Source organism: Caenispirillum bisanense (assembly GCF_900230255.1).
Taxonomy (GTDB): Bacteria; Pseudomonadota; Alphaproteobacteria; order Rhodospirillales; family Rhodospirillaceae; genus Caenispirillum; species Caenispirillum bisanense_A.
Window position 1 is genome coordinate 336,124 of record NZ_OCNJ01000005.1, and the last position, 54,634, is coordinate 390,757.

The following is a 54,634-nucleotide window of genomic DNA, read 5'->3' on the forward strand; positions in this document are numbered from 1 at the left end:
GCGGCGCGGATCTCCGCCAGTTGGGCGCGGGCGCGGTCGGCGACCTCGGCGGCGTTGGGGCGGTCGATGCGGTGCTCGATGAAGAAGGTGTTGATCAGCCGGTCGCGGTCGTTCTTCAGGCGCAGCAGCGCCGCCTTGTCTTCACCCGTCAGGCCCTTCAGCACCGCCGCGTGGCGGGCCGTCTCCGGCGCCATTCCCATGGTCAGCAGTTCCACGTCGCCGTAGAAGTTGCGTTCCTCGAAGGTGTCGGCGCCGATGGCGGTCACCAGAAGCGACAGGCTGTGGGCCAGGTGCTGGAAGTCGTGGACCGTCCACGCATAGTCCAGCATCAGGGCGTCGATGGTACTGTTGGTCACGGGTTCTCTCCCCTCCTGAGACACTGTTTCGACGGAGAGAGAACCCGCACCCCACTGTGCCGCTTTCTCAGTCCGCCCGCTCGAACGACAGCAGTTCCGCGCCGTCCGCCACCTGATCGCCGGGACCGTAGTGGATGGCCGTCACCGTCCCGTCGGCGGGAGCCGTGATTGTATGCTCCATCTTCATGGCTTCAAGCACCACCAAAGGCGTACCCTTGGAAACTTTCTGGCCTTCGCTCACCGGCACCTGGATGACCTTGCCCGGCATGGGCGCGGTCAGCTTGCCGCCGGCGCCGTCCTGGTCGGCCGCGGCGGCGGCCGGGTCGAACAGGGTCAGGCGGTGCTGGCGGCCGCCGTGCATGATGACCAGCTCGTCGCCGAGCCGCACCACGGTCGCCCGCTGGCGCACGCCGTCGAGGTCGACCATGAGGTCGCCGTGGGCATCGCGCGCCACCCGCGCCGCCACCCGGCCGCCGGGCAGTTCCAGCTCGTAGCCGTCGCGGCGGTAGTGGACGACCACCCTATGCTCCGCCTCGCCGTCGAGGAAGCGCAGGTCGACGTGCCCCAGGTCGTTGAGGCGCCAGCCGTCGGTGTTGTGCCACGGCGAGTAGGGGTCGGCCCCGGCCAGCGCGAAGGCGCGGGCGTCGTGGTCGCGCTTCGACAGCACCTCCAGCGCCGCCAGCGCCAGGATGCGGTCGTCGGCGGGCGTCGCCTCGGGGATGAGGTCGGCCCGGTAGCGCTCGATGAAGCGGGTGTCCAGTTCCAGCGCCTCGAAGGCCGGGTGGCTCGCCACCGCCGTCAGGAAGGCGGTGTTGGTGGCGACGCCGACCACCTGGTAGCGCTCCAGCGCCTGCTTCAGCTTGCGCAGGGCCGCCGATCGGTCGTGGTCCCACACCACCAGCTTGGCGATCATGGGGTCGTAGTGGATGGAGACCGCATCGCCCTGGCGCACGCCGGTGTCGACGCGCACGCCGCCCTCCTCCGCCGGCGGGCGCAGGTGCGTGAGCGTGCCGGTGGCCGGCAGGAAGTCGCGCTGCGGGTCTTCCGCATAGAGCCGTGCCTCGAAGGCGTGGCCCTGGGTGCGGATGTCTTCCTGGCGCAGCGGCAGCGGCTCGCCCGAGGCGACACGCAGCTGCCATTCCACCAGATCGAGGCCGGTGACCATCTCCGTCACCGGATGCTCCACCTGCAGGCGGGTGTTCATCTCGATGAAGTAGAACTCGCCGTCCTGGTAGAGGAATTCCACCGTGCCGGCGCCGACGTAATCCACCGCCTTGGCCGCCGCCACCGCCGCCTCGTGCAGGCGGGCGCGGACGGCGTCGGGCAGGGCCGGGGCCGGGGCTTCCTCGATCACCTTCTGGTGGCGGCGCTGCAGGGAGCAGTCGCGCTCATAGAGGTGGACGACGTTGCCGTGGGTGTCGCCGAAGACCTGCATCTCCACATGGCGCGGACGGGACAGGTACTTTTCGATGAGCAAGGAGTCGTCGCCGAAGGCCGCCTTGGCCTCGCGGCGGGCACCGGCGACCGCGGCTTCGAACTGGTCGCCGCTCTCCACCACGCGCATGCCCTTGCCACCGCCGCCGGCCGAGGCCTTCACCAGCACCGGATAGCCGATGCGGTCGGCGTGGCCGCGCAAGACGGCGAGGTCCTGGTCCTCGCCGTGGTAGCCCGGCACCAGCGGCACGCCGGCCGCCTCCATGATGCGCTTGGACTCGGACTTGGAGCCCATGGCGACGATGGCCGGCACCGGCGGCCCGATGAACACCACGCCCTTGGCGGCGCAAGCCTCGGCGAAGGCGGAGTTCTCCGACAGGAAGCCGTAGCCGGGATGGACGGCTTCGGCCCCTGCGGCCTCGCAGACGGCGAGGATCTTCTCGCCGCGCAGGTAGCTGTCAGACGCCGCCGCCGGGCCGATGCAATAGGCCTCGTCGGCCATGTGGACATGCATGGCCTCGACGTCGGCTTCGGAGTAGACGGCGACCGTCTTTACGCCGAGCCGCTTGGCCGTCTTGATGACCCGGCAGGCGATCTCGCCTCGGTTGGCGATGAGGATCTTGCTGAACATTCCTGATGTCTCCCTTCGCCTCAACCCTGGCCCTGGACCCAGGCGGGCTTGCGCTTCTCGAGGAAGGCCGTCACGCCCTCGCGCCCTTCGGCGGAGGCGCGGGTGTCGGCGATGCGTTCGGCGGTGTCCTGGATGACGGGCGCGTCGATGGGCCGCTCCGCCACCGCGTCCACCAGCGCCTTGGCGGCGGCGATGGCGGCCGGGCCGTTGGCGAGCAGCGTCGCCACCATGCGGTCGCCGGCGCTCGCAAGGTCTTCCTCGTCCTCCACCACCTCGTGCAGCAGGCCCAGGCGCTGGGCGTCGGCCGCTTCGATGCGCTCGGCGGTGAGGAAGTAGCGGCGGGCGGCGCGGGCGCCCATGGCGCGGACCACGTAAGGGCTGATCACCGCCGGGATGAGGCCGAGCTTCACCTCACTCAGCATGAACTTGGCGTGGGTCGTGCCGATGGCGATGTCGCAGCAGGCCACCAGCCCGACGCCGCCGCCGAAGGCAGCACCCTGCACCAGCGCGATGGTCGGCTTCGGGCATGTGTCGATGGCGCGGCACATGGCGGCGAGGCCCAGCGCGTCCTCGACGTTCTGGTCGCGGGTGTAGCCCGCCATGCGCTTCATCCAGTTGAGGTCGGCGCCGGCCGAGAAGCTCGGCCCCTTGGACGCCAGCACCACCACGCGCACGCTGTCGTCGGCGCCCAGGTCCTCGAACGCCTTGGTGATGCGGCCGATGAGCACGTCGTCGAAGGCGTTGTGCACCTCCGGCCGGTTCATGGTGACGGTGGCGACGCCGCGCTCGTCGCGGCTCACCAGGAGAATATCGTCGGACATCGTCTTGCTCTCCTGGCGGGTTACATCCGGAACACGCCGAAGCGCGTCTGCGGGATCGGGGCGTTGAGCGAGGCCGAGATGCCGAGCGCCAGCGTCATGCGGGTTTCCGCCGGGTCGACCACGCCGTCGTCCCACAGGCGGGCGCTGGCGTAGAACGGGTGGCCCTGGTGCTCGTACTGCTCGCGGATGGGGGCCTTGAAGGCTTCCTCCTCCGCCGCCGGCCACTGGCCGCCGCGCCCCTCGATGCCGTCGCGGCGAACGGTCGCCAGCACGCCGGCCGCCTGATCGCCGCCCATGACGGAGATGCGCGAGTTCGGCCACATCCACAGGAAGCGCGGGCTGTAGGCGCGGCCGCACATGCCGTAGTTGCCGGCGCCGAAGCTGCCGCCGATGAGCACGGTGAACTTGGGCACCTGGGCGCAGGACACCGCCGTCACCATCTTGGCGCCGTCCTTGGCGATGCCGCCGTTCTCGTACTTGCGCCCGACCATGAAGCCGGTGATGTTCTGCAGGAACACCAGCGGAATGCCGCGCTGGCTGCACAGCTCCACGAAATGCGCCCCCTTCAGCGCGCTTTCCGAGAACAGGATGCCGTTGTTGGCCACGATGCCGACGGGGTAGCCCATGATGCGGGCGAAGCCGGTGACCAGCGTGGTGCCGTAGTTGGCCTTGAACTCGTCGAACCGCGAGCCGTCCACCAGCCGCGCGATCACCTCGTGCACGTCGTAGGGCTTGCGGGTGTCCTTGGGGATGACGCCGTAGATCTCGCGCGGGTCATACAGCGGGTCTTCCGGCGCGACGATGTCGAGCGGCACCTGCTTGCGGTGGTTGAGGTTCGCCACCACCCGGCGGGCCAGGTGCAGGGCGTGGGTGTCGTCCATGGCGTAGTGGTCGGTGACGCCGCTGATCTTGCAGTGGACGTCGGCGCCGCCCAGGTCCTCGGCCGAGACTTCCTCGCCGGTCGCCGCCTTCACCAGCGGCGGGCCGCCGAGGAAGATGGTGCCCTGGTTGCGCACGATGATGCTCTCGTCCGACATGGCGGGCACATAGGCGCCGCCGGCGGTGCAGGAGCCCATGACCACGGCGATCTGCGGGATCCCCATGGCCGACATGGTGGCCTGGTTGTAGAAGATGCGGCCGAAGTGCTCCTTGTCGGGGAACACCTCGTCCTGGCGCGGCAGGAAGGCGCCGCCCGAGTCCACCAGATAGATGCACGGCAGGCGGTTTTCCTTGGCGATCTCCTGCGCGCGCAGGTGCTTCTTGACCGTCATGGGGTAGTAGGTGCCGCCCTTCACCGTCGCATCGTTGGCGACGATGACGCATTCCACGCCCGACACCCGGCCGATGCCGGTGATGACGCCGGCCGCCGGAACGTCGTCCTCGCCGTACATCTGGAAGGCGGCGAGCTGGCTGAACTCCAGGAACGGCGAGCCGACGTCCAGCAGGGTGCGGACGCGGTCGCGCGGCAGCAGCTTGCCGCGCGCCAGGTGCTTCTCGCGCGCCTTCTCGCCGCCGCCCTGCTTGATGCGGGCGACGACGTCGCGCAGGGCGGAGACCTGCGACTCCATGTGGGCGGCGTTGGCGCGGAATTCCTCGGACCGAGGGTTGAGGGCGCTCTTCAGGACGGTCATAGGGTCAGGACCTCAGCCGATCTTCTTGGAGGGAGTGGAGTGGGCGGGGCGCGGGACGGTGGGCAGGCCGGCCTTGTTCCAGGCCTCGAAGCCGCCGTCGACGTGCGCGACCGGGGCAAGCCCCATGTCCTGCACGGTCTTGGTGGCGAGCGCCGAGCGCCAGCCCGCGGCGCAATAGAACACGAAGGTCTTCGCCTCGGCGAAGACGGGCTTGTGATAGGGGCTGTCGGGGTCGACCCAGAACTCCAGCATGCCGCGCGGCGCGTGGAAGGCGCCGGGGATCATGCCGGCGCGCTCCAGCTCGCGGACGTCGCGGATGTCGACGAACTGAACCGACGGATCGTCGAGCAGGGCGTGGGCCTCGGCCGGCGACAGGGTCTTGACCTGCGCCATGGCCTCGTCGATCAGCGCCTTGTATCCTTTGGTGATCGCCATGAGCCCGCCCTCACCAGCCGCCGCGTTCGAGCCAGGCGCTCAGCATGGGCAGGCGGTCGGAGCCCCAGAACGGCTCGCCGTCGACGATCATGAAGGGGCTACCGAAGACGCCCTTGGCGAGCGCCGCCTCGGTCTCGGCCTTCAGGCGCTCCTTGTTCTCGGGGGCGGCGATGGCGGCCAGGAAGGCGTCGCGGTCGACACCCTGCTCGGCCGCCACGTCGGCGGCGATCTCGGGGGCTGAGACGTCGCGGCCGTCGACGAAATAGGCGGTGAAGGCGGCCAGGCTGAAGCGCTTGGCCAGCGCCGGGTCCTGCTCCCACAGCCAGTAGTGGCCGCGCGCCGGGGCCTGGCTCGCGATGGGGAACTTGGCGGGGAACTTGAAGGGGACGTTGTAGTAGCGGCAGGTGCGGGCGAAGTCGTGCTTGCTGTAATCGCCCTTCAGGGGCACCTCGGTCAGCGGTGCGCTCTGGGTGGCGCGGAAGACGACGCCGAGCAGGATGGGCTTCCACACCACCTCGCGGCCGTGGGCGGCACCGATGTCCTCGATGCGGGTCGCGGCGACGTAGCCGTAGGGCGAGGAGTAATCGAAGTAGAACTCGATCGGACCCTTGGTGGTCATGGTGCTCACAGCCTCCTTGGACGCGCGCGATGGGCCGCCGCCGTCCCCGGGGGACGGCCCTCGACACGCCTGGTTCTTCCTCCCCGGACCGGGCCGCGTTCGGCATCGTCCGGACGTTTCTTCGTCTTCGTTCGTCTTCACCCGTCGCCGGATGCGCGTTTCTTGCTCAGACGCGCTTGTCGTAGGCGCCGGTTTCCCGGTTCAGTTCCCACAGGTTGCCGGTCTCGATCTGGAACCACCAGCCGTGCAGGTCGAGTGCGCCGGAGCTGACGCGCTCGGCGACCCAGGGGAAGGTCAGCAGGTTTTCCAGCGACACCTTGATGGCGGCCTTCTCGGCGTCGTCGGAATGGTCGTGGTTGCCGGCGTGGCCGCAGATGGACACCCACTGGCCGACGAAATCGCGGCCGGAGAGTGCCGTCTCGTCCTGCGCCGAAGCCATCAGCGCGCGGATGCCGCCGCAGCGCGAATGGCCGAGGATGACGATGTGCTCGACGCCCAGGTCGCGCACCGCGTATTCGATGGCGGCCGAGGTGCCGTGGTAGGCGCCGTCGGGGGCATAGGGCGGCACCATGTTGGCGACGTTGCGGACGATGAAGATCTCGCCCGGCTCCGAGTTGGTGATGATGGCCGGGTCGACGCGGCTGTCGGAGCACGCGATCATCAGCACCTTCGGCTTCTGCCCGACGTCGACCAGATCGCGGATGCGCTCCGGCCGCTGTTCGTAATAGAGGGCATGGAAGCCACGGAAGCCGGCGATCAACCGGTCCACGGGGTTGTGCGTCACCAGGGAATCTCCTTGCCGCTGTAATCGTAGAATCGGCCGGAAGTGTGCACCGAAACGCCGTCGATGACACGCCGCATTCCCGAGACGCTGTCCTCCGTGGTGATGAGCGCGTTGGGTCCGCCCATATCGGTCTTCACCCAGCCCGGATGCAGCAGCACCACGGCGATGCCGCGGGGCGCCAGCTCGATGGCCAGGTTCTTGCCCACCATGTTCACCGCCGCCTTGGACGTGCGGTAGAGGGTCGCGCCGCCCGACGTGTTGTCGGCGACGGAGCCCACCTTGCTGGTGAGGATGGCGATCTTGCCCTTCGCCTTTTCCAGGCCGCCGGCCAGGGCCTCGGCCAGCTTCATGGGGGCGATGGTGTTGATCCGGAAGGTGTCGAGCCAGGCGCCCGCATCGGTCGAGCCGAAGGCCTGCGCCGCCCGGTCGCCGCCGTAGGTGCCGGCATTGTTGACGAAGAGGTCGATGGCCTCGGCGCCATAGCGGGCCCCGAAGGCCGCCACGGCATCCAGGTCGCCGACGTCGAGCGCCGCGACCTCCACCCCGTCGATGCCGGTCAGGGCGCCGGCACCGGCCGGGTCACGGCAGGTGGCGATGACCCGCCAGCCGGCGGCGGCGTACTGCTTGGCGAATTCGAGCCCGAGGCCCCGGTTGGCGCCGGTGACGATCACGGTCGGCATGGGAGCGTCCTCCTTCTCGCGTCAGGGGTTCGGGTCCGAGGATGGGGGACCGGCCGGCGCAGGGCAAGCCGGTCCCCCGGGTCAGGCGACCGCCACAGGGAGTGTGGGCGGGAAGCGAGCGCGGCCTGTCAGTGGACCTCGATCGCCATGGCGGTCGCCTCGCCACCGCCGATGCACAGGCTGGCGACGCCGCGCTTCAGGCCGTTCTTCTTCAGCGCGTGCATGAGGGTGACCAGGATGCGGGCCCCCGACGCGCCGATGGGGTGACCGAGGGCGCAGGCGCCGCCGTGGACGTTCACCGCATCGTGCGGCAGGTCGAGGTCGCGCATGGCCGCCATGGTGACGACGGCGAAGGCCTCGTTGATCTCCCACAAGTCGACGTCCTTGGTGGTCCAGCCCACCTTGCCCAGCACCTTCTCGATGGAGCCGATGGGGGCGGTGGTGAACCAGCGCGGCTCGCGGGCGTCCGTCGCGTGGCCGACGATGGTGGCGAGCGGCGTCAGGCCGCGCTTCTCCGCCTCGGAGCGCCGCATCATCACCAGTGCCGCGGCGCCGTCGGAGATGGACGAGCTGTTGGCGGCGGTGACCGTGCCGTCCTTGCGGAAGGCGGGCTTCAGGGACGGGATCTTCTCGATGTTGGCCTTGAACGGCTGCTCGTCGCCGTCGACCACGGTGTCACCCTTGCGGCCCTTGACGGTGACGGGGACGATCTCGGCCTTGAAGGAGCCGTCCTCGTTGGCGGTCTTGGCGCGCTTCAGCGAGGCGATGGCGAAGTCGTCCATGCTCTCGCGGGTGAACTGGTAGTGCTGCGCGGTGTCCTCGGCGAAGGTGCCCATGAGGCGGCCCTTGTCGTAGGCGTCTTCGAGGCCGTCGAGGAACATGTGGTCCTTGACCTCGGCATGGCCCATGCGCAGGCCGGCGCGGGCCTTGGGCAGGATGTAGGGGGCGTTGGTCATGCTCTCCATGCCGCCGGCGATCATGACGTCGTTGGTGCCGGCGAGCAGCATGTCGTTGGCGAACATGGCGGCGCGCATGCCCGAGCCGCACATCTTGTTGATGGTGGTGCAGCCGGCGGCGTCCGGCAGCCCGGCGCCGCGCGACGCCTGACGCGCCGGCGCCTGGCCGAGGCCGGCGGGCAGCACGAGGCCCATGATGACCTCCTGCACGTCTTCCTTCGCCACGCCCGCGCGCTCCAGCGCCGCGGTGATGGCGGCGGCGCCCAGCTCGGGCGCGCTCAGGTCCTGCAGGGACCCCTGGAAGCCGCCCATGGGCGTACGGGCGGCACCGACGATGACGACGGGATCGGAAGCGGTCATGTGTCTGTCTCTCCCATTGGACTGAAGCGGCCGGGGCTCTAAGGGGTGAACCACCAAGACACCAAGACACCAAGAGGCTGCGGCAGGTCGGCTGGCGTTGCGGCCTCGGGTCAGGCGGGGTTTTCCTGCGGCCTGCGGCCGCTGAAACCTTCCGTCCCTTCCGCCGCTACACCGTCGAGCCGGCCTCCGGCCCGACGGCTTGCACGGCACCTTGGTGTCTTTGTGCCTTGGTGGTTCAAAACCCCGTCACGCGGTTTCGTTGAACAGCTCGCGGCCGATGAGCATGCGGCGGATCTCGCTGGTGCCGGCGCCGATTTCGTAGAGCTTGGCGTCGCGCAGCAGGCGGCCCGTCGGGTAGTCGTTGATGTAGCCGTTGCCGCCCAGGGTCTGGATCGCCTCCAGCGCCATCCAGGTGGCCTTTTCGGCGGTGTAGAGGATGGCGCCGGCGCAGTCCTTGCGGCTGGTCTCGCCGCGGTCGCAGGCCTGGCCGACGGCGTAGGCGTAAGCCTTGGCGGTGTTCATGGCGACGTACATGTCGGCCACCTTGCCCTGCATCAGCTGGAACTCGCCGATGGCGGTGCCGAACTGCTTGCGCTCGTGGATATAGGGCACCACCACGTCCATGCACGCGACCATGATGCCGAGCGGACCGCCGGCGAGCACGGCGCGCTCGTAGTCGAGGCCGCTCATCAGCACGCGGACGCCCTTGCCCACCTCGCCCAGCACGTTCTCTTCCGGCACTTCGCAGTCCTCGAACACCAGTTCGCAGGTGTTGGAGCCGCGCATGCCCAGCTTGTCGAGCTTCTGGGCGGTGGAGAAGCCCTTCATGCCCTTCTCGATGAGGAAGGCGGTGATGCCCTTGGGGCCGGCGTTGATGTCGGTCTTGGCGTAGACCACCAGGGTGTCGGCGTCGGGGCCGTTGGTGATCCACATCTTGTTGCCGTTGAGGACGTAGCGGTCGCCCTTCTTGTCGGCGCGGGTGCGCATGCCGACCACGTCCGAGCCGGCGCCCGGCTCCGACATGGCGAGGGCACCGACGTGCTCGCCGGAAATGAGCTTCGGCAGGTACTTTTCCTTCTGCGCCTTGGTGCCGTTGCGGCGGATCTGGTTGACGCAGAGGTTGGAGTGGGCGCCGTAGGACAGGCCGACCGAGGCCGAAGCGCGGGAAATTTCCTCCATCGCCACGATGTGCTCGATGTAGCCCATGCCGGCGCCGCCGTCTTCCTCGCCGACCGTCAGGCCGAGCAGGCCCATGTCGCCGAACTTGCGCCACAGGTCCATGGGGAATTCGTTCTTCTGGTCGATCTCGGCGGCGCGGGGCGCGATCTCCGCCTGGGCGAAGTTGCGCACGCTGTCGCGCAGCATCTCGACCTGCTCACCCAGATCGAACTTCAGGCTGGGGAAGTTGATGGCGTTCATGGAAACCGTGTCCTCTCGTCGAAGCCTGTCCTGGCGCTCCCCGGCGGTTCGGCCTCTGGCGGGCCCGTCGTCCGGCTGTGGGATGGGAGCCTACTTTACGTTAACGTAAACGTCAACACCGGGAATCGTACCGCAATGCAGCGAGAACGGCTTGACTCGCCGGTTAACTATCGGTTGATTTCGGGTGCCGAGTCGGCCACTCTGCGAAAGGCTTACTCCTCCAGGAGGTAAAGCACAGTACGCCCGCCAGGAGCGCCATGTCCGACCGCACCTCCGACCATGCCGCCCGGGCTCGCAAAGCCCGCTTCACGGTCGACGCCGCCATGGGCGACGGCCGGGCGCTGGCGCCGGTGCCGTCGCCGCTGCGCCCGCCGCTGCGCAGCATCGGCACGTCGCTGGCGCGCGGCCGCAAGGCGCGGCTGATGCACACGGCGGCGCGGCTCTACCCCATCCTGCGCCGCATCGAGGAAAAGCTCTACCCGGCCGACAAGCGCCTGCTGCTGCCCGCCGACATGGCGAGCGCGCTGGCCCATCCCGACGTGGTGGAGCGCGCCTTGCGCCTGTTCGACGGCGCCTGGCAGGCCCGCCTCATCGCCGTGCGCGGCCTCGACGGCAAGCCGCTGGCGCCCGGCGACCGCAAGCGCGCGGCGGCGGCCTGCGGCATGACCGTGGCGGCGGCCGAGCAGGTCTTCCTCGACCGCGCCGTCGTCGCCGTGTTCAGCGAGAACCCGGTGATGGGCGAAAAGCTGCAGGGCGCGGTCGCCGACGTCGAGGGCCTCGCCAAGGTGCGCATGCTCGCGGAACTGGACGCCCTGACCGTCGAGGAATTCACCAAGGGCCTCGGCACCAACTTCCTGCAGATGCTGGCCCGCTTGCCGCTCGACCAGCTGCAGGCGGCGGTGAAGCTGAAGCCCTATCACATCCGCCCCTTGCGCCAGATTCTCAAGAACGACTTCCGCAAGGTGCTGGGATGGTCGCCGGAGGTGCTGACCGCCATCGCCGAGAGCTTCCACTGCGTCGAGCAGATCCGCGACCTGGACGAAGACATCGACTTCATCGAGGACCCCGAGAGCATCCGCGTGCTGGGCGCCTGGAGCACCTACGACATCACCGAGAAGGTCAACGAGGAACGCCGCTCCCGCGGCCAGCCGCGCCTGAAGGGCCGCCGCTTCGAGACCGACATCGGCGGCCTGCGCCGCATCCTCGGCGGCACCTTCGCCGACCTGGTGCGCCGTCCGCCGGCGCTCCTCGCCGCCTTCGGCCAGATCATGCACGACCTGCGCGCCCTGCCCGGCCCGCAGCGTTCCGACCGCATCGACCAGCTGCGCACCTTCGCCGAGCGCTACGTCGAGTACATGACGCCGCAGCTGCTGGTGGCGCTGAAGATCATCGGCCCCAACAACAGCCGCATCGCCGAGCGCGACAAGAACGACCCGACCTTCGGCGAGGCCATCAACATGCTGGAAGGCCTGTGGATGAAGGACCGCCTGGGCCGCAAGTTCTTCGAGGGCCAGTTGCAGGAGCCGCAGGGCGCCTCCGCCGTCGCGCTGCTGGTCCGGCAGTTCTCCGAGATGAAGGCCCGCGGCTCCATCAAGGGCGAGGCCGAGATCGTGCAGATCGTCGCCCAGAGCGACCTGCTCGACGGCCCCCTGCGCCCCTTCATGAAGCTGAAGTAGGGGCGGCCCGCGACCTCGAGAGCGCGCGTCCCGCAAAACCAGAACCGCGCGTCCCGCGACCTCAAGAGCGCGCGTCCCGCGCCGGGCGCATGGCGGCAATCCTCCACCTCACGTCCGGATCCGCTTCGGCGAAGGCGTTGTTTCTGTTACAATAGACGCCAGGAAACACCCCCTGCCGCCACTCCCCGCAAGGCGAGCGCGCGGGGCGCAACGGAGGCGATCCAATGCCCGACGTCCAAGCCATCATCCAGGCCATGCTGGCTGCCGCCAGTGCCCCCGAAACCGGCGAAAAGCCGCGCGAGAAGATGCCCGCCATCGCCATTTCGCGCGACTACGGCTCGGGCGGCGACGAGATCGCCCGCCTGCTCGCCGACCGGCTCCACCTCAAGCTCTACGACGCCGAGATGATCGAGCGCGTCGCCACCCGCATCGGCACCGACCCGCAGACCGTCCGCCAGCTGGACGAAGGCATCGGCCGCGTGCGCGAAATGTGGCTGACCCGCCTGTTCAGCGGCCAGGACCTGTCGCCCGACACCTACAAGCGGCATCTGGTCGACGTCATCCTCAGCCTCGGCCGCGCCGGCGGCGTGCTGCTCGGACGCGGCTCGCACGTGGTGCTGTCGACCTCGACGGCGTTGCGCGTGCGCATCACCGGCTCGCCGGAAGTCTGCGCCAAGCGAGTCGCGGCGACCGAGAGCCTCACCTACGACGAGGCGCTGGAGAAGATCCGCGAGGTCAACCACAACCGCGGCAAGTTCGTGTGGGAGCTGTTCGGCGTGCGCACCTCGGACGCCACCAACTTCGACATCGTGGTCAACACCGACCGCCTGATCGACTTCAACCAGGCCGCCGTCATGCTGGAACACGCCTACCACGCCATCGGCGGGTTGAACGAAAAGGCCGACGTGTCGGCCTGACGCCGCCGCGGGAGCCGGACCGCGCTCCCGCCCCGACGTTCGTCGTCCCCGTTGCGCGCCCTGGCGCGGCGGCGCCTCCCCCGTGGAGGCCGTCGCCGCGGCCCGGAGCCTTTCCGGAGGGCCGATCATGTCGGACCCGTCCCCCACCGCCGTTCCGGGCGACCCTGCGCCGCCGCCCGCCCGCATGCGCATCGGCGAACTGGCGCGCCGCGCCGCCGTCACCGTCCGCACCATTCACCACTACGAGCGCCAGGGCCTGCTCGGCGACGGCGACCGCTCCGTCGGCGGCCACCGCTACTACGGCCCCGACACCCTGGTGCGGCTGGAAAAGATCCGCCAGCTCAAGGAAATGGGTCTGACGCTGGAGGACATCGGCGGCATCCTCGACCTGTTGTGCGGCGACCCGCGCACCCTGGACGGCCGCCGCCGCGTGCTCGATGTCCTGCGTCGGCACCTGGCCGAGGCCGACGTCCGCATCGCCCACCTGCGCCGCTTCCGCGCCGACGTGGCGCAGCGCATCGACATGCTGGAGCACCTGCTGCAGGACGCCTGACCGCCGCCCCTGCCCCTCAGGCGGCCACGAGTCTCCACGGCCGCCCTCACGCGGCCACGAGTCTCCACGTGTTCTTGCCCGCCAGCTTGGCGTCGTACATGGCGGCGTCGGCGCGTTTCAGAACGGCCTCCGCCGTTTCCGCCTCCATCGCGCCGAAGCGGGCGATGCCGATGGAGACGCCCACCCGCGCCGACCCGGCGCGCAGCAAGAAGGGCTCCTCCAGGGCGTCGAGCACCTTCTCGGCCACCGTCACCGGCGCCTCGTCGTCGTCGGCGTTCTCGATGACGAGGGCGAACTCGTCGCCGCCGAGGCGTGCCAGCAGGTCGCCCTCGCGCAGTACCGCCCGCATGCGCGCCGCCACCTGCAGCAGCAGTTCGTCGCCCGCCTCGTGCCCGAGCGTGTCGTTGACCGCCTTGAAACCGTCGAGGTCGAAATACAGGACGGCGCCGCCGTGGGCCGAGCGGCGGGCGCGGGCGACGGCGCGGATCAGCGATTCGAAAAACATGCGGCGGTTGGGCAGGCCGGTCAGGGCGTCGCTGTGGGCCAGTTCGTGCAGCCGCGCCAGCGCCTGATGGCGGCGGTCACTCTCGGCCGTCACCTTCTCCAGCACGGCGTTGTAGAAGGTGGCGATGTGGTGCGCCTCGGTCTCCGGCTCGACCACCACGGGGCGCGAGAAGTCGCCCATGCGGGTGTGCTGGTCCATCTGGGTGACGAGGTCGAGCAGCGCCGTGCCGGCGCCGTGCTCGGCGATGTTGAGGCCGATGCGCTCGTCGTCGGCGCTCACCCGCAGGGGCATCACGCGGTCGAGCAGGCGCAGCAGCACGTAGGGCACACCGAAGGAGAAGAGCCCCACCGCCGCCACGCCCGTCGCCTGGATGACGAGCTGGTGCAGGCGACTGTCGGCCGTCGGGAAGACGTCGGGCCGCGCCAGCAGGGCGACTGCCAGCGTGCCCCAGGCGCCGGCCACCAGATGCGACGGCACGGCGCCGATGACGTCGTCGATCTCCAGGCGCTCCAGCAGCCGCATGGAGGCCACCACCAGCAGGCCGGCGACGAGGCCGACCACCATAGCCGCTTCCGCCCCCATGACGTTGCAGCCGGCGCAGGAGGCGACGAGGCCCGCCAGCACGCCGTTGATGATGCGGTCGACGCGCGGCATGCCCTGGGTCAGCCAGCTCGCCGCCAGCGCCGCGAGGCCGCCGCAGGCGCCGGCCAGGGCCGTATTGGCGATGATGATGGGCACCGAGGCGTTGAGCGCCAGCGTGCTGCCGCCGTTGAAGCCGAAGAACCCGAACCACAGCAGGAAGACGCCGAGCGTCGCCATGGGCAGGTTGTGGCCGTCGATGGGCCGCCCGGCCTGCCCGAATCGTCCGATGCGCGGGCCGATGACCAGGATCGCGGCGAGGCTCACCCAGCCGCCGACCGAATGCACCACCGTCGAGCCGGCGAAGTCGATGAAGCCCATCTGCGCCAGCCAGCCGCCGGCGACTCCGTGCGCGGCGCCGTTCCACACCCAGTGGCCGGCCACCGGATAGATCACCGCCGCCGTCAGCACGGTGACCAGGATGTAGCCGAAGAAGCGCATGCGCTCCGACACCGCGCCCGAAATGATGGTCGCCGCCGTGCCGCAGAACATGGCCTGGAAGATGAAGAAGGTGACGTCGGCCGGCGGGCTGTCGGGGTCGAGCGGGAAGTCCGGCAGGCCGATCCAGCCGCCGATGCTCGGCCCGTACATGAGGCCGTAGCCGATCAGCGTGAACAGGGCGCAGCTGATGCAGAAGTCGACCAGGTTCTTGATGGCGACGTTGATGCTGTTCTTCGCCCGCACCATGCCGCTTTCCAGGCAGGCGAAGCCCGCCTGCATGAGCGCGACCAGAAAGCTGGACAACAGTACCCAGGTGACGTGCGGGTCGAGCCCGGTCGACGTCGGCGCCACGGCAGTCCCCCTCGATCCCCCTCCCGGAAGTGCCCGATCTTTCGCCAGGCGCCCTCGACGCCTAAAGCTTAGGCATATTCGCGGCGGGAGTCACCTTCTTTAGCAGCGACCACACGCGCCACGGGAAAGACTAAGGTCGTATACTTTTTCACCGGGAGCGTAGCCCTCGGCACCCCCCTCCCGAGTCCATCTCCGCGTATTGTTTAAAAAAATATTATAAACACAGCGCGAGGACACCGATGACCGCCACCAGCCGCGACACCCAGTTCCCCTCCCCCGCCCAGGGTCAGGCCGAACTGCTCGACGCCGCCCGCCGTACGCGGCGCAGCGCCACCGCCTTCGCCGCCATCGTCGCGCGCTTCGGGCGCGAGATGCCGCAGCACCTGGCGGGCTTCCACGACATCATGCGCGACGTGCGCGCCACCGCCCACCGCCTGGAGACGGGCGAGCAGCCCGCCAGCCTGCGCCGGCCGGTGCTGATGGCCGCGGAATAAGAAGAAGAAAAAGACGAGGACGACGGCCGCTCAGCCGCCGAGCAGCTGCCCGCAGGTCGGGCAGGTGGCCGTCGCCATGACGCGGCGGCGGTCTTCCGGCGTCAGCGACCCGCCGGCCAGCTCCGCCTGCAGCACGGCCAGCATCTGGTCGTGGCTGGATAACGCCCGGCAGCGCGCCTGCGCGTCGCGCACCGCCCACACGTCCTGCACTGTCGCCTCCTCCTCGCGGAAGGCGAGCGCCGGCTGCGCGGCCGATCCCACGCCCAGCAGGGCGGCGGCGCTCAGGCCGGAGGTGGCGAGCAGGCGGCGGCGGCTGATCATGGCGAATCCTCGCGACGGACGGCGGTGCACTGGCCTCTACAGGTAGCGCCGCCGTCGCGTCGACGCAATATCCTCCCGTCGCGCTGCGTTGCAACCGACGCACGACCTCTGCTACGGTCCTCGCGGTACCGGTTCCCCCACGGGATTGAAAGGGAACACGGAACGACGGCGCCGTCCTTCCCCGGGCGGCCTGTCCGAGCCGTGGCTGCCCCCGCAACTGTGACCGGCGAGTCTTCGCCCCTTCGAAACCATGGCCACTGGCACAGCCGGGAAGGCCGCGGCGGAAGACGACGACCCGGAAGCCAGGAGACCTGCCGGTGCAAGCGTCGCCTATCCGACGGACGGGGGTCCTTCGTCGGTCCGGGTTCTACCGCAGCGGTGACGCGCTTCGTCGAACCGTCACCGCACGGCCGCCCCCAGCGGCCGCGCCGGCAGAACCGTGGAAGGACCACACCATGCGCGCAGGCGCGCTTTCCGTCACCGCCGCCACCCTCGCCCTCGCCGCCGCTTCCGGGCCGGCCGCGGCGCATTTCCAGGAACTCATCCCGTCGACCGACATCGTCACGCCGGACACCGGCGCGACGGTCGACCTCGCCATCCGCTTCACCCACCCCATGAGCGGCGGACCGCTCATGGACATGGGCACGCCGGCGCGCATCGGCGTGCTGGCCGGCGGCACGGTCACCGACCTGACCGCCCAGGCCAAGCCCGTCACCGTCGACGGCAAGGCCGCCTACGGGCTGTCGCACGTCCTCACGGCGCCCGCCGACTACGTCTACTTCATCGAGCCGGCGCCGTATTGGGAGCCGGCCGAAGGCAAGATGATCGTCCACTACACCAAGGTGGTGGTCGACGCCTTCGACGCCCAGGAAGGCTGGGACGCCCTGGTCGGCCTGCCGGTGGAGATCGAGCCGCTGGTGCGCCCCTACGGCCTGTGGACGGGCAACGTCTTCCGCGGCATCGTGCGCAAGAACGGCGAGCCCGTACCCTTCGCCGAGGTCGAGGTGGAATGGCGCAACGACGGCAGCGTCACGCCGCCAGCCGACGCCTTCGTCACCCAGGTCGTCAAGGCCGGGCCGGACGGCGTGTTCTCCTACGCCATGCCGCGCGCCGGCTGGTGGGGCTTCGCCGCCCTGCTGGAGGCCGATGCGCCCATGAAGAACCCGGCGGGCGAGGACGTGCCGGTCGAGCAGGGCGCCCTCATGTGGGTGCGTACCGTCGACATGAAGTGAGGGGAGACACCGCCATGGTCCATATGGTGGAAGGCATCGCGAGCCTGCCCGTGGTGGCCGGCTGCACCGTCCTCGCCGCGGCGGGCGTCGGCTACGGCCTGACGCGCCTCGCGCCCGAGGACATGCCGAGGACGGCGGTGGTGGGGGCGGCGTTCTTCGTCGCCTCCCTCCTGCACGTCCCCATCGGGCCGTCGAGCGCCCACCTGCTCGCCAACGGGCTGATGGGGCTGCTGCTCGGCTGGGCCTGCCTGCCCGCCATGGCGGTGGCCCTGCTGCTGCAGGCGGTGTTCTTCGGGTTCGGCGGCGTCACGACGCTCGGCCTCAACCTGGTGATGATCGGCGCACCGGCCGTGATCGCCTACTACCTGTTCCGCGGCGCCGCGCGGCGCGGCACCGGCGCCTGGGCCGCCGGGCTCGGCGCCGGGGCGCTCGGCGTCGGCCTGGCGGCGACGCTGGCCGCCTGCGTGCTGGCCCTGTCGGGCGAGGCCTTCCTGCCGGCGGCGAAGCTGGTGCTGGCCGCCCACCTGCCGGTGATCGTGGCGGAAGCCCTGGTGACCGCCGCCGCCATCGGCCTGCTGGCGCGGGTCAAGCCCGACGCCCTGGGGCGCGCCCCCGCCCCGGCCGCCACGCCGGCGGAGGGTGCGGCATGATCCGGCCCCTCCTGCTCGCCCTGGCGCTGGTCGTGGCCGTCAGCGCCCCGGCCCTCGCCCACAAGATCAAGGTCTTCGCCACCGCCGAAGGCGCCGTGGTGAGCGGCCTCGTCTACTTCCCCGGCGGCGGCAAGGCCGTCGGCGCCCCCGTGCAGGTGCTCGGCCCCGACGGCGTCGAAATCGGCCGCGTGACCACCGACGACGCCGGCGCGTTCACCTTCGAGGCCACCCGCCGCATCGACCACACCTTCGTCGCCGACACCGGCGACGGCCATCGCGGCACCTTCGTGGTGAAGGCGGACCAGCTGCCGGTCTCCCTGCCCGGCGGCGAGGACGCGGCCGGGGCCCCTTCGACGGCGGCCCCCGCGGCGGCGCCTGCCGCTGCCGCTCCGGTGCTGGACCCGGCCGCCCTGGAGGATGCCGTCGCCCGCGCCGTGGCGCGCGAGGTCAACCCGCTCCGCCTGCAGATCGAGGCCTACGAGGAGCGCATCCGTCTGCACGACATCCTCGGCGGCCTCGGCTGGATCGCCGGCATCACCGGCCTCGCCTTCTGGCTGCTGGGGCGGAAGAAGCAGGGCTGAGCGGCGGGCGGCACGGGCGCCCCCGGTGGCGACCGTGGCGACGTCCTTCACGGCAGACGCCGTGCACTCCGTGGATGCCCGGCATGACAAGCTCTTGAGAAATCTACAGAAATTGTCATGGCCGGGCTTGACCCGGCCATCCACGGCGTCACCGGCGGGCGGCACGGCCTCCGTCCCCGCCCCCTGCCGGTCGGAAGGGGGCGGGGACGGCCCGGCGCGGCGACGGCCTTGACGCAAGGGCGTTTAGCTGTTCGCCGTCGGCCGCCCCGCCCCAGCCACTCACGCCGCCCGGATGTGGGCCACCGTCTGAGCGACGCGGGTGTGCAGCAGGTCGGCCTGTTCGGTCAGGCTGCCCGAACTGAGCAGCACCTGCCGCGCCGCCTGCCCCGTTTCCTGCGCCGCCGAGGTCACCGCGCCGATGGTGCTGGTGACCTGCTGGGTGCCCGAAGAAACCTCGGCGACGTTGCGGGCGATTTCCTGCGTCGCGGCGTCCTGCTGGTCCATGGCCGTCGCCACCGCCTCGGTGATGGTGCTGATGCGGTCGATGGTCGCGGTGATGCCGGCAATGGCGGCGACGGCGCCGTGGGTGGCGCGCTGCATCTCGCCGATCTGGCCGGCGATCTCGTCCGTCGCCCGGGCCGTCTGCGTGGCGAGGTTCTTCACCTCGTTGGCGACGACGGCGAAGCCCTTGCCGGCCTCGCCCGCCCGCGCCGCCTCGATGGTGGCGTTCAGGGCCAGCAGGTTGGTCTGCTCGGCGATGTCGGTGATGAGCCGTACCACCTCGCCGATGCGCTCGGCGGCGCTTTCCAGGCCGCGCATGATGTCGCCCGCCTCGGCCGCCTTGCCGACGGCGTCGCGGCTGATGGCGCTGCTTTCCTCCACCTGCCGGCTGATCTCGGCGATGGACGCCGAGAGTTCCTCGGCCGCCGCAGCCACCGTGTGGACGTTGGCGGCGGCCTGTTCGGCGGCGGCGCTCACCACCGTCGCCTGATCGCTGGTCTCGTTGGCGGTGTCGGCCATGGCCTCGGCGGTGGCGTGCATTTCCTCGGCCGCCGCGGTGATGCCGTCGACCACCGCCTGCACCCCCTGCTGCAACTCGTCGGCGAGCCGTTCGAGCAGGGCGCGGCGCTCCCGCTCGGCGTCGGCGGAGCGGTCGGCCTGGCTGCGCTCCACCTCTGCGGCGTGGCGCAATTCCGCCCGGAACGCCGCCAGCGACTCGCCGATGCGGCCGAACTCGTCGCTGCGGCCCGTCAAGCGCAGCCCCTCGTCGGTCCCGCCGGAGACCACCGCCACGTCGTGCTCGAGGGTCCCGACGACGCCGCCCACCAGACGCGCCACCGCCACCACGCCCGCCGCCGCGGCGACGGCGCCGGCGCCGGCCAGCACCAGCACGATGGTCATGACACGGGACGCGGCGGCCTCGGCTTCCGCCGCGCCGGAGGTCACCTTCGCCAACGCCGTCTGCTCCGCCGCATGGGTGCGGGCGGCGGCCCGGTCGAGGGCGGCGCCCAGGGCGTCGGCCTGGGTGTCGAAGGCGGCCATCAGCGGCTTGCCCGCCGTGCGGTCGCCGGCGGCATAGACCGCCGCCATGTCGCGGCCGGCGGCGTACCAGCCGGGGAAGGCCGCGGCGACCTCGTCCACCGCCTGCGCCACCTCGGTCAGGCCGCCGGTGCGGGCGAGCCCGCGCGCGGTTTCGAGACCGGCCTGGGCGGCGCGGGCATGGCTTTCGGCCTCGGCGTAGCCACCATCCTCGCCGGTGGCGGCGACGTCCTGCAACCACTGCTGCACCTGCACCACGTCCACCAGCACGCGGTCGACCGCCCCCACCAGCGGGACCACCACCTGCGACAGGCGCTCCGTCTCCTGGTCGAGGGTGCGCAGCGCCGGCCGCTGGCCGTCCACCGTCACCACCACCGCCACGCCGGCCAGTCCGGCCAGCCCGAGAACGCCGGCGAGGACCGCCAGCACCTTGCCCTTGAAGCTCATGCCCGAATGCTCCCTCCTCCGCACGGCCCCGCCGCTCTCCCCGGCCGGGCCGTTCCCCGGCGACTATACCTGTCGGTGTGGTGGGGCCATACCTGGACGGATGTCCGTATGGCGCTTGGCGGGCGCGTCGCGCACCGGGCGGCGGGACACCCGGGAGCCCGAGTCGCGGCGTGCGATACCCTGCCCGATGGGCAGGTCCTGACCGAAGGTCCTATGTCCCTATGACCACAGGCGCATTACGTCCATCCGGATTGCCGCCGGGCGCCTGCGCCCCATAATGGTCGACAGCGATACCGGATCATCGTGAACGGCGGAGGCCGCGGCGGATGTCGAGCCTGTCCTTCCTGAACTACGTCCTGAGTGGCGACCGGCCGGCCAACGTCCCCTTCGTGTGGCGGCGGTCGCGCAGCGATTTCTCATGGCCGACGCTCGGCGCCATCGACCCGGTGCGCGAGGGGTTGAAGGGCGTGCCGGGTGTGGTGGTGGTGTGGAGCCAGGCGCGCCACGGCCGCTACATCTACGTCGGGCAGAGCCGCGACCTGGCGGCGGCGGTGACCATGCTGCGCAGCGACCCGGCGGTGGACGCCTACGGCGCGCGCCAGTTGAACGTCACCTGGGCGCCCATCGGCGTGGCCCACCGGCCGGGCGTGGTGGCCTACCTGCGGCGGGTGCTCGACCCGGCGGTCGACCGCTGCTCGCTGGACGATCGCTGGCCGGTGGGGTCGGCGGTACGGCCGCTGAGCGTGCCGCTGCCGGCCTGAGCCACGGCGGCGGTGACGGCGGCGGCAACCGGCCGGACCCGCATGTAGCGGCCCGGCATCATGTCGATCTCGGCCGCGCAGCCGAGGCAGTCGGTCGGCACGCCGGGCGCGACGTCCTGGGCGGTCCGGCAGGCCGGGCAGGTGACCGCAACCGGTCGGGGAGAAGGAAACATGGCTGGCGTTGTCCTCCGTCTGTGCGTCTGAGGAGGACAACGCCCGGGGCGGCGCGGCCCGTTCGTGACATCAGAGGAACAAGAGGGCCGTTCCCGTCACGACCAGGGCCGCGCCCACCCAGGCGCCGAGGCCCGGCCGCTCGCGCGTGCGCCACCACAGCAGCGGCAGGATGAGCACCGGCGTCGTGCCGGCGAGCGTCGCCACCAGGCCGGCATCGCCCGTTTCCAGCGCCCACAGCAGCAGCGTCATGCCGATGGTCATGCCGGTGAGGCCCGACAGGCCCGTGCGCACCACCATGGGCCACGACAGCGGCGCCTGCGCCCGCACCATCGCCAGGGGCAGCAGCGCCATGAGCAACAGGCCGGTGACCGCCACGCCGACGCGCACCGCCGCCGCCGCGAAGGGATCGACGCCGGCCGCCATCACCGGCTTGACCAGCAGCACGCCGCCGGCCTGCGCCAGGGCGGCGGCGAGGCCGAGCAGCACGCCCTGCCACAGCGGGCCGCGCACCGATTCCCAGTCGTGCAGGCTCTTGCGGCCCTTGCCGAACAGCACCGCCAGCACCACGCCGCCGGTGATGAGCCCGAAGCCGGCGAGGCGCTGACTCGACAGCGGCTCGCCCAGCAGCCAGGCGCCGAGGGCGACGGTCATGGGGGCGTTGGTGGCGAAGATGACGCCCGTGCGCCGCGGGCCGAGCCGGCGCAGGCAGGCGAACAGGGCGGTGTCGCCGGCCATGATGCCGACGAGGCCGGAGACGATGAGCGGCAGGGCATAGGCGTCCGACAGGCTCGCCCAGCCGCCCGTCACGGTGGCGAGCGCCGCCACCATGAGGAACACCAGCGCCATGCGCAGGCGGCCGAAGGCGAGCGCGCCGAGCGCCCGTGCCGGCTCCACCGCGATCATGCCGCCGAGCGCCCAACAGAAGGCGGCCCCGAGCGCCGCCGTCGCCGACACCACCATCGGTCCGTCTCCGAGGAAGGGGGAAGGAGTTCCGCCTTCTCTCTAGCGGCGGGCGGCGCGGCGGGGAAGGGCCACTCCGGCGGCCCCACGGCGGAGCCGTCAGTACTTCTCGCCGCGCAGGACCTCGACGTCGGACATCCAGGCGACGCCGGCGTCGGCCAGCAGCGGCGCCAGGGCGTCGAACAACGGGTCGGCACGCTCGGCCGCCATGACGGCGACCACCAGCACGCAGGTCTCGGCGTCGGAGACATGGCCGCGGTCCCACGTCCCCTCGCCGCCGCGGCCCGAGAGCGCCGGCAGCACCGTGTGGCCGGGCGCGCCGTGCTGCTTCAACAGCGCGACGACGCGGCCGAGCAGCGGCATGGGGGTGAGGATCTCGATCTTGCGGCGCGGGTGGTGCGGGCGCGGCGCGGCGGTCATGGCGTGCCTCCGGCGAGGGTGGTGATCATGGCATGATACAGCGGAATGCCGATGGTCAGGTTGAAGGGGAACGTCACGCCGAGCGCCAGGGTGATGGAGACCGCCGGATTGGCCTGCGGCAGCGCCATGCGCAGGGCCGCCGGCACCGCGATGTAGCTGGCCGAGGCGCCGAGCACGGCGAGCAGCGTCGCATTGCCCGGCGCGAGGCCGAGGGCGAGGCCGAGCAGGCCGCCGGCGACGCCGCCGATGGGCGGCATGACCAGGCCGAAGACCACCAGCGGCGCGCTGATCGCCTTGCCGTCGCGGAAGCGGCGGGCGGCCACCAGGCCCATGTCGAGCAGGAACAGGCACAACACGCCCTTGAACGGATCGACGATGAAGGGCGCGATGGTGGCGAGGCCCTTGTCGCCGGTGATCCAGCCGATGACGAAACTGCCGACCAGCAGCACCACGCTGCCGTTGAGCAGCACCTCGCGCCCCAAGGCCCCGCCGCTCTCGCCGACGCGGGCGCCGCCGCGGCCGGCCAGCCACAGGCCGGTCAGGATGGCCGGCGTCTCCATGGCGGCGACCACGGCCACCATGTAGCCGTCCCAGGCGACGCCGATGGTCTGCAGCAGCGAGGTGGCGGCGACGAAGGTGACGACGCTGATGGAGCCGTAGTGGGCGGCGACGGCGGCGGCGTTCACCGCATCCAGCCCGCACAGGCGGCGCAGCACCGGATAGGCCCCGAGCGGCAGGGCGAAGGACAGCGCGATGCCGCCCAGCAGCGCGGCGATCACCTCGCCGTGCAGGCCGTGCGCCGCCATGGCCGCCCCGCCCTTGAAGCCGATGGCGAGCATCAGATAGAGCGACAGGCCCTTGGCGACGGCCTCGGGAATGGTCAGGTCCGACCGCGCGAGCCCGGCGGCGACGCCGAGCGCGAAGAACAGCACCAGCGGCGACAGCAGCGTCTCGCCGGCCAGGGAAAGAACGTCGGGCACGTGCGTGGTCCCCCCGCAAAACGGATCCGGTGTCGGAAGATCGGGTCGCTTTTGCGCGTTTCAAGCGGTTTTCTGTACCCGCTTCCGGCCTTCGGGTCCAGTGTCGTGGCGATCGGCCCGCCCAATGGTCAGGGATGCACCTGACCGGGTGGCCTATACCCGGCGGTGCCATGGACGGCAGGGGCCGCCGTCGGGCATCATGGGATCTGCTGTGCGCGATCGGGGGCGGTCGCGTCCGTCACTCGAGAAGAGGGGGTGCGCATGAGCGGCACCGTCGTCTCCTTCGCGCAGGCGCGCGTCCAGCGCAACTGCCGCCGGATCCTGGACTCCAACCGCCAGACGCTGATCCATGTGGAATCGCTGCGCGAGGCGCACCGTTCCATCGCCGACTCGCTCGACAGCATGCGCGACGGGCTGGTCGACTTCTCCGACAGCCTGGGCCGGTCCATCGAGCAGCTGCGCGATTCCGGCAAGCGGCAGCAGAGCATCATGGACCGCATCGAGGAGATCCAGCGCACCTCCGCCGCCTTCCGCTGACGGGCGCCCCTTGCGGCGCGGGGCCGGCGCACCGACCTCTGTCGCAGGACCAACGCCCTTACCCGAAGGAAGAGAGGACGCGCCCATGGCCATCGCCACCTTCGCCGCCGGATGCTTCTGGGGCGTCGAGGAAGCGTTCCGCCGCATTCCCGGCGTCACCGCGACGCTCGTCGGCTACACCGGCGGCACCGTGCCGGACCCCAGCTACGAACAGGTCTGCACCGACCGCACCGGCCACGCCGAGGCGGTGCGGGTGGAATACGATCCCGCCCAGGTGTCCTACGAGGACCTGCTGGAGGTGTTCTGGAAGGTGCACGACCCGACCCAGAAGAACCGCCAGGGCTTCGACGTCGGCAGCCAGTACCGCTCGGCCATCTTCGTGCACGACGCCGCCCAGCGCGCCGCCGCCGAGGCCAGCCTGCGCGAGAACGACGAGTCCGACCGCTTCCCCCGCCCCATCGTGACGGCCATCGTCGACGCCGGCGCCTTCTACGAGGCGGAGGACTACCACCAGCAATACATGGCCAAGCGCGGCCGCGGCACCGCCGTCTGCGGCATGCCGTCGCGCTGGTAGGGGACGCTCACGCCCACCGCCAGGGGCGCCGCGGACGGCCGGGTCGCGCCTGGCATCTCAACTAATTGTCATGCCCGGGCTACGAGCGCCTACGAGCCGGGCATGCACGTCGCCCGCCGTCGAGGACGGCGCCCACGCCCGCCGCCGGGGACGCCGTTGCGGACACCACCTCCGCCACCCGCCCCGCAGCCATGAAAAAGAGCGCCGCTCCTGCCGGAGGGCGCCCCTTTCCGTAACCCGTCCGCCGTCACTTGTCGGCGAAGACGATCTCCACGCGGCGGTTGCGCGGCTCCTTGACGCCGTCGCCGGTCTTCACGGCCGGCTGCTCCTCGCCGTAGGCTTCCAGGGCCATGGCGGCGGCGGGCATGCCCTTGCCTTCCAGGTAGGAGGCGACGGCCTCGGCGCGCTTCTGCGACAGCAGCAGGTTGGACACGGTGTCGCCCACGGTGTCGGTGTGGCCGGCGATGACGACGCGGGCCGGCTTCTCCTGGCGCCAGTCGACCAGCACGGCGTCGAGCGTCGCGCGCGCCTCGGGGGCCAGGACGGCGGCGCCGAGCGGGAAGGTGATGGTGTATTCGCCCGCCGGCACGGCGGCCGGCTGCGGCGCCGGCGCGGCCGGGGCGGCGGTCAGCTCGGCCATGGCGGCGCGGAAGCGGTCCTCGCAGGCCTTGATGTCGCCGGGCTGGTGGCCTTCCTCGAGTTCCTCGAGCCAGCAGTCGAAGGAGGCCTGGGCGCGGGCGGCGACCTGCGGCATGGCGGTGCGGGCGGTGCCGTCGAGAGCGGCGATGAGGCTCTGGCGGCCGCTGGCGGCCTCGGCGGCGCGGGCCGAGATGGCGCGGTCGGTCACGTCGTCGGGCAGCACGGTCTGGCCCGCGGCGGCGGCGCGCGCCTTGTCGAGGAAGTAGGCGGTGTCGCCCCAGTCGTAACGGCCGCGCTCGGCTTCCGCCACGGCGACGTACTCGGCGAACAGCGCCTTCTGGAAGGCATCCCCGGTCGGCTGCAGGGTCTTCACGCCATCGACGTCCCAGGTATTGGCGCACGCCGACAGGAAGCCGGCGGACACGGTGACGAGAAGAGCCTTTTTGAGCATGTTTGTCGGAGTCCTTCGCTGCGTCGTTCCAGCCCGAATGTGTCGCCTACCCATTGCGCCCCCCTTTGCAGTTCTTGGACGATCGGGGCCACACGCTCGCTCGAAATGTTCGTCCGCGACCCGCCGCACCCCTGCGCGGCCGAAGGAAGGGACCCTCCGTTGTTAAATGTCCGTGTTTTCAACGTCAAGCACGGCCGCCCTTCGATCGGCACAAAAAATACGCCTATGGTCGAAGAGACACGCCCCGGCGGTCGGAGCGGGCGGCGGAAGTTCATGCTTTGTTTGGTGGGTGGTGATAGACTGCCCCGACCATGAGCCACACCCTGTGCCGCGACTGCCTGACCGAGATTCCCGCCGCGGTGCTCGCCTGTCCCGCCTGCGGGTCGGAGCGCCTGCGCCGGCACGCGGAGCTGTTCGACCTCAGTCTCGCGCACATCGACTGCGACGCCTTCTACGCCTCCATCGAGAAGCGGGACCGGCCGGAGCTGCGCGACCGCCCGCTGCTCATCGGCGGCGGTCATCGCGGCGTGGTGGCGACGGCCTGCTACATCGCCCGGCGCTACGGGCCGCGCTCTGCCATGCCCATGTACAAGGCGCTGCAACTGTGCCCCGACGCCGTGGTGCTGCCGCCCGACATGGCCAAGTACGCCGCCGTCAGCCGCCAGATCCGCGCCCTGTTCGAGGCGGCGACGCCGCTGGTGGAGCCGCTGGCGCTCGACGAGGCCTTCCTCGACCTCGCCGGCACTGCGGCCGCCCACGGCGAGTCGCCGGCGGCGACCCTGGCCCGCATCCAGAACCGCATCCGCGACGAGATCGGCATCACCGTCTCCATCGGCCTCAGCTACAACAAGTTCCTCGCCAAGATGGCGTCGGACCTCGACAAGCCGCAGGGCTTCGCCGTCATCGGCCGGGCCGAGGCCAGGGATTTCCTGGTGCCGCGCCCGGTGCGCGACATCCCCGGCGTCGGCGAGGCCTTCGCGCGGCGGCTGTTCCAGGCGGGCTACAAGACCATCGGCGATCTGCAGCAGGTGTCGGAGTCGCGGCTCGCCCTGCAGTTCGGCAAGCTCGGCCGCGCCCTGGCGCAGCGGTCGCGCGGCGAGGACGACCGCCGCGTCACCCCCGACCGGCCCGCCAAGAGCGTCTCCGCCGAGACCACCTTCGACATCGACATCCACCGCCTCGACGCCCTGGAGCAGCAACTGTGGCCGCTGTGCGAGAAGGTGGCGCAGCGCTGCAAGAAGGGCCGAGTCGCGGGCCGCACCGTGGTGCTGAAGCTGAAGACCCGCGACTTCCGCACCCTCACCCGCAGCCACCGCCTGCCGGGGCCGACCCAGCTGGCCGACGTGGTGTGGCGGCACGGCCGCGCCCTGCTGTCGCACGAGGCCGACGGCCGCGCCTTCCGCCTGATCGGCATCGGAGTCGCGGACCTCTGCGACGAAAGTATTGCCGACCAACCCGACCTTTTCGACCTCGCCCGGCACCGCGATGCCCGCCGCGAGCGCGCAATCGATGTATTGCGGGAAAGATACGGCCACGAGGTCGTGTCGCGGCGCACTTTCGGCACGCGGACCCAACCGGAGGAGTGACTGGTTCGTCTTTCGGTGTTACTTTTGCGATGGGAGCGTAGAACCTGCTCCCCGGCACCAGGGAGAAGCCCATGAAGACCGGCCTCATTCCGGCGGTCGTGCCGGCGCCCTTGGACGCCGCCCGTCCGCCACCCATCGCAGCCAGCGCCGCAATCGGCGACTCGGGAAGCACAGCCGTCGCGGCCGTCGCCGCCGCCGGCGGGTCCGCCTCGTCGTCCTTCGACGGCGCCGCAGCCGGGTTCGGCGCCAACGTGGGCGCCGGCACCGCCGCCGTCGCCGCGTCCGGCCGCCGCGACGCCGGCGGACGCTCGACAGGCGGGGAAGCCATGGCGGCGCAGCGCGTCGCCCTGTCGCGCCTGCGCATCGAAGCCCTCATGCTCGAAGCCCAGATGGCCTCGGCCACCGGCGACTCCGAACGCGCCCGGGCGGTCGCCCGCGCCGTGCGGACCGAGGCGGGCAACATCCGCCAGGCCCTGCGCAGCAGCCTCGACGGCCCCGCCGCCGGGACCGGCGCGGCCACCGCCGATGCCTCGTCCGCCGTCACCCGCGCCCAGGCCGCCGCCCGCAAGGCTGCGGCGGAACAGCGTCAGGCCGGCGACCCGGCCCTGGCGCCCTGGATGTCCGAGCGTCCGTCGCCGCGCGAATCGGCAGCGGTGGAAGCCGCCCCGGCCGGCGTCCCGGCCTCCAGCCTCCACCGCAGCGCCTATGAAGCCCTGCGGCGCGCCCAGCAGGTGCTGGAGGAACTGGCCCGGGTGGACTGGCAGCGGCCGCCCGAGGGCGACGAGGCCGAGCCGCGGGAAGCCCTGGTCAACGCCCTCGAGGACGAGGACGGCGCCCTGTGGGGCGGGTTCAACGGCGTCGCCTGACGGCCGTCGACTCGGCGGGCCGCCCATCGGCTGCAGCGAAGGCATTCATCGGACGAACGAAAAATCGGCAGTCCACCGTTTCGCGCGCGTTTCCCCCATGCGCGGGCGTGCGGAGCATGCTATATGTGTTTCGGGTGCCGGCTTTCGCCGGGCAGGACCGAGTGACGTTCGAGAGGACTTCGACACCGCATGACGCGCCTGTCGAAACGGGTTGGACCGGATGCCGAGACGGTGGGGCTGCAGGCCCTGGCGTTCGTCGCCGCGGATGACGCGCTGATCGACCGCTTCCTCGCCCTGACCGGGATGGGGCCGGCGGAGTTAAGGGAACGGGCGCAGGACCCTGTGGTTCTGGGTGCCGTTCTCGATTTCCTTCTGGTCGACGATTCTCTGGTGCTCGCCTTTGCCGCCGCCAGCGATCTTTCGCCCGAAGCCCCCATGCAGGCTCGTCGGAGCCTGCCGGGATCAACGGCGGAAAGCTGGTAACGGCTCCCTCCCCCGCGATCCCACTGCGTTTACGATCCGCCGCGCCGGCAAGGAGGCGTGGGCGACTTGTGAGTTGGATACGAGCACCATGGCGTGGAAACGAGATGCCGGGGACTTTCCCGGTCACGGCGGCCCGGGTATGAACCGGCGGTCCCGTTACGATGACGATGCTGGCGGCCCGGCGACCCCGACCGAGGCGTCCGTCAAGTGGTTCAATGCCTCGAAGGGCTTCGGCTTCGTGAAGACCGAGCCGGCGGGCGAAGATGCCTTCCTGCACGTTTCCGTGCTGGAGCGTGCCGGCCTGTCCGCCCTGCCCGAGAACACCCGCATTTCCTGCACCGTCCGTCCGGGCGGCAAGGGTCTGCAGGTCGATGCCGTCGTTTCCGTCCTCGAGATGGGCACGCCGTCGGCCGGTGGCGGCGGTGGCGGCTTCGGCGACCGTGATCGCGGCGGCTTCGGCGGCGGCGACCGCGGCGGCTTCGGCGGCGGTCGTGGCGGCTTCGGCGGCGGTGACCGCGGTGGCTTCGGTGGCGGCCGCGGCCGTCCCGAGATCATCGGCGAGTCCGAGGGCACGGTGAAGTTCTTCAACAGCGAGAAGGGCTTCGGCTTCGTGACCCCCGACGACGGTGGTCGCGACATCTTCGTGCACATCCGCGCCGTGGAGCGTTCGGGCCTGCAGGGTCTGAACGAGGGCCAGCGCGTGAAGCTGTCCGTCAGCCAGGGCCAGAAGGGTCCGCAGGCCGAGCGCATCGAGATCGCCTGATCCCGAGCGCAGGCCCGGACGCCTTCGGCGCCCGGCGGCGAGCAGACACGATGCGGCCGGCCCTCGGAAACGGGGGCCGGCCGTTGTCGTTTGCGCCTGTAGGGATGGCGCCTGCAGCCATCAGCCAGCGGCGGGGCCGAAGCCCTGCAGCACCAGCTTGCCGCGCGTCCGCCCGCTCTCGATCAGGGTGTGGGCCCGGCGCAGCGTTGCCGCGTCGATGGGACCGAGCACCTCCGACAGGGTGCTGCGCAGGGTGCCGGCGTCCACCAGCGCCGCCACCTCGGTCAGCAGCGCGCCCTGCGCCGCCATGTCGGGCGTGCCGAACAGCGAGCGCGTGAACATCATCTCCCAGTGCACCGACACGCTCTTGCGCTTGAAGGGCATGATGTCGAGCGTCTGCGGATCGTCGATGACGGCGACCCGCCCCTGCGGCGCGATCAGCGCGGCGATGTCGGCCAGATGCCCGGCCGTGCCGGTGGTCGCGAAGACATAGGCCGGCGCGCCGATGCCCAGGGCCTCCACCTGCGGCGCCAGGGGCTTGGAATGGTCGACCACATGGTCGGCGCCGAGGTCGCGCACCCAGGCGGCCGTCTCGGGGCGCGAGGCGGTGGCGATCACCGTCAGCCCCGCCACCCGCCGCGCCACCTGCACGGCGATGGAGCCGACGCCGCCGGCACCGCCGATGATCAGGATGGCGGCGGCCGCGCCGGGCACCGGCTCGCGCACCCGCAGCCGGTCGAACAGCGTCTCCCAGGCGGTGATGGCGGTCAGCGGCAGGGCGGCGGCGGTGGCATGGTCGAGGCTCGCCGGCTTGCGGCCGACGATGCGCTCGTCCACCAGGTGGAACTCGGCGTTGCTGCCCGGCCGGTCGAGGGCACCAGCGTACCAGACGGCGTCGCCGGGCGCGAAGCCGGTGACCTCCGATCCCACCGCGACCACGACGCCCGAGGCGTCCCACCCCAGCACCTTGTGGCCGCCGGGCTCGGCGGAGGCGCTGGCGCGGACCTTGGTGTCGACGGGATTGACCGACACCGCCTCCACCCGCACCAGCAGGTCCCGGCCGCGCGGCTCGGGGCGGGGAAGCTCGACATCGACCAGGGGGCCGGTGGCGGTGAGGGGGCCGGCGGTGGTGTATGCGACGGCACGCATGGGCGTGTCTCCTGTGCGGTGTTGCTTGTGAAGGAGACAGTTGCGCCCTATCGTCAAACCTCGCAAGAACGCACAATTTCAGCCCATAGTGTCGAAAAGGATACCGTCATGGCCCGCGTACGGCACCGCCGCATGGACTGCAGCCCCGGCTGCGTGGTGGAAGGGACGCTGGATCTCATCGAGGGCAAGTGGAAGGGGCTGGTGCTGTTCCACCTGATGGAGAGCGGCACGCTGCGCTTCAACGAGCTGCGCCGCCGCCTGCCCAACTGCACCCAGCGCATGCTGACCACACAATTGCGTGAGCTGGAGGAAGACGGCCTGGTCGCCCGCCGGGTCTATGCCGAGGTGCCGCCCAAGGTGGAATACTCGCTCACCCCCCGCGGCGAGAGCCTGCGGCCGGTCGTCGCGGCGCTGAAGGCCTGGGGCGACGCCAACGTGGTGCTGGCCCCGGCGGCCGCGGCGGACGCCGGCGCGGAAGCCGCGGAATGACAGGAAAAAGGCGCCGGAAGCCCATGGCCTCCGGCGCCTTTCCGTGTGGTAGGGGCGGGGGGACTCGAACCCCCAAGACCGAAGCCACTCGATTTTGAGTCGAGCGCGTCTACCAATTCCGCCACGCCCCCGCAGGGTGTTCCGTGCGCCACGGATCGCACGTTCTACACCGCCCGCGCAGCCGCCGCAACGCCTTGCGGGCGTTGCCGCCGACGCGCCGACCTGATAAAGGTCCGGCGCCCCCTTATCCGCAAGGAGCCCGCATCCGTGCTGCAGCGGACCTACGACTGGACCATGCGCCAGGCGAGCCAGCCCCACGCCCTGTGGACGCTGGCGGTGATCTCGTTCATCGAAAGCTCCATCTTCCCCATTCCGCCCGACGTCCTCATCATCCCCATGGTGCTGGCGGCGCGCGAGAAGGCATGGCGCATCGCCGCCGTCTGCACGGTGGCGAGCGTGGTCGGCGGCTATGCCGGCTACGCCATCGGCTATTTCCTGTGGGAGACCATCGGCCAGGCGGTCCTCGGCTTCTACGGCTACCTGGACAAGTTCGACGCCTTCAAGCAGCTCTACAACGAGTGGGGCGCCTGGATCGTCGGCATGGCGGGCTTCACGCCCTTCCCCTACAAGGTCATCACCATCGCGAGCGGCGTGACGCAGCTCGACCCCGTGGTGTTCGGCATCGCCTCGGTGGTGTCGCGGGCGGCGCGGTTCTTCCTGGTGGCGGCGCTGCTGTGGAAGTTCGGCCCGCCCATCCGCTCGTTCATCGAGAAGCACCTGGGCAAGCTCACCATCGCCTTCTTCGTCCTGCTGCTCGGCGGCTTCGCGCTGCTGAAGGTGCTGTGACCATGGCCATGACGCTCTCCCCCGACCGGGCGGTGCCGCTGGCGATCTTCGCCGTCTGCGCCGCCGCCCTCGCCGGTGCCTACACGCTGGAGTACGGCTTCGGCGTGCTGCCGTGCATCCTGTGCCTCTATCAGCGCGTGCCCTACGCGGTGGCCGGCGGCCTCGCGGCCCTCGGCCTGCTGCCGGGCCTGAGCCCGGCGACGCGGCGGGTGATCGTGGTGCTGTGCGGCCTCACCTTCCTGGCGAACATGGGCCTCGCCGTCTATCACGTCGGCGTCGAGCAGAAGCTGTGGGCCGGCACCGCCCAGTGCACCGCCCCGGCCGGCGGCGCCCCGCAGAGCCTGGCCGAGCTGCAGGCGGCGCTGGAAAACCCGCCGCAGCTGGCGCGCTGCGACGAAGTGGGCTGGTCCCTGTTCGGGATCTCGCTGCCCGGCTACAATATCGCCTTCAGTCTGATCCTGGGCGCGGCGTCGCTGGCCGCCGCCGCCCGCAGCGATGTGTGGAGACGCCGTTGACCATGGACGACCGCAGCACCGCCGACCGCCGCAACCTGCGCCGCACGGGCGACGACCGCCTGCCCGGCGACCCGTCGCGCGACCAGTTCCTCGACCGCCTGTGCCGGGTGAACCAGGCCGGCGAATACGGCGCGGTACGCATCTACGAAGGGCAGCTGGCGGTGCTCGGCCGCACCAATATCGGCCCGACGCTGCGCCACATGCTCGACCAGGAGAAGGAGCACCTGCGCTACTTCTCCGACACCGTCGGCCGTCGCCAGGTGCGCCCGACCGCCCTGCAGCCGCTGTGGCACGTCATGGGCTTCGCGCTCGGGGCCGGTACCGCCCTGCTCGGCGAGAAGGCGGCCATGGCCTGTACGGTGGCGGTGGAAGAAGCCATCGACGAGCACTACGCCGAACAGCGCGACAAGCTGGGCGACGACGAAGCCGACCTGCGCGAGACGGTGGAAAAGTTCCGCCTGGAGGAACTGGAGCACCGCGACATCGGCTACGAGCACAAGGCCGAGCAGGCGCCGGGCTACGGGCTGCTCTACAACATGGTGCGCAACGGCTCCAAGCTGGCCATCTGGCTGAGCAGCCGGATCTGACGGGCGGAGGCGCCGTCGGCCACGACAGGCGCCGTGGAGGCCCGGCTCGAGCGTCAGAAATTGTCATGGCCGGACTTGATCCGGCCACCCACGGCGTCACCGGCCGCCGCCAGGAGCGCAGTCCTCCGCGTCAAGTGCCGTGCACGCCGTGGATGCCCGGCTCGGTGGCCGGGCATGACAACATATTGAGATAGCGTCAGAAAATGTCATGGCCGGACTTGATCCGGCCATCCACGGCGCCACCGGCGACCGACAGGGGCGCCGTCCTCCACGACAGGCGCCGTGCGCGCTGTGGAGGCCCGGCTCGGAGGCCGGGCATGACACCGCGGTGGTTGCCGCGGGCGATCCGGCCAGCCACGGCGCCACACGCCCACGATCGTCCCCCGCCTCCCGGGCGTTGACAGCCGCCACCGGCGGTGGCTTGGTGTGCACCGCCGTAGCAACCAGGGGAAAGACGTGGTGGGCTGGCTAGGCCGCAAGCTCGACAGCGCCGCCGGCGCCGTGTTCGGTGCCGTGCTCGGGGCGACCGCCTCGCAGGGGCAGGCCTTCACCGCCGCCTACGTGCAGCGCCTGGGCGGACGCCTGGACGAGGCGGTGATGGTGTTGCAGCAGGCCCGTGACGGCGCCCTGCTGCCCGATGTCTCCACCGCCACCCGCGACCAGCTGGTGGCCGAGTTCGCCGCCCGCGTGGAGCACCTGAGCGCCCTGCGCGACGCCCTGGTCGACGTCGCGCCGCTGTGGCGGCCCTTCGCCCTGCTGGCGCAGATGGACCGGACCATCGCCGCCGCCACCCTGGGCGACTTCGTCCCCGCCCTGCCCCTGACCGCCGCCACCGCCGTGCATGCCGCCGTCGGCCTGGTCCTCGGGCTGCTGCTGTGGGAGCTGTGCAAGGCGCCGGCGCTGTTGCTGCGTCCGCGTCGGCGTCCGGCCGCCAAAGCCGCGCGGCCACGCCACGCCGGCCGACCGCAGGAGGCCCCGCCGCCGCGCCGCGAACCCACCCTCACCGCCACGCCGACCGACCGGCGGGAGTGACGGCGGCGTCAGTCGCCGGTGTACCACTCCGGCCACTGGCGCTGCACCACCGGGCTGTCGCTCGCCAGCGCGTGACAGGTGTCGATGATGCGCGGCCGCTCGCCCGGAGCCGGCGCGGCGCCGGACCGGCCCTGGCGCTCGCGCTCGGCATAGAGGGTCTGGAAGGCGGTGGTCGCCATGGGGCCGAGCAGCAGTTCCACCAGATGGGTGCAGCCGTGCACGCCGCCGAACGCCTCGCGCACCTGCTTGCGGAAGCCCGGCCCGATGCGCAGCCCGGCAAGGCGGTGGAAGGCCGGGTTGATGTCGCGGCAGATGGCGAAGGGGCCGTAGTCGGTCACCGCCTCGGCGGCGTGGATGAGCATGTCGCCGTCGATGGTCAGGCGCAGCTCCATGCCGTGCAGGGGTTCGCCGGCCTCGATGCGGCCGCGGTCCTGGTTGGGGAAGCCGTAGGTCTTGGTATCGACCAGCCGACCCTCGATGTCGAACAGGCCGTCGTCGCGCCGGTAGCCTTCCACCGTGACGGTGCGCGTGTGCTGCTTCTCGCGGGCGGCGGGCGGGCTGAGGGGCATCGGGGCGACTCCGGGTGATCTCGTAAGGTTCCCTGATGATGGGGCGGCTTTCCGTTTACGTCAACGTCAGCGACATGGCGTAAAGGGAAGACCCGCCGCCGGAAGCCGGCGACGGGTCGGGTCGATGATACGCAAGAGAGGGAAAAGTGTTTCAGGCGGTGGCGCCGTAGCTTTCGCCGAAGATGTAGGCGTCGCGGTTGGCGATGTCGGTTTCCAGTTCCGACTGCACGGTGGCGTAGAGGTCGCGGATGGACACCATGCCCACCGGCCGTCCGTCCTCCACCACCGGCAGGTGGCGGTAGTTGTGCTCGCGCATCATGCGCAGCGCGCTGGAGGCCTGGTCGCCCGGCGCCAGGGTGTCGGGGTCGGGGGTCATGACCTCGGCGACCGTGGTGGCCTCGGGGTCGCGGCCCTGGGCGACGACGCGGGCGGCGATGTCGCGCTCGGTCATGATGCCGGCCAGCTGGTCGCCGTCGCAGATCATGACGGCGGCGATGTTGCGTTCGCGCATAAGCCTGGCGGCATCGCGGACGCTGGAGTCGGGCGGAACGATGTAGACGTCCTGGGTGCTCGGGATGATGTCGGGTACGATCCTCGCCATGGGCGGCACTCCCGTGAAGTCTCGCGGAATTATGTTTCGCGGTTGACGCATTTCACATGCGTTCGTGTCTCATTGACTTCAAGTGTGACAGCGTCCCGGGCCGCGTCAAGCAAAATGGCCGAGTGATACAATGGGGTATTCTGGAGCCGGACGGATGGGTCCGGCTCCATGACCCGCCGCCGGTGTCACCCCTTCAGATGCCTGGCGAAGAAGTCGGTGGTGCGCTGCCAGGCCAGCGTCGCCGCCTGTTCGTCGTAGCGGGCGGCGTTGGTGTCGTTGTTGAAGGCGTGGTTGGCGCCCTCGTAGACGTGCAGGGTGTAGGGGATGCCCGCCTCCACCAGGGTCGCCGTGAACTGCGGGATGCCGGCGTTGATGCGCTCGTCCAGGCTGGCGTAATGCAGCATGAGGGGCGCCGCGATCTTCTTCGCCTCCTCCGCCGACGGCTGCCGGCCGTAGTAGGAGACGGTGGCGTTCACCTGCGGGTCGGCCGCCGCGACGCGGTTCACCAGGGCGCCACCCCAGCAGAATCCGACGGTACCGACGCGCCCCGTCACGTCGTCGCGCCCCCGGCGGGCGTAATCGACCACCGCCAGCGCCTCGGCCAGGGTCTTCTCGGCGTCGAGCTGGCCGATCATCTCGCGCGCCTTGTCCTCGTCGGCGGGGGTGCCGCCGGCCGACGACAGCAGGTCGGGCGCCACCGCAACGTAGCCTTCCAGCGCCATGCGGCGGGCGACGTCGCGGATGTGGGGGTTGAGGCCGCGGTTCTCGTGGATCACCACCACCGCCGGCAGCGGCCCCGCCGCATCGGCCGGCTTGGCGACGTAGGCCGCCACCGTGCCGCCGCCGGGCGCCGGGATCGACGCCTCCTCGGTCTTCAGGCGGGCGTCGTCGGGCGCCACGATCTGTGCGACGGCATAGTTGTTCTCCAGCACCGGCAGCAGGGCATAAGCCGCCGCCGAGCCGCCCGCCAGCGCCGCCAGACGCTCCAGGAAGGCGCGGCGGTCGAGGGGCGCGTGGGTGTACTCGTCGTAGAGATCGATGATCGGCTGCGGGATCGCGGAACGAGTCGGCGGCATGGCGGTGTATCCTCCCGGCGAGTGGATGCCGCTCCCATGTGAGGGCGCCCGCCGCCCGGGTAAAGCCCCCGGGGCCGTCAGCCGGTGCCGCCGTCGGAGGCGAGCGTGCCGAAGGCGCGGGTGCACAGCGCCTTCACCGCCCCCCACTGGGCGTAGGTCAGCGCCGGCGCCCCGCCGGCGGAGCCGCTGCGCAGCCGCTCCACCCGGTCGCGGTCGGCGGGGTGGGTGCGGGCGTAGAGCGGCGCGTGACCATCCTGCACCGCCTTGCTCGCCACCACGTCGTGGAAGGCGGCGAGGCCGCGGGTGCGCAGGCCGGCGTTCTCCAGCAGCGCCAGCGTCGCCCGGTCGAGCGCCGCCCGCTCCGCCGCCGATGGCACGGCGCGGTCGAGGGCGGCGGCCATGTCGGTGGCGTCGGCCTGGGCGCCGGCGCGCCACACGTCCACCAGGTCGGGCAGCGCCAGGTTGGCGAGGATGGCACGCTCCGGCCCCCAATCGCGGGTCGCCGCCACTTCGTGGGCGAGCACGCCGGCCAGTTCGTCGGGGGTGCGCAGCAGGTCGATCAGCCCACGGGTGAGCAGGATCTCGCCGCCCGGCAAGGCGCGGGCCTCGGCGGCGGCCTCGTCGACCACGGTGACGGTGATGGGGTAGTTGAGCCCGGCGGCGGCTTGCAGGCGGCCGGCCAGGGCCTCCAGCGCCTCGCGCCCGGCGGCTTCCTCGCAGCGCGCGCCGGCGGCGGCGGACAGGCCGGCACCCCAGGTGACGCTCCAGGTGGTGGGCAGGCGGTCGGCGAGCGAGGCCGCCACCCGCGGCGCCGCCACCGCCGCCACGCCATAGAGCGCAACGCCGAGCACCACCAGCCCGACCGCCGCCAGTCCGCCGTGCGCCCGCGCGAAGGACGGCATCGGCAGACGCAGACGCCAGGGTCGCCGCGGCGGGCGGGCCGGCTTGGGCGCGGTGGCCAGGCGGCCGCGCAGCACGCCGGCGAAGGACGGGTCGAGCACGGCGAGCGACGCCTGCGGCTTGGTACGGCAGCCGATCCGCAGCGCCTTGGTCGGATCCTCCGCCGGCAGGGGCGTCACCTCGCCATAGGGCCAGACGGACAGCAGCAGGCCGCGCTGGTCGCGGATCTCCAGCCGGGTCAGGGTGGCGCGCACGACCGCGTCGCGCGGGCCTTCGCCGCGGCCCGCGTCGTACAGTCCGGGGTATGATGTATCCGATGGTGTCGTCACGGCGGCAGTTTTAGCGGTCCGGGCGGCTGCCGTCCATTGCCTGCGTTTGTCCGAGGCGGCGGCTCTGCTAAGGTGGCCGCACAGGACAGAAACGCGAGCGGAGGACGATTCCCATGACGGCTGCGAACGAGTTCCGGGCCCTGGTGCTGACCAAGGGCGACGACGGCACGGTGACGGCCGCCTTCGAGACCCTGACCGACGACGCGCTGCCCGAGGGCGACGTGACCGTGCGGGTGTCGCATTCCACCCTGAACTACAAGGACGGCCTGGTGCTCAACGGCCTCGGCGGGCTGGTGCGCACCTATCCGCACGTGCCGGGCGTCGACTTCGCCGGCACGGTGGAGGCGTCCTCCCACCCCGACTTCAAGGAAGGCGACGCCGTCGTGCTCACCGGCTGGCGGGTCGGCGAGGTCCATTGGGGCGGCTATGCCCAGAAGGCGCGGGTGAAGGGCGACTGGCTGGTCAAGCTGCCGCCGGGGCTCGACGCCCGCCGCGCCATGGCGGTCGGCACCGCCGGCTTCACCTCCATGCTGGCGGTCATCGCGCTGGAAAAGCACGGCATCACCCCCGACGCCGGCCCGGTGCTGGTGACCGGCGCCACGGGCGGCGTCGGCTCGGTGGCGGTCGCCATCCTGGCGAAGCTCGGCTACACGGTGGAAGCCGTCACCGGCAAGGCGGAGAGCGAGGCCTATCTCAAGGACCTCGGCGCCACGACCATCGTGCCGCGCGGCGAATTCGCCGAGCCGGTGACCAAGCCGCTGCTGAAGGAGCGTTGGGCCGGCTGCGTCGACGCGGTGGGCGGCCAGATGCTCGCCAACATCCTGCCGCAGATGAAGTACCGCGGCGCGGTGGCGGCCGTGGGCCTGGCCGGCGGCAACAAGCTGGAGACGACGGTGGTGCCCTTCCTGCTGCGCGGTGTGAACCTGCTCGGTATCGACTCGGTCATGTGCCCGAAGGCCGAGCGCGAGGAAGCCTGGACCCGGCTGGTGACCGACCTGCCGCTGGACAAGCTCGACGCCATGATCCACCCGGCGACGCTCGCCGACCTCCCCGACCTCGGCAAGCGCATCCTCAAGGGCGCCGTCACGGGCCGCGTGGTGGTGGATGTGAACGGCTGAAGGCGGACCCTACTGTTCCGACGGAACCGGACGCCCCTCGCGCGGCCTGCGCGAGGGGCTTTTTCTTGTGAAGATTTTGCACTAGATTAGCCACGTCGGCTGCCGGAGGAAGACCGTGCCGCTCATCGTCGACCTCGGCGCCGCGCGTCTCTACATGTATCGCGGAGACCACAATCCGCCGCACTTTCACGTGCTGGAAGGGAACGCCGCCTGCACCGTCCGCATCGACGCCCTGACGGTGATGGCCGGACGAGTTTCGCCACGAGCCCTGCGGGCTGCGCTGGCCTGGGCCGAAGCCAACCGCGACGCGCTGAACGCGCGTTGGCGGGCCTACAACGAGGAAGACGACGAATGGTGACGCAAACCGACATTCCGCGCGTGACGCACGTCCGTCCCGACGAGGACGTGCCATTCGTGCTTCACGCCACCTTCGCCGACGGTGGAGCCTGCCGAATCGACATGACGGGCGTCGTCCATCGTCTCAAAGCGTTCGCGCCGCTACGCGACCCGGCCGTTTTTCGCCGCGTGCGCATCATCAATGCCGGCGGCGGCATCGCCTGGAGCGACGACCTGGATTACTCGGCCGGTGCGCTTCGCCGCCTGGGCGAGGAGCAGACGGACATGACGGGCGTCGACCTCGCGCAGTGGATGGACCGCATGCGCCTGTCCAATGCGGAAGCGGCGGAAGTGCTCGGCACCAGCGATCGCACCGTCAAGGCTTACAAGACCAAGGAAACGGCGCTGCCGGCGTCCATCGCCATAGCCTGCCGCGCCATGGAGCGGGATCGGCAGATCCTGCTCGCCCGCCTCCGCCACGTTCGCGTGCCGGGCCGCCCTCCCCGGCCCCAGACCCAGCCGTGATCCCCCGCGCCTCCGCCGCCGTTGGTCGGGCATGATGCAACGGCGTTTCCTGATCCTGTTCCTCGCCCTGTTCACCGCCGCCTGCGCCTGGTTCCTGGTGCGCTACGGCGGCGGGGTCGGGGACGTGCTGCGGTCCGCCCAGCGCGGCATCGAGTACTGGGTGGGCCTCAACCCCGTGCTCGGCGCCGTCGCCTTCCTGGCGGTGGCGACGCTCGGCAAGGTGACGCCCTTTCCCGGCGGCATCGTCATCATGCTGGCCGGCGGTTACCTGTTCGGGAACATCGTCGGCCCGCTTCTGGCGGCGACGGGGGCGGCGCTCTGCGCCCTCACGGTGGGCTACTTCGGCCGCATCCTCATCTACGAGGCCATCGACCGCCGCTTCGGCCACCGCATCTCCCACCTGGAAGAGGCGGTGACGGAGGACGGCTTCAACTGGCTGCTGGCGGCGCGCCTGCTGCCGGTGCTGCCGGCGTGGCTGGTGAACCTGGTGCCGGTGGTCTTCCCCATTCACCTCGGCAAGGTGTTCGTCGCCACCCTGCTCGGCCTGCTGCCCATCGCCTTCGTGCTCGGCGGCATCGGGTCGAGCCTGTCGGGCCTCGCCGCCGCCGAGTTCGTGCCGAGCGACATCCTGTTTTCCGGCGAGGTGCTGCTGCCGCTCATGGGGCTCGCCGTGGTGGCGCTCGCCCCGGTGCTGGTCAAGCGGGTCCGGCGGGCGCGGCGGCGGCGTCGGCAGCAGGGCCGGTGAGGCCCTGCTCGCGGCGGTTCACCCGTTTGGTGCTGGCCCACAGCGACAGCGCCACCCAGGCCACCAGCACGGCGACCGACGTCAGGTATCCGCCATCGGCCAGCAGCACGGCCGGCGCCTCGTAGAACGGGCCGCGCAGAACGGTCAGCGCATGGGCGACCGGGTTGACCAGCATCACCCAATGCAGCCACGTCGGCACGTTCTCCATGGGGAACAGCGCGCCCGACAAGAGCCACAGCGGGAACAGGAACACCATCATGATGGCGTGGAAGCCGGCCGTCGACTTCATGGTCCAGGCGATGGAGAAGCCGAGCCCGGTGAAGCCGAGCGCCGACAGCACCAGCGCCGCCAGCACCATGAGCGACCCGCCGAGGCCCGGCAGCATGCCCATGAAAGGTGCCGCCACCAGCAGGATCATGGCCTGGAACAGGGCGATGAGCGTGCCGCCGCCGACCTTGCCGAGCACGATGGCGAGGCGCGGCACCGGCGCCACCAGCACGCCCTGCAGGAAGCCCTGGTCGCGGTCCTCGATCACCGTGATGGTGGAGAAGATGCCGGCGAACAGGATCAGCATCATCAGGACGCCGGGATAGAAGTACTCGGTATAGGTCATGCCCTCCATGCCGGGCGGCTGGAAGGACGGCGTCAGGCCGGCACCGAGGAAGGCCCAGAACAGCAGCGGCTGCCCGATGGAGCCCGCGACGCGCTGCGGCTGGCGGATGAAGCGCACGAATTCCCGGCGGGCGAGCGCGGCGGCGAAGCGGATCATGCGAGCGCGCCCTCCTCGACGCGGCCGGCGGCCTGGGCCTCGGCCGGGCTCTTGCCGGTGATGTGGATGAATACGTCCTCGAGCGTCGGCTGCTTGACGGCGATGGACAGGATCTCGTCGCGGTGGGTGGTCAGCGCCCGCTCCACGATGCGCGGCACCTCGGCCGGCGGCAGGTCCTCGACGCGCAGTTCGTCGCCGTAACGGGCGACCGGCAGCCCCAGCGTGGCGGCGAGGCCGACCTTCAGCACGGCGGCGTCGCGCGCCTGGATGACCAGCACTTCCTGGCCGATGCGGGCGCGCAGGGCCGCCGGGCTGTCGTAGGCGAGCAGCCGGCCGTCGCGCATGATGGCGACGCTGTCGGCGTCCTCCGCCTCGGAGAACACGTGGCTGGTCATGAGCACGGTCATGCCGCGGCTCTTCTGCACGCGCTTCAGCACCGTCAGGAAGCTGCGGCGGCTGGCCGGGTCGAGGCCGGTGGTCGGTTCGTCGAGCAGCAGCACCTGGGGGCGGGTGAGCAGGCACTTGGCCAGTTCCACCTGCCGCGCGAGGCCGCCCGACAGCGTCTCCACCTTGTCGTTCAGGCGGTCCTTCAGGTCCGACCAGCCGAGCGCTTCCGCCATGCGGTCGCGCAGCTCGGCGCCGCGGATGCCGTAGAGGGCGGCATGCAGCTCCAGGTTCTCACGCACGGCCAGGTGCTTGTCGACGGCCGGGCTCTGGAACACCACGCCCATGACACGGCGCGCCTCGTCGGCGGCGGAGGCCATGTCGTGGCCGGCGATGGCGACGCGCCCGGCGCTCGGCCGGGCGAGGCCGCAGAGGATGCGGAACAGGGTCGACTTGCCGCTGCCGTTGGGGCCGGACAGGATGCAGAAAGCACCCGCGGGCACGCTCAGCGACAGGTCGTGGATGGCGGTGCGCGCCGGCTGGCGACGGCCGCCGGGATAGACGTGCTTCAGATTCTCGATGACGATCATGCGTTGCCTTGTCCGGCGCCGGAAGGGATCGCGGCCGAAGGTCGGGAGGGGCATCTATTCCATAACGATCCGCCGACGGCAAGGCACGCCTGCACCTTGGAACCATGAAAAGGCGTTCATTCCTCGATCCCGGGGCACGCCCGGGGGACACCGGAACGGAGGCCGCATGCTGCCGTCCTCATTGTGCGCCGGGCCGATTGGCGGTAGGGTCCGGCGCATGCAGAAACGCCTCATCTACAAGCTGTGCCGCATGGACGACTGGCAGACTGCGGTCGCCGCGGGCACCTTCACCGGCTCGGAGCACGACAAGCGCGACGGGTTCATCCACTGCTCCGCCGCCGACCAGGTGCCGGGCAGCGCCGCGCGCTATTTCCCCGGCGAGGACGTGGTGCTGCTGAGCATCGATTCGGGGCAGGTGGCCGACATCGTGAAGTGGGAGGAAAACCCGCGCGGCCTGTTCCCCCACCTCTACGGCGAGTTGCCCATCACCGCCGTGACGGGGGTGGAGTTCGTGCGCTGGAACGGCGAGGACCACGTCCTGCCCTACCTGCCCGACGCCTGATCCGCCCGACCACCGACCGAGCGAACGAGCCCGCCCCATGCCCGAGACCATCCCTGGCCACAGCGGCCTGCGTGCGCTGGCCGACCGCTACGACGCCTTCATCCTCGACCTGTGGGGCGTCGTCCACGACGGCCAGACCCCCTACCCCGATGCCGTGGCGACGCTGGCAGCCCTGAAGGACGCCGGCAAGCCGGTCATCATGCTGTCCAACGCCCCCCGCCGCTCGGTGGTGGTGGAGAACGCCATGACCGCCATGGGCATCGACCGGGCGCTCTACGATCAGGTGCTGTCGTCGGGCGAAGCGGTGCGCATGGAGCTGGAACGCCCGCGCGACCCGTTCTACGCCGGCCTCGGCGACACGGTCTATTACCTCGGCCGCCGCGGCGACGAGAGCGTGCTCGAAGGCCTCCCCCCCTTCCGCATGGTCGACGACCCGGCCGAGGCCTCGTGGATCCTCGACACCGGCCCGCGCTCCTTCGAGCAGACGCTGGACGACCTGGAACCCGAACTGCGCGCCCTCGCCGCGCGCAAGCTGCCGCTGGTCTGCGCCAACCCCGACCGGGTGGTGATCCGCGCCGGCAAGCGCATCCTCTGCGCCGGCGCCATGGCCGACCGCTACGAGGAGCTGGGCGGCGGCCCCGTCAGCTGGCGCGGCAAGCCCGACCCGGCCGTCTACGAGCTGTGCCTGGAGCGCCTCGGCCTCGGCGACCGCAGCCGCGTCGCCACCGTCGGCGACAGCTTCCACACCGACATCGCCGGCGGCACGGCGGCGGGCATCGACACCATCCTGTGCACCGCCGGCATCCACGGCGAAGAGTTGGGCGTCGGCTACGGCGACCTGGCCGACCCGGCCCGCGTCGCCGAAGTGGCCGCCCGCGAAGGCGTGACGCCGACCGCCTACGTGCCGGCGTTCCGGTGGTGAGGGGCGGGGCTTAACGCCCCTCCCCTTCCTCCCCCAGCCACCGCCGCAGGATCTTGAAGGCCAGCGGCGCCAGCATCACCACGATCATGATGCGCACCAGATGGTGCGTCGACACGAAGGCGACGTCGCGCCCGAGCGAGATGGCGATGAGCGACATCTCCGCCACGCCACCGGGGCTGAAGGCCAGGATCAGCGACGAGAAGGGGATGCCGGTCAGCGCCTGCACCGTCCAGGCGAAGCCGGCGGCGATGACCAGGATGATGCTGGTGGAGCCGAGCGAGGCGACGAAGGTGTCGCGCATGGCCTTCAGCGGCACGCCGACGAAGCGGCTGCCGATGGCCGCGCCGATCACCACCTGGGCCAGCGCCACCGCCACCGGCGGCGGGTGGGCGGCGGTCAGGCCGGCGAGGTGGACGACGGCACTGCCGATCATCGGCCCGGTCAGGAAATAGGCCGGCAGGCGCAGGGGCTTGGCCACCAGGGCGCCGATCACCGCGCTCGCCGCCAGCAGGCCGAGGTCGGTCGCCGTCACCAGCGCGTCGGCGGGCGGCAGGCCGCCGGCGGGACGGTCGTAGCCGGCGAAGATCTGGTAGAGGAACGGCAGCGTGAAGACGGTGATGAGGATGCGGATGGCGTGGACCAGGCTGATGACGCGCTCGTCGCCGCCCATGCTGGTGCCGACCAGGATCATTTCCGTCAGGCCGCCCGGGGCCGCCGCGAAGTAGCTGGTGACCGGGCCGAACCGCACCACCCGGCGGAAGAACAGGATGACCGCCCCGGTGGAGGCGACGACGTAGAACAGGAGCCCCACGAGGCTCACCACCCAGTCGCCGATATGGTCGAAGATGCCCGGCGTGAAGGCGCTGCCGAGCATGACGCCGAGCACCGCCACCATGCCGAACCGCAGCGGCTGCGGCACCTTCGGCCGCAGCCCGGCCATGGCCGCCGCCAGATTGGCGAAGATGGCACCGAGCATCCACGGCAGCGGCGCGCCGATCTGCGTGAAGATCCATCCTCCGGCCGCCCCCAGCCCGAGGGAAAGTGTCCAGGCCCCCACCGTCCGGCGGTCGGGCAAGGTCATGGGGCGAATTGCTCGCTCAGGATACGTTCCTCGAGGTTGTGTTCGGGGTCGAACAGCATGGTGAGCTGGACGTCGCGCGCTTCGTGCACCTCGACGCGCGCCACGTTGCGCACCTCGGTGTAGTCGGCGACGGCGGAGACGGGGCGCTTGCCCGGCTCCAGGATCTCGAAGGCCACCTTGGCGGTGTGCGGCAGGATGGCGCCCCGCCAGCGTCGCGGCCGGAAGGCGCTGATGGGCGTCAGGGCCATGACGTTCGACCCCATGGGCAGGATCGGGCCATGGGCCGACAGGTTGTAGGCGGTGGAGCCGGCGGCGGTGCACACCAGCGCGCCGTCGCAGATCAGCTCCTGCAGGCGCACCTTGCCGTCGATGCTGATGCGCAGCTTGGAGGCCTGGCGCGTCTCGCGCAGCATGGAGACCTCGTTGATGGCGAGCGCCGTGATCTGCTCGCCGTCGCGGGTGGCGGCGATCATGCGCAAAGGATGCAGCACCACCTTCTGCGCCCGGGCGAGGCGGTGCGGCAGGTCGTCCTCGCCGTAGGTGTTCATGAGGAAGCCGACGGTGCCGCGGTTCATGCCGTAGATCGGCTTGTTCATGGCCATGTAGCGGTGCAGCGTCTCCAGCATGAAGCCGTCGCCGCCCAGCGCCACGATGGCGTCCGCCATGTCCGGCGGCGTATGGCCGTAGCGGTGGCGCAGCCGCATGAGCGCCTCCTGCGCCGTGTCCGATTGGGCGGCGACGAAGGCGATGGCGGAGACGTCGGGCGGTGTCGCGGGTCGGGCGTGCATCATGGGGCTTCAACCGGAGAGGGAGGCAGTATAGCGGGCGGGCCTGCGGAAGAGAACGCTCGACCGGCGACGGGGGGCGGCGCGGATGGCGATGGCTGCCCTGCCTCGCACGCGACCCCCGGCCCAGCCGCCGCCGGGCAGACACGGAAACGCCGGCCGCGGCAGGCCGGGCCGGCGTTTCTCTTTCTTGGACGCGCCCCTCGGGGGCCTCGATCAGCGCGACAGCAGGCCGCGCGCCACCACATGGGCCTGGATCTCCGCCGCGCCCTCGAAGATGTTGAGGATGCGGGCGTCGCACAGGATGCGGCTGATCTGGTATTCCTCGGCGTAGCCGTTGCCGCCGTGGATCTGCAGGGCGTTGTCGGCGTTGGCCCAGGCGACGCGGGCCGCCAGCAGCTTCGCCATGCCGGCCTCGATGTCGCAGCGGCGGTCGCTGTCCTTCTCCTCGCCGGCGAAGTAGGTCAGCTGGCGGGCGATCATGGTCTCCACCACCATCCACGCCAGCTTGCCGTAGACGCGCGGGAACTCGAAGATCGGCTTGGCGAACTGCTGCCGCTCGTTGGCGTAGCGCAGGCCCACTTCCAGCGCGTTCTGCGCCACGCCGACGGCGCGCGCCGCGGTCTGGATGCGGGCGCTTTCGAAGGTCGCCATGAGCTGCTTGAAGCCCTGACCCTCGACGCCGCCCAGCAGGTTGGCGGCCGGCACGGTGAAGCCGTCGAACGACAGCTCGTATTCCTTCATGCCGCGGTAACCGAGCACCTTGATCTCGCCGCCGTCCATGCCCTCGGCCGGGAACGGGTCGGTGTCCGTGCCGCGCGGCTTTTCGGCCAGCAGCATGGACAGGCCCTTGTAGCCCTTCTCGTCCGGGTTGGTGCGGGTGAGCAGGGTCATGAGGTCGGAGCGGCTGGCGTGGGTGATCCACGTCTTGTTGCCGGTCACCACGTACTGGTCGCCCTGCTTGACCGCGCGGGTGCGAAGGCTGGCGAGGTCGGAGCCGGTGTTGGGCTCGGTGAACACCGCCGTCGGCAGGATCTCGCCGGAGGCGATCTTCGGCAGGTAGTGCTGCTTCTGCTCTTCGGTGCCGCCGAGGCGGATGAGCTCCGCCGCGATTTCGGAACGGGTGCCGAGCGAGCCGACGCCGATGTAGGCGCGGCTGAGTTCTTCCGTCACCACGCACATGGCGGTCTTGCCCATGCCGTGGCCGCCGAATTCCTCGGGGATGGTGAGGCCGAAGACGCCCAGCTCCGCCATCTGCTCGATGATCTCGAGCGGGATCAGCTCGTCCTTCAGGTGCCACTCGTGGCAGTGCGGCACCACCTGCTCCTCGGCGAAGCGGCGGAAGGTGTCGCGCACCATGGCGAGCGTCTCGTCCTGCAGGCCGAGGTCGCCGAAGTGCTCGCCGTCGCGGATCAGCTCGGCGATGCGCTTCTTGCAGGCGGCGGTGAAGCCGTGCTCGCGCAGCAGCGTGGTCTGCGGGCTCTGCAGCAGCTGGCGCTGGCGCACCTCGATGCCGAAGTCGGCCAGACGCACCATCTCGCCCTGCCCCATGGGCAGGCCGCCGAAGATCTGGTGCAGGTATTCCGAGAAGGCGGCCTGCACCAGCAGCTGTTCCAGCTCGCCGAAGCGGCCCTGGGACTCCAGCCGCTTGCCCCAGGCGAGCATCTGCTCGAGGGCGGCGACGTAAGTGGCGTACCAGGAATAGCCGTGGGCGGCGAACTGGTGCTGTTCCAGCGCGTCGGAGTCGACCTTGCCGTCGACCATCACCTTGGCCGACACGTGGTCGCGAATGGTGTCGAGCACGCCGCGGGCGGTGTAGAGCGCCTTTTCGCAGGTGTGCAGTAGGTCGTTGATGATGAGCTTGGAGGGCATCTGCACGATCAGTCTCTCTGAAGAGCCATTGCCGGATCAGTCATACGGTGCGGAGTGCCGGCCGGCCCATCGTGTGGGATGGGGGGCTTGACCGGCCGGCGTCCGCGAGGGGAGAGGGGCGCGGGGTAGCGCCGCCCCTCAGCCCTCCACCACGTCTTCCAGGGTGCGGCGGCCGGGCACCTTGGCCTGCACCATCACCGCCATGTTGCCCGGCTTGTGCTTGTTTTCCAGCATCAGCGTGTGGGCCTTCGGAATGTCGTCCCACGAGAAGACTTCCGACATGCACGGGTCGATGCGGCGCTCGATCACCAGCTGGTTGGCCTGGGACGCCTGCTTCAGGTGGGCGAAGTGGCTGCCCTGGATGCGCTTCTGGCGCATCCACACGAAGCGGGCGTCGAAGGTGAGATTATAGCCGGTGGTGCCGGCGCAGAACACCACCATGCCGCCGCGGCGCACCACGTTGCACGACACCGGGAAGGTCTGCTCGCCGGGGTGTTCGAAGACGATGTCGACGTCCTTGCCCTTGCCGGTGATGTCCCAGATCGCCTTGCCGAACTTGCGGACTTCCTTCATGTACTCCTTGAAGCCCTCGCCGTTCACCGGCGGCAGCTGGCCCCAGCAGTCGAAGTCCTTGCGGTTGAGCACGGCCTTGGCGCCGAGGCTCATGACGAAGTCGCGCTTGGTCTCGTCGGAGATGATGCCGATGGCGTTGGCGCCGGCCGTCGCGCACAGCTGGATCGCCATGGAGCCGAGGCCGCCCGAGGCGCCCCACACCAGCACGTTGTGGCCGGGCCGCAGGATGTGCGGGCGGTGGCCGAACAGCATGCGGTAGGCGGTGGCGAGCGTCAGGGTGTAGCAGGCGCTCTCTTCCCAGGTCAGGTGCTTGGGCCGCGGCATCAGCTGCTGCGCCTGCACGCAGGTGAACTGGGCGAAGGAGCCGTCGGGCGTCTCGTAGCCCCAGATGCGCTGGCTGGGCGACAGCATCGGGTCGCCGCCATTGCACTCCTCGTCGTCGCCGTCGTCCTGGTTGCAGTGGATGACGACCTCGTCGCCCACCTTCCAGCTTTTCACCTTGGAGCCGACCTTCCACACGATGCCGGACGCGTCGGAGCCGGCGATGTGGAACTCGGCGCCATGGACGTCGAAGGGCGAGATGGGGGTGCCGAGGCCCGCCCACACGCCGTTGTAGTTGACGCCGGCGGCCATGACCATGACCAGCACTTCATGGCTGTCGGGCTCGGGCACGTCGACCACTTCCACCTGGAAGGACTGCTCCGGCGGGCCGTGGCGGTCGCGGCGGATGAGCCAGCCGTACATCTGCTTCGGGGTGTGGCCGAGCGGGGGGATCTCGCCGATCTCGTAGAGGTCCTTGACGTCGTTGCCGCCCTTCAGGTTGATGACTTCCGCCGTACTGGTCATGGGTCGCATTCCCCTACAAGATGGTCCCGGTCACCGCCCACGGCTCGGACTTTGGGCGCACCTTGTTCGGCGCTGCAACATCCAATGTCCGGCCCCGCGCGTTCGTTGCGGCGGGGCGGCCTTGCTCCACCTTTAGCGTTTTGCCGCTTTCTTCGCAATGCACAAAATGATACTTTCTTGCCTAGATACCTGGGGCGAGAGTAACAATATGACCGTCTCGCTGCACCAGAGGTTGAAATTTCGGTGAATAATCACCCGGATCGGAGGAATCCTGAATGACCGCGAAGCCTGAGACCCCTGCTGCCTCTGCCGCGCCCAAGCGCGACAAGCCCTGGCTTTTCCGGACCTATTCGGGGCACTCCTCGGCGGTGGAAAGCAACAAGCTCTACCGCAAGAATCTTTCGCGCGGCCAGACGGGCCTGTCCGTCGCCTTCGACCTGCCGACCCAGACGGGCTACGACAGCGACCATCCGCTGGCGCGCGGCGAGGTGGGCAAGGTGGGCGTGCCGGTGTGCCACATCGGCGACATGCAGACGCTGTTCGACGAGATCCCGCTCGGCAAGATGAACACGTCCATGACCATCAACGCGCCGGCGCCGTGGCTGCTGTCGCTCTACATCGCGACGGCCGAGCGCCAGGGGGCGGCGCGCGCCGAGTTGCAGGGCACGACGCAGAACGACATCGTGAAGGAATACCTGTCGCGCGGCACCTACATCTTCCCGCCGCAGCCGTCCCTGAAGCTGACCAACGACGTCATCGCCTTCACGTACAAGGAAGTTCCCAAGTGGAACCCCATGAACGTGTGCTCCTACCACCTGCAGGAAGCGGGCGCGACGCCGGAGCAGGAGCTGGCCTTCGCGCTGGCCACCGCCCAGGCGGTGCTGGATACGGTGCGCGACTCGGGCCAGGTGCCGCCGGAGGACTTCCCCCAGGTGGTCGGCCGCATCAGCTTCTTCGTCAACGCCGGCATCCGCTTCGTCACCGAACTGTGCAAGATGCGCGCCTTCACCGAGCTGTGGGACGAGATCTGCCAGGAGCGCTACGGCGTCGAGGACGAGAAGCACCGCCGCTTCCGCTACGGCGTGCAGGTCAACTCCCTCGGCCTGACCGAGCAGCAGCCGGAAAACAACGTCTACCGCATCCTGCTCGAGATGCTGGCCGTGACGCTGTCGAAGAACGCCCGCGCCCGCGCCGTGCAGCTGCCGGCGTGGAACGAGGCGCTCGGCCTGCCGCGTCCGTGGGACCAGCAGTGGTCGCTGCGCCTGCAGCAGATCGTCGCCTATGAAACGGACCTGCTGGAATACGGCGACCTGTTCGACGGCTCGCCCGTCGTCACCGCCAAGGTCGAGGAACTGAAGGCCCAGGCGCGCGAGGAACTGGCGCGCATCGACGCCATGGGCGGCGCCATCGCCGCCGTCGACTCCAGCTACATGAAGCAGCGCCTGGTGGAATCCAACACCCGCCGCCTGAAGGCCATCGAGGCCGGCGCCATGACCGTGGTCGGCGTCAACGCCTTCACCGACGCCGAGCCGAGCCCGCTGACCACCGGCGAGGGCTCCATCCTCACCGTCGACGAAAGCGTCGAGCGCGACCAGATCGAGGCCGTGAAGGCCTGGCGCGCCCAGCGCGACGGCAAGGCCGCCGAGGCCGCCATCGCCGACCTGACGGCGGCGGCCAAGGAAGGCCGCAACATCATGGAACCGTCCATCGCCTGCGCCCACGCCGGCGTCACCACCGGCGAATGGGCCCAGGTGCTGCGCGAGGTCTACGGCGAATACCGGGCCCCGACGGGCGTCGGCCGCGCCGCCTCCGCCGCCACCGAGGGCGGCATGGCCGAGGTGCGGGCGCGGGTCGATGCCGTGTCGGAACGGCTCGGCCGCCGCGTCAAGATCCTGGTCGGCAAGCCGGGCCTCGACGGCCATTCCAACGGCGCCGAGCAGGTGGCCGTGCGGGCCCGCGACTCGGGCATGGAAGTGGTCTACGAAGGCATCCGCCTGACCCCGGCGCAGATCGTCAATGCGGCGCTGGAGGAAGGCGTGCACGTGGTCGGCCTGTCCATCCTGTCGGGCAGCCACGTCACGCTGGTCACCGACGTCATGGACCGCATGCGCCAGGCCGGCCTCGGCGACATCCCGGTGGTGGTCGGCGGCATCATCCCGCAGGAGGACGAGCGCACGCTCAAGGCCGCCGGCGTGGCGCGCGTCTACACGCCGAAAGACTACGACCTGACCCAGATCATGGCCGACATCATCGACCTAGTGGACCAGGAGACCAAGCGGGCGGCGTGACCCGGGCACGGCCGGGCGCAGACCCGGCCCGTCGCGCACCCACGAAAAAGGCGCCGTCCCGCGCGGGACGGCGCCTTTCCCCCCTCTTCCGGCCCCCTCAGGCGGCCCGGACGTCCGACAGGAAGCGGTTCACCAGCCCGTTGAGGCGGTTGGCCTGGTCGGACATCTGCTGCGTCGCCGACAGCACCTGCCCGGCCGCGGAGCCCGTCTCGTTGGCGGCTTCCGTCACTCCGATGATGTTGCGCGACACCTCCTGCGAGCCGGCCGCGGCTTCCTGGACGTTGCGGCTGATCTCGTGGGTGGCGGCGTTCTGCTGTTCCACCGCCGCGGCGATGGCGGAGGCGACCTCGTTCACTTCCTCGATGGTGCGCACGATGGTCTGGATGGCCTGCACCGCCGTGCCCGTCTCCGACTGCACCTGAGCGATCTGCTGGCTGATCTCCTCGGTGGCGCGGCCCACCTGCCCGGCCAGGTTCTTCACCTCGTTGGCGACGACGGCGAAGCCCTTGCCGGCATCGCCGGCGCGGGCCGCCTCGATGGTGGCGTTGAGCGCGAGCAGGTTGGTCTGGTCGGCGATGTCGTTGATGAGGCTGACCACTTCGCCGATGCGCTCGGCCGACTTGGCGAGGCCCTGGACGATGCCGTTGGTGCGCTTGGCCTCTTCCGCCGCCGAGCGGCTGATGGCGCTGGAGTGGTTCACCTGGCGGCCGATCTCGGCGATGGACGACGACAGCTCCTCGGCCGCGCTCGCCACGGTCTGGACGTTGGCGGAGGCTTCTTCGGAGGCGGCGGACACCGCCGTCGCCTGGCGGGTGGTCTGCTCGCCGATGGCCGACATGTTCTGCGCCGTCGCCTTCAGCTGCGTGGTGGCGGCCCCCACCGACTCCAACAGATGGTCGACATCGCTGCCGAAGCCGCGGGTCAGCTCTTCGATGCGCTTGGCGCGCGCCTCGCGGGCGGTATGCTCGCGTTCCTGCTCGGCGGCCAGCTGGTCGGCGCGGATCATGTTCTCCTTGAACACCAGCACGGCGCGGCTCATGTCGCCGATCTCGTCCTTGCGGTCGACGCCGTCGATGCCGACCGTCTTGTCGCCGCCGGCCAACTGGCCCATGTCCACCGTCAGCTCCCGCACCGGCTTGGTGATGCTGCGGGCGATGACCGCCGACAGGGCCACCATGGCGCCCAGGATGAGCAGCGCGACGATGCCGAAGGTGGTCGCCTGGCGCCAGAAGGCGGCGGAGACGTCGTCGATGTAGATGCCGGTGCCGACGAACCACTTCCACTCGGGAATGGTCTTGACGTAGGACAGCTTCTCGACCGGCTCGGTGCCCTGCGACTTCGGCCACATGTAGCCGACGTAGCCTTCGCCGGCGGAGCGCGCGACCTGCACCATCTCGGCCACGAAGGCCTTGCCGGCGGCGTCCTTCAGGCCCGACATGTCGGTGCCGTTCAGCTTGGGGCTCGGGTGGAATGCGGCCATGGCGTCGAAGGTGAGAATGAAGAAGTATTCCGCACCTTCTTCATAGCGCATGGCGCCGACCGCCTCGATGGCGCGGGCCTTGGCCTCGTCCTCGGTCATCTGCCCGGCCTGCGCCTTGGCGACGTAGCTGCCGATGACGGTGTGGGCCGCCTCGATCAGGTTGCGGGTCTTGATGCGGCGGTCCTCCATCAGCGAGGACTGCAGACTGGACAAGGCGACCGTCACGAGGACGATCATGCCGACGAGCGCAGCGGCCACGATGAGCCACAACTTCGCTCCGATCTTGATGTTCTTCACAGCACGCTCCACCAGATGACGCCCACCACCACCTCTTCCGGATGACGGCTGAAGGCGTAGCTCCCACTGATGATATAGCATGGAGAAGTTCACCGGACCTTAACGAAAACCGTAAAGGTACCCTGCGGTGCGCGCCTATTCTCCGATCGGCCCGTATTCGACCGGCGACTTGTTGCACCGCACAAACAAAAGGCCCGGAACGATCCGGGCCTTTATTATCCATCTATTATATGCGCGTTTCCGGAAGTCAGTCGCCGAAGTCCAGGAACGCGTCGATGTCGAGCACCACCATCAGCTCCTCTTCCAGGCGCACGACGCCGGAAGAAATGCCGCGCCAGCGCGGGTCGAGGGTGGAGGGGTTGGGCTCGATGCGGCTGACCGGCAGGCTCTGCACGTTGCCGACGCTGTCGACCTGCAGGCTGTAGAGTTCGGCGCCCTGTTCGACCGTGACACACATGATGTTGCCCTTGGTCTTCTTGGGCGGCAGGCCGAGGCGGGTGCGCACGTCGATCACCGTGACGATGCGGCCGCGCAGGTTGATGGAGCCGGCCACTTCGGGCGGCGCCAGCGGGATGCGGGCGATCTTCTCGGGGATCAGGATGTCCTGCACGCGTTCCACCGCCAGCCCGAACAGCTGGTCGGCGACGTAGACGGTGACGAAGACCTGCTCGTCCACGGACTGCACGGCCCCGCGGTGGGTATCCGTGGTCGCCAGGGCGCGGCTCTGGGTCGCGGGGGCCATATCGGTCATGTGCTGCCTCTCAAGACGCATTCTGCGGCACGGCGCAGACGGCTCCGACGCGCGGTCGCCGGGGTCGCGGGCCACGCAGATATTGCCCCGTTTCGCCAGCCCGTTCCAGTCATTTCGGGACTTTTCCTGCGCCTTTCGGATGAATCGGCCTCAGTTCGCGCGGGGCGTGTCCAACCCCTGGGATCCTCCCGGAGCGGCGGTCGGCGCCGCCTCGTCGGGCGCGATGCAGCAGCCGGTGACGGTGCCGCCGCCGGGCAGGGAGAGCACGGCGCGGGCGTCGCGCAGGTCGCCCTTCATGCTGTCGCGGCACTCCTCGCGGCGGATGACGGCGACCAGATCGTCGCCCGCCCCCTCCGCCACGTCCGTGCCGTCGCCGCTGGCGGCGGCGCCGCGCCACACCATCCACGGCGGGTCGAGGAACCCGAGGCTGTCGAGGGTGCCGGTGAAGGTCGTCTCCTCCACCTGTTCGCCGCCCGGCCGGCGCAGCAATGCCGTGCCGGGGCCGAGGTCGAGGGACCAGAAGGGCTCGTTGCCGGTGCAGCGCAGCACCATCACCGGGGGCTCGCTGGCTTTCTGGCGCGGCGGTGCTTCCTGCGCGACGGCGGCGGCGCCGGCGAGCGGCAGGGCGGTCAGGAACACGGCGGCGGCGAGAACGGGACGCATGGCGGGGCCTCCTTCGCCGGCTGCGGCCCGCGCCCCGCCGTCCGGCTATTGGGTCTGCTGTTGCTGCTGTTGCTGCTGCTGTTGGCGCGGCGGGGCGGCGTCCTTGCGCGGCACCGGTGCGACGGTCACCCCGACGCTGACGGTATGCGCGCCGCCCCCCATCATGACGCCTTTGAGCGGGCTGACGTCGCCGAAATCCCGTCCCCAGGCGATGGTGACGTGCTCGCGCGTCGGCAGCTTGTCGTTGGTCGGGTCGACGTCGACCCAGCCGCCGTCGGGCAGATACAC

At 70.6% G+C, this 54,634-nt stretch carries 58 protein-coding genes, 1 tRNA gene and 1 riboswitch (2 of these 60 running past the window's edge); of the genes, 26 read left to right on the forward strand and 33 right to left on the reverse strand.

The features are described from left to right. From CRP50_RS13455 to CRP50_RS13500, 10 genes are all read right to left on the reverse strand, one after another. Positions 1-356 carry the 5' portion of a hypothetical protein gene (locus CRP50_RS13455; RefSeq protein ID WP_097279685.1) on the reverse strand. 73 nt of this gene lie to the left of the window's left edge, so the window shows 356 of its 429 coding nt (coding positions 1-356); its start codon is at positions 354-356; its stop codon lies off the left edge, out of view. A gap of 67 nt (positions 357-423) precedes the next feature. Then, positions 424-2,421, reverse strand: a complete 1,998-nt coding sequence (locus tag CRP50_RS13460; RefSeq protein ID WP_097279686.1) for an acetyl/propionyl/methylcrotonyl-CoA carboxylase subunit alpha — start codon at positions 2,419-2,421, stop codon at positions 424-426. A 20-nt stretch (positions 2,422-2,441) separates the two neighbouring features. Further along, positions 2,442-3,242: an enoyl-CoA hydratase/isomerase family protein gene (locus CRP50_RS13465; RefSeq protein ID WP_097279687.1), complete on the reverse strand. Its 801-nt coding sequence runs from the start codon at positions 3,240-3,242 to the stop codon at positions 2,442-2,444. Positions 3,243-3,262: 20 nt separating this feature from the next. After that, on the reverse strand, positions 3,263-4,873 hold the full coding sequence (locus CRP50_RS13470) for a carboxyl transferase domain-containing protein (RefSeq protein WP_097279688.1): 1,611 nt from the start codon (positions 4,871-4,873) through the stop codon (positions 3,263-3,265). 12 nt (positions 4,874-4,885) lie between these two features. Continuing rightward, positions 4,886-5,308: a rhodanese-like domain-containing protein gene (locus tag CRP50_RS13475; protein ID WP_097279689.1), complete on the reverse strand. Its 423-nt coding sequence runs from the start codon at positions 5,306-5,308 to the stop codon at positions 4,886-4,888. Between the two features lie 10 nt (positions 5,309-5,318). Next, a complete protein-coding gene (locus CRP50_RS13480; protein ID WP_097279690.1) occupies positions 5,319-5,927 on the reverse strand; it encodes a 2-hydroxychromene-2-carboxylate isomerase in 609 nt (202 codons plus the stop codon). A gap of 166 nt (positions 5,928-6,093) precedes the next feature. Beyond that, positions 6,094-6,711, reverse strand: a complete 618-nt coding sequence (locus tag CRP50_RS13485; protein ID WP_097279691.1) for a carbonic anhydrase — start codon at positions 6,709-6,711, stop codon at positions 6,094-6,096. Next, entirely contained in the window at positions 6,708-7,391 is a 684-nt protein-coding gene (locus tag CRP50_RS13490; protein ID WP_097279692.1) for an SDR family oxidoreductase, read from the reverse strand. The genes CRP50_RS13485 and CRP50_RS13490 overlap by 4 nt, the downstream gene beginning before the upstream one ends. A gap of 128 nt (positions 7,392-7,519) precedes the next feature. Then, positions 7,520-8,707 carry an acetyl-CoA C-acetyltransferase gene (locus tag CRP50_RS13495; RefSeq protein ID WP_097279693.1) on the reverse strand — a complete coding sequence of 396 codons (1,188 nt, stop codon included), beginning with the start codon at positions 8,705-8,707 and terminating at the stop codon, positions 7,520-7,522. A gap of 246 nt (positions 8,708-8,953) precedes the next feature. Continuing rightward, positions 8,954-10,126, reverse strand: coding sequence for an isovaleryl-CoA dehydrogenase (locus CRP50_RS13500; protein ID WP_097279694.1), 1,173 nt, complete (start codon positions 10,124-10,126; stop codon positions 8,954-8,956). Between the two features lie 257 nt (positions 10,127-10,383). Between CRP50_RS13500 and CRP50_RS13505 the strand changes: the two genes are divergently transcribed. The 3 genes from CRP50_RS13505 to CRP50_RS13515 all read left to right on the forward strand — a co-directional run bounded on the left by CRP50_RS13505 (position 10,384) and on the right by CRP50_RS13515 (position 13,272). Continuing rightward, complete coding sequence (locus CRP50_RS13505; RefSeq protein ID WP_097279695.1) at positions 10,384-11,802, forward strand: hypothetical protein; 1,419 nt, start codon at positions 10,384-10,386, stop codon at positions 11,800-11,802. Between the two features lie 224 nt (positions 11,803-12,026). Further along, the gene (locus CRP50_RS13510) at positions 12,027-12,719 is read left to right on the forward strand and encodes an AAA family ATPase (protein WP_097279696.1); all 693 of its coding nucleotides are present in this window, start codon (positions 12,027-12,029) and stop codon (positions 12,717-12,719) included. Between the two features lie 127 nt (positions 12,720-12,846). After that, positions 12,847-13,272: a MerR family transcriptional regulator gene (locus CRP50_RS13515; protein ID WP_097279697.1), complete on the forward strand. Its 426-nt coding sequence runs from the start codon at positions 12,847-12,849 to the stop codon at positions 13,270-13,272. Between the two features lie 46 nt (positions 13,273-13,318). On the opposite strand, the gene amt is transcribed toward CRP50_RS13515, so the two are convergent. Continuing rightward, positions 13,319-15,208: an ammonium transporter gene (amt, locus tag CRP50_RS13520; protein WP_097279698.1), complete on the reverse strand. Its 1,890-nt coding sequence runs from the start codon at positions 15,206-15,208 to the stop codon at positions 13,319-13,321. 239 nt (positions 15,209-15,447) lie between these two features. Between amt and CRP50_RS13525 the strand changes: the two genes are divergently transcribed. Then, complete coding sequence (locus CRP50_RS13525) at positions 15,448-15,702, forward strand: hypothetical protein (RefSeq protein WP_097279699.1); 255 nt, start codon at positions 15,448-15,450, stop codon at positions 15,700-15,702. A 30-nt stretch (positions 15,703-15,732) separates the two neighbouring features. Here the strand turns inward: CRP50_RS13525 and CRP50_RS13530 are convergent, their stop codons facing one another. Next, positions 15,733-16,023: a hypothetical protein gene (locus CRP50_RS13530; protein WP_097279700.1), complete on the reverse strand. Its 291-nt coding sequence runs from the start codon at positions 16,021-16,023 to the stop codon at positions 15,733-15,735. Positions 16,024-16,135: 112 nt separating this feature from the next. After that, positions 16,136-16,357, forward strand: a riboswitch (cobalamin riboswitch). Positions 16,358-16,478: 121 nt separating this feature from the next. On the opposite strand from CRP50_RS13530, the gene CRP50_RS13535 reads away from it, so the two are divergent. From CRP50_RS13535 to CRP50_RS13545, 3 genes are read left to right on the forward strand one after another with little or no spacing between them, the layout of a single operon-like run. Then, positions 16,479-17,255 (forward strand): DUF4198 domain-containing protein, encoded by a 777-nt coding sequence (locus CRP50_RS13535; RefSeq protein WP_097279701.1) that lies wholly within the window; start codon positions 16,479-16,481, stop codon positions 17,253-17,255. Positions 17,256-17,269: 14 nt separating this feature from the next. Next, complete coding sequence (gene cbiM, locus CRP50_RS13540; RefSeq protein WP_097279702.1) at positions 17,270-17,905, forward strand: cobalt transporter CbiM; 636 nt, start codon at positions 17,270-17,272, stop codon at positions 17,903-17,905. Beyond that, positions 17,902-18,486, forward strand: coding sequence for a hypothetical protein (locus CRP50_RS13545; RefSeq protein WP_097279703.1), 585 nt, complete (start codon positions 17,902-17,904; stop codon positions 18,484-18,486). Before cbiM ends, CRP50_RS13545 begins: the two co-directional genes overlap by 4 nt. Positions 18,487-18,765: 279 nt before the next feature. On the opposite strand, the gene CRP50_RS13550 is transcribed toward CRP50_RS13545, so the two are convergent. Next, positions 18,766-20,472: a methyl-accepting chemotaxis protein gene (locus tag CRP50_RS13550; protein ID WP_097279704.1), complete on the reverse strand. Its 1,707-nt coding sequence runs from the start codon at positions 20,470-20,472 to the stop codon at positions 18,766-18,768. A 326-nt stretch (positions 20,473-20,798) separates the two neighbouring features. On the opposite strand from CRP50_RS13550, the gene CRP50_RS13555 reads away from it, so the two are divergent. Then, the gene (locus CRP50_RS13555) at positions 20,799-21,233 is read left to right on the forward strand and encodes a hypothetical protein (protein WP_097279705.1); all 435 of its coding nucleotides are present in this window, start codon (positions 20,799-20,801) and stop codon (positions 21,231-21,233) included. Between the two features lie 243 nt (positions 21,234-21,476). Here the strand turns inward: CRP50_RS13555 and CRP50_RS13560 are convergent, their stop codons facing one another. From CRP50_RS13560 to CRP50_RS13570, 3 genes are all read right to left on the reverse strand, one after another. Next, positions 21,477-22,367 carry a DMT family transporter gene (locus CRP50_RS13560; RefSeq protein ID WP_097279706.1) on the reverse strand — a complete coding sequence of 297 codons (891 nt, stop codon included), beginning with the start codon at positions 22,365-22,367 and terminating at the stop codon, positions 21,477-21,479. A 99-nt stretch (positions 22,368-22,466) separates the two neighbouring features. Then, positions 22,467-22,787, reverse strand: coding sequence for a DUF190 domain-containing protein (locus CRP50_RS13565; RefSeq protein ID WP_097279707.1), 321 nt, complete (start codon positions 22,785-22,787; stop codon positions 22,467-22,469). After that, positions 22,784-23,767: a sodium-dependent bicarbonate transport family permease gene (locus CRP50_RS13570; RefSeq protein WP_097279708.1), complete on the reverse strand. Its 984-nt coding sequence runs from the start codon at positions 23,765-23,767 to the stop codon at positions 22,784-22,786. Before CRP50_RS13570 ends, CRP50_RS13565 begins: the two co-directional genes overlap by 4 nt. Positions 23,768-24,028: 261 nt before the next feature. On the opposite strand from CRP50_RS13570, the gene CRP50_RS13575 reads away from it, so the two are divergent. Next, positions 24,029-24,304, forward strand: coding sequence for a hypothetical protein (locus CRP50_RS13575; protein WP_097279709.1), 276 nt, complete (start codon positions 24,029-24,031; stop codon positions 24,302-24,304). 85 nt (positions 24,305-24,389) lie between these two features. Beyond that, a complete protein-coding gene (gene msrA, locus CRP50_RS13580; RefSeq protein WP_097279710.1) occupies positions 24,390-24,878 on the forward strand; it encodes a peptide-methionine (S)-S-oxide reductase MsrA in 489 nt (162 codons plus the stop codon). Positions 24,879-25,125: 247 nt separating this feature from the next. Here the strand turns inward: msrA and CRP50_RS25585 are convergent, their stop codons facing one another. Further along, positions 25,126-25,968 (reverse strand): OmpA family protein, encoded by an 843-nt coding sequence (locus tag CRP50_RS25585; protein ID WP_176525159.1) that lies wholly within the window; start codon positions 25,966-25,968, stop codon positions 25,126-25,128. Between the two features lie 311 nt (positions 25,969-26,279). Between CRP50_RS25585 and CRP50_RS13595 the strand changes: the two genes are divergently transcribed. The 4 genes from CRP50_RS13595 (at position 26,280) to CRP50_RS26360 (ending at position 29,666) form a co-directional block, all read left to right on the forward strand. Continuing rightward, entirely contained in the window at positions 26,280-27,554 is a 1,275-nt protein-coding gene (locus CRP50_RS13595) for a DNA polymerase IV (RefSeq protein ID WP_097279713.1), read from the forward strand. A gap of 71 nt (positions 27,555-27,625) precedes the next feature. Then, positions 27,626-28,420 carry a hypothetical protein gene (locus tag CRP50_RS13600; RefSeq protein ID WP_097279714.1) on the forward strand — a complete coding sequence of 265 codons (795 nt, stop codon included), beginning with the start codon at positions 27,626-27,628 and terminating at the stop codon, positions 28,418-28,420. Positions 28,421-28,609: 189 nt separating this feature from the next. After that, positions 28,610-28,903, forward strand: a complete 294-nt coding sequence (locus tag CRP50_RS13605; protein WP_097279715.1) for a DUF3572 domain-containing protein — start codon at positions 28,610-28,612, stop codon at positions 28,901-28,903. 139 nt (positions 28,904-29,042) lie between these two features. After that, positions 29,043-29,666, forward strand: a complete 624-nt coding sequence (locus tag CRP50_RS26360; protein WP_097279716.1) for a cold-shock protein — start codon at positions 29,043-29,045, stop codon at positions 29,664-29,666. A gap of 120 nt (positions 29,667-29,786) precedes the next feature. On the opposite strand, the gene CRP50_RS13615 is transcribed toward CRP50_RS26360, so the two are convergent. Beyond that, positions 29,787-30,815: a zinc-binding alcohol dehydrogenase family protein gene (locus CRP50_RS13615; RefSeq protein WP_097279717.1), complete on the reverse strand. Its 1,029-nt coding sequence runs from the start codon at positions 30,813-30,815 to the stop codon at positions 29,787-29,789. Positions 30,816-30,923: 108 nt separating this feature from the next. On the opposite strand from CRP50_RS13615, the gene CRP50_RS13620 reads away from it, so the two are divergent. After that, complete coding sequence (locus CRP50_RS13620; RefSeq protein ID WP_097279718.1) at positions 30,924-31,304, forward strand: winged helix-turn-helix transcriptional regulator; 381 nt, start codon at positions 30,924-30,926, stop codon at positions 31,302-31,304. A gap of 46 nt (positions 31,305-31,350) precedes the next feature. On the opposite strand, the gene CRP50_RS13625 is transcribed toward CRP50_RS13620, so the two are convergent. Then, a tRNA-Leu gene (locus CRP50_RS13625) sits at positions 31,351-31,435 on the reverse strand. Between the two features lie 136 nt (positions 31,436-31,571). Between CRP50_RS13625 and CRP50_RS13630 the strand changes: the two genes are divergently transcribed. From CRP50_RS13630 to CRP50_RS13645, 4 genes are all read left to right on the forward strand, one after another. Then, positions 31,572-32,150 carry a YqaA family protein gene (locus CRP50_RS13630; protein WP_097279719.1) on the forward strand — a complete coding sequence of 193 codons (579 nt, stop codon included), beginning with the start codon at positions 31,572-31,574 and terminating at the stop codon, positions 32,148-32,150. A gap of 2 nt (positions 32,151-32,152) precedes the next feature. After that, positions 32,153-32,665 (forward strand): disulfide bond formation protein B, encoded by a 513-nt coding sequence (locus tag CRP50_RS13635; protein ID WP_097279720.1) that lies wholly within the window; start codon positions 32,153-32,155, stop codon positions 32,663-32,665. Between the two features lie 2 nt (positions 32,666-32,667). Then, positions 32,668-33,252, forward strand: a complete 585-nt coding sequence (locus CRP50_RS13640; protein ID WP_097279721.1) for a demethoxyubiquinone hydroxylase family protein — start codon at positions 32,668-32,670, stop codon at positions 33,250-33,252. Between the two features lie 426 nt (positions 33,253-33,678). Further along, positions 33,679-34,284 (forward strand): DUF2937 family protein, encoded by a 606-nt coding sequence (locus CRP50_RS13645; RefSeq protein ID WP_141415132.1) that lies wholly within the window; start codon positions 33,679-33,681, stop codon positions 34,282-34,284. 8 nt (positions 34,285-34,292) lie between these two features. Here CRP50_RS13645 and CRP50_RS13650 read toward each other — a convergent pair whose 3' ends face one another. The 4 genes from CRP50_RS13650 to CRP50_RS13665 all read right to left on the reverse strand — a co-directional run bounded on the left by CRP50_RS13650 (position 34,293) and on the right by CRP50_RS13665 (position 37,684). Then, entirely contained in the window at positions 34,293-34,853 is a 561-nt protein-coding gene (locus CRP50_RS13650) for a DUF2889 domain-containing protein (protein ID WP_097279723.1), read from the reverse strand. Between the two features lie 151 nt (positions 34,854-35,004). Continuing rightward, the gene (locus tag CRP50_RS13655; protein WP_097279724.1) at positions 35,005-35,454 is read right to left on the reverse strand and encodes a CBS domain-containing protein; all 450 of its coding nucleotides are present in this window, start codon (positions 35,452-35,454) and stop codon (positions 35,005-35,007) included. A gap of 185 nt (positions 35,455-35,639) precedes the next feature. Beyond that, positions 35,640-36,530 (reverse strand): dienelactone hydrolase family protein, encoded by an 891-nt coding sequence (locus CRP50_RS13660; protein WP_097279725.1) that lies wholly within the window; start codon positions 36,528-36,530, stop codon positions 35,640-35,642. A gap of 77 nt (positions 36,531-36,607) precedes the next feature. Next, entirely contained in the window at positions 36,608-37,684 is a 1,077-nt protein-coding gene (locus tag CRP50_RS13665; RefSeq protein WP_097279726.1) for a M48 family metalloprotease, read from the reverse strand. A 188-nt stretch (positions 37,685-37,872) separates the two neighbouring features. Here CRP50_RS13665 and CRP50_RS13670 point away from each other — a divergent pair, with 188 nt between their 5' ends. The 4 genes from CRP50_RS13670 to CRP50_RS13685 all read left to right on the forward strand — a co-directional run bounded on the left by CRP50_RS13670 (position 37,873) and on the right by CRP50_RS13685 (position 40,483). Then, positions 37,873-38,877, forward strand: a complete 1,005-nt coding sequence (locus CRP50_RS13670; RefSeq protein ID WP_097279727.1) for an MDR family oxidoreductase — start codon at positions 37,873-37,875, stop codon at positions 38,875-38,877. 115 nt (positions 38,878-38,992) lie between these two features. Continuing rightward, positions 38,993-39,235: a DUF4160 domain-containing protein gene (locus tag CRP50_RS13675; RefSeq protein ID WP_097279728.1), complete on the forward strand. Its 243-nt coding sequence runs from the start codon at positions 38,993-38,995 to the stop codon at positions 39,233-39,235. Next, positions 39,229-39,738, forward strand: coding sequence for a DUF2442 domain-containing protein (locus tag CRP50_RS13680; RefSeq protein ID WP_097279729.1), 510 nt, complete (start codon positions 39,229-39,231; stop codon positions 39,736-39,738). The genes CRP50_RS13675 and CRP50_RS13680 overlap by 7 nt, the downstream gene beginning before the upstream one ends. A gap of 31 nt (positions 39,739-39,769) precedes the next feature. Beyond that, complete coding sequence (locus CRP50_RS13685; RefSeq protein ID WP_097279730.1) at positions 39,770-40,483, forward strand: TVP38/TMEM64 family protein; 714 nt, start codon at positions 39,770-39,772, stop codon at positions 40,481-40,483. Here the strand turns inward: CRP50_RS13685 and CRP50_RS13690 are convergent. Together CRP50_RS13690 and CRP50_RS13695 are read right to left on the reverse strand one after the other, a co-directional pair. Then, positions 40,434-41,252, reverse strand: a complete 819-nt coding sequence (locus CRP50_RS13690) for an ABC transporter permease (RefSeq protein ID WP_097279731.1) — start codon at positions 41,250-41,252, stop codon at positions 40,434-40,436. The genes CRP50_RS13685 and CRP50_RS13690 overlap by 50 nt on opposite strands. Then, a complete protein-coding gene (locus CRP50_RS13695) occupies positions 41,249-42,226 on the reverse strand; it encodes an ATP-binding cassette domain-containing protein (RefSeq protein ID WP_097279732.1) in 978 nt (325 codons plus the stop codon). Before CRP50_RS13695 ends, CRP50_RS13690 begins: the two co-directional genes overlap by 4 nt. A 217-nt stretch (positions 42,227-42,443) precedes the next feature. On the opposite strand from CRP50_RS13695, the gene CRP50_RS13700 reads away from it, so the two are divergent. Together CRP50_RS13700 and CRP50_RS13705 are read left to right on the forward strand one after the other, a co-directional pair. Beyond that, a complete protein-coding gene (locus tag CRP50_RS13700; protein ID WP_097279733.1) occupies positions 42,444-42,788 on the forward strand; it encodes a DUF952 domain-containing protein in 345 nt (114 codons plus the stop codon). A gap of 37 nt (positions 42,789-42,825) precedes the next feature. Further along, positions 42,826-43,710, forward strand: a complete 885-nt coding sequence (locus CRP50_RS13705; RefSeq protein WP_097279734.1) for a TIGR01459 family HAD-type hydrolase — start codon at positions 42,826-42,828, stop codon at positions 43,708-43,710. A 10-nt stretch (positions 43,711-43,720) separates the two neighbouring features. On the opposite strand, the gene CRP50_RS13710 is transcribed toward CRP50_RS13705, so the two are convergent. From CRP50_RS13710 to ccrA, 4 genes are all read right to left on the reverse strand, one after another. Next, entirely contained in the window at positions 43,721-44,791 is a 1,071-nt protein-coding gene (locus tag CRP50_RS13710; protein WP_097279735.1) for an AbrB family transcriptional regulator, read from the reverse strand. Continuing rightward, a complete protein-coding gene (locus CRP50_RS13715; protein WP_245913474.1) occupies positions 44,788-45,582 on the reverse strand; it encodes an NAD kinase in 795 nt (264 codons plus the stop codon). The genes CRP50_RS13710 and CRP50_RS13715 overlap by 4 nt, the downstream gene beginning before the upstream one ends. Positions 45,583-45,792: 210 nt before the next feature. Next, complete coding sequence (locus CRP50_RS13720) at positions 45,793-47,448, reverse strand: acyl-CoA dehydrogenase family protein (RefSeq protein WP_097279788.1); 1,656 nt, start codon at positions 47,446-47,448, stop codon at positions 45,793-45,795. A gap of 138 nt (positions 47,449-47,586) precedes the next feature. Continuing rightward, on the reverse strand, positions 47,587-48,867 hold the full coding sequence (gene ccrA, locus CRP50_RS13725; RefSeq protein ID WP_097279736.1) for a crotonyl-CoA carboxylase/reductase: 1,281 nt from the start codon (positions 48,865-48,867) through the stop codon (positions 47,587-47,589). 275 nt (positions 48,868-49,142) lie between these two features. Between ccrA and CRP50_RS13730 the strand changes: the two genes are divergently transcribed. After that, positions 49,143-51,155, forward strand: a complete 2,013-nt coding sequence (locus CRP50_RS13730; RefSeq protein WP_097279737.1) for a protein meaA — start codon at positions 49,143-49,145, stop codon at positions 51,153-51,155. Positions 51,156-51,252: 97 nt separating this feature from the next. On the opposite strand, the gene CRP50_RS13735 is transcribed toward CRP50_RS13730, so the two are convergent. The 4 genes from CRP50_RS13735 to CRP50_RS13750 all read right to left on the reverse strand — a co-directional run. Beyond that, positions 51,253-52,932: a methyl-accepting chemotaxis protein gene (locus CRP50_RS13735; RefSeq protein WP_176525160.1), complete on the reverse strand. Its 1,680-nt coding sequence runs from the start codon at positions 52,930-52,932 to the stop codon at positions 51,253-51,255. 247 nt (positions 52,933-53,179) lie between these two features. After that, positions 53,180-53,683: a chemotaxis protein CheW gene (locus CRP50_RS13740; RefSeq protein WP_176525161.1), complete on the reverse strand. Its 504-nt coding sequence runs from the start codon at positions 53,681-53,683 to the stop codon at positions 53,180-53,182. A gap of 150 nt (positions 53,684-53,833) precedes the next feature. Beyond that, positions 53,834-54,346 (reverse strand): hypothetical protein, encoded by a 513-nt coding sequence (locus CRP50_RS13745; RefSeq protein WP_097279739.1) that lies wholly within the window; start codon positions 54,344-54,346, stop codon positions 53,834-53,836. A 45-nt stretch (positions 54,347-54,391) separates the two neighbouring features. Further along, positions 54,392-54,634 carry the final stretch of a transglutaminase family protein gene (locus CRP50_RS13750; protein WP_097279740.1) on the reverse strand. Its footprint extends 798 nt past the window's final position, so only the last 243 of its 1,041 coding nucleotides appear in the window; its start codon lies off the right edge, out of view — the gene reads right to left on this strand; it ends in the stop codon at positions 54,392-54,394.

Coding starts and splice junctions, on each gene's coding strand:
- CRP50_RS13460 (WP_097279686.1), bottom strand. CDS start 2,421: ATGTTCAGCAAGATCCTCATCGCCAACCGAGGCGAGATCGCCTGCCGG.
- CRP50_RS13465 (WP_097279687.1), bottom strand. CDS start 3,242: ATGTCCGACGATATTCTCCTGGTGAGCCGCGACGAGCGCGGCGTCGCC.
- CRP50_RS13470 (WP_097279688.1), bottom strand. CDS start 4,873: ATGACCGTCCTGAAGAGCGCCCTCAACCCTCGGTCCGAGGAATTCCGC.
- CRP50_RS13475 (WP_097279689.1), bottom strand. CDS start 5,308: ATGGCGATCACCAAAGGATACAAGGCGCTGATCGACGAGGCCATGGCG.
- CRP50_RS13480 (WP_097279690.1), bottom strand. CDS start 5,927: ATGACCACCAAGGGTCCGATCGAGTTCTACTTCGATTACTCCTCGCCC.
- CRP50_RS13490 (WP_097279692.1), bottom strand. CDS start 7,391: ATGCCGACCGTGATCGTCACCGGCGCCAACCGGGGCCTCGGGCTCGAA.
- CRP50_RS13495 (WP_097279693.1), bottom strand. CDS start 8,707: ATGACCGCTTCCGATCCCGTCGTCATCGTCGGTGCCGCCCGTACGCCC.
- CRP50_RS13500 (WP_097279694.1), bottom strand. CDS start 10,126: ATGAACGCCATCAACTTCCCCAGCCTGAAGTTCGATCTGGGTGAGCAG.
- CRP50_RS13505 (WP_097279695.1), top strand. CDS start 10,384: ATGTCCGACCGCACCTCCGACCATGCCGCCCGGGCTCGCAAAGCCCGC.
- CRP50_RS13510 (WP_097279696.1), top strand. CDS start 12,027: ATGCCCGACGTCCAAGCCATCATCCAGGCCATGCTGGCTGCCGCCAGT.
- CRP50_RS13515 (WP_097279697.1), top strand. CDS start 12,847: ATGTCGGACCCGTCCCCCACCGCCGTTCCGGGCGACCCTGCGCCGCCG.
- CRP50_RS13525 (WP_097279699.1), top strand. CDS start 15,448: ATGACCGCCACCAGCCGCGACACCCAGTTCCCCTCCCCCGCCCAGGGT.
- CRP50_RS13530 (WP_097279700.1), bottom strand. CDS start 16,023: ATGATCAGCCGCCGCCGCCTGCTCGCCACCTCCGGCCTGAGCGCCGCC.
- CRP50_RS13535 (WP_097279701.1), top strand. CDS start 16,479: ATGCGCGCAGGCGCGCTTTCCGTCACCGCCGCCACCCTCGCCCTCGCC.
- cbiM (WP_097279702.1), top strand. CDS start 17,270: ATGGTCCATATGGTGGAAGGCATCGCGAGCCTGCCCGTGGTGGCCGGC.
- CRP50_RS13545 (WP_097279703.1), top strand. CDS start 17,902: ATGATCCGGCCCCTCCTGCTCGCCCTGGCGCTGGTCGTGGCCGTCAGC.
- CRP50_RS13550 (WP_097279704.1), bottom strand. CDS start 20,472: ATGAGCTTCAAGGGCAAGGTGCTGGCGGTCCTCGCCGGCGTTCTCGGG.
- CRP50_RS13555 (WP_097279705.1), top strand. CDS start 20,799: ATGTCGAGCCTGTCCTTCCTGAACTACGTCCTGAGTGGCGACCGGCCG.
- CRP50_RS13560 (WP_097279706.1), bottom strand. CDS start 22,367: ATGGTGGTGTCGGCGACGGCGGCGCTCGGGGCCGCCTTCTGTTGGGCG.
- CRP50_RS13565 (WP_097279707.1), bottom strand. CDS start 22,787: ATGACCGCCGCGCCGCGCCCGCACCACCCGCGCCGCAAGATCGAGATC.
- CRP50_RS13575 (WP_097279709.1), top strand. CDS start 24,029: ATGAGCGGCACCGTCGTCTCCTTCGCGCAGGCGCGCGTCCAGCGCAAC.
- msrA (WP_097279710.1), top strand. CDS start 24,390: ATGGCCATCGCCACCTTCGCCGCCGGATGCTTCTGGGGCGTCGAGGAA.
- CRP50_RS25585 (WP_176525159.1), bottom strand. CDS start 25,968: ATGCTCAAAAAGGCTCTTCTCGTCACCGTGTCCGCCGGCTTCCTGTCG.
- CRP50_RS13595 (WP_097279713.1), top strand. CDS start 26,280: ATGAGCCACACCCTGTGCCGCGACTGCCTGACCGAGATTCCCGCCGCG.
- CRP50_RS13600 (WP_097279714.1), top strand. CDS start 27,626: ATGAAGACCGGCCTCATTCCGGCGGTCGTGCCGGCGCCCTTGGACGCC.
- CRP50_RS13605 (WP_097279715.1), top strand. CDS start 28,610: ATGACGCGCCTGTCGAAACGGGTTGGACCGGATGCCGAGACGGTGGGG.
- CRP50_RS26360 (WP_097279716.1), top strand. CDS start 29,043: ATGAACCGGCGGTCCCGTTACGATGACGATGCTGGCGGCCCGGCGACC.
- CRP50_RS13615 (WP_097279717.1), bottom strand. CDS start 30,815: ATGCGTGCCGTCGCATACACCACCGCCGGCCCCCTCACCGCCACCGGC.
- CRP50_RS13620 (WP_097279718.1), top strand. CDS start 30,924: ATGGCCCGCGTACGGCACCGCCGCATGGACTGCAGCCCCGGCTGCGTG.
- CRP50_RS13635 (WP_097279720.1), top strand. CDS start 32,153: ATGGCCATGACGCTCTCCCCCGACCGGGCGGTGCCGCTGGCGATCTTC.
- CRP50_RS13640 (WP_097279721.1), top strand. CDS start 32,668: ATGGACGACCGCAGCACCGCCGACCGCCGCAACCTGCGCCGCACGGGC.
- CRP50_RS13650 (WP_097279723.1), bottom strand. CDS start 34,853: ATGCCCCTCAGCCCGCCCGCCGCCCGCGAGAAGCAGCACACGCGCACC.
- CRP50_RS13655 (WP_097279724.1), bottom strand. CDS start 35,454: ATGGCGAGGATCGTACCCGACATCATCCCGAGCACCCAGGACGTCTAC.
- CRP50_RS13660 (WP_097279725.1), bottom strand. CDS start 36,530: ATGCCGCCGACTCGTTCCGCGATCCCGCAGCCGATCATCGATCTCTAC.
- CRP50_RS13670 (WP_097279727.1), top strand. CDS start 37,873: ATGACGGCTGCGAACGAGTTCCGGGCCCTGGTGCTGACCAAGGGCGAC.
- CRP50_RS13680 (WP_097279729.1), top strand. CDS start 39,229: ATGGTGACGCAAACCGACATTCCGCGCGTGACGCACGTCCGTCCCGAC.
- CRP50_RS13685 (WP_097279730.1), top strand. CDS start 39,770: ATGATGCAACGGCGTTTCCTGATCCTGTTCCTCGCCCTGTTCACCGCC.
- CRP50_RS13690 (WP_097279731.1), bottom strand. CDS start 41,252: ATGATCCGCTTCGCCGCCGCGCTCGCCCGCCGGGAATTCGTGCGCTTC.
- CRP50_RS13695 (WP_097279732.1), bottom strand. CDS start 42,226: ATGATCGTCATCGAGAATCTGAAGCACGTCTATCCCGGCGGCCGTCGC.
- CRP50_RS13700 (WP_097279733.1), top strand. CDS start 42,444: ATGCAGAAACGCCTCATCTACAAGCTGTGCCGCATGGACGACTGGCAG.
- CRP50_RS13705 (WP_097279734.1), top strand. CDS start 42,826: ATGCCCGAGACCATCCCTGGCCACAGCGGCCTGCGTGCGCTGGCCGAC.
- CRP50_RS13710 (WP_097279735.1), bottom strand. CDS start 44,791: ATGACCTTGCCCGACCGCCGGACGGTGGGGGCCTGGACACTTTCCCTC.
- CRP50_RS13715 (WP_245913474.1), bottom strand. CDS start 45,582: ATGATGCACGCCCGACCCGCGACACCGCCCGACGTCTCCGCCATCGCC.
- CRP50_RS13720 (WP_097279788.1), bottom strand. CDS start 47,448: ATGCCCTCCAAGCTCATCATCAACGACCTACTGCACACCTGCGAAAAG.
- ccrA (WP_097279736.1), bottom strand. CDS start 48,867: ATGACCAGTACGGCGGAAGTCATCAACCTGAAGGGCGGCAACGACGTC.
- CRP50_RS13730 (WP_097279737.1), top strand. CDS start 49,143: ATGACCGCGAAGCCTGAGACCCCTGCTGCCTCTGCCGCGCCCAAGCGC.
- CRP50_RS13740 (WP_176525161.1), bottom strand. CDS start 53,683: ATGACCGATATGGCCCCCGCGACCCAGAGCCGCGCCCTGGCGACCACG.
- CRP50_RS13745 (WP_097279739.1), bottom strand. CDS start 54,346: ATGCGTCCCGTTCTCGCCGCCGCCGTGTTCCTGACCGCCCTGCCGCTC.